Here is a 55,063-nt window from a genome sequence, read left to right as displayed (position 1 = left end):
GCCCTCGGGAGTGAGTGGTATAAAATAAAAAAGGCAGAAGAAAGTTCTTCAGCCTTTAAAGAGTGCACTCGCAGGGATTCAAACCCCGAACCTTCTGATCCGTAGTCAGATGCTCTATTCAATTGAGCTACGAGTGCGGTTAATTACCGGGTGTGGGTGTGAATTTGGGAGTGCAAATGTAAAGAATAAATTCACTTGACAAAATAACACGTTTGGCTCTGCCAACAAAAAAGCTATTTTTGAACCTTTATTTTACTGATAGACAGCAAACAATGAGAAAACTCGCGGCTATTACAATTTTTACAGTTCTATTGATTCCTGCTTTTGGCCAGGACACTACTCCTAATACTACTACCAAAAAGACGGGACGCCCTGATATACCGGGGACTTTTACTCTTGAACTAGGCGTAAACAGCGCTTCGGGTAGTCCGAGTACTTTCGATATCGGCTTTTGGGGCTCACGCTCATTGAACGTTTACTACCAGTACGAGATGCGCATTTTAAAATCAAAGTTCAGTTTCGTACCGGGGATTGGATTCAGTTTTGAGCGTTTTAAATTTAAAAACAAGTATACACTGGATTATAACGGAAGCTCATTAATCATGGTGTCTCCACAGACAGCGGGACGTACCAACACCAAAAAGTCTCAGTTGATCACCAACTATATTGAAGTACCACTTGAGATTTGTTTCCGTACCAACCCAGAAGATCCTGCAAGGAGCTTCAAAGCTTCTATTGGTGGACGTGTTGGTTACATGTTCGACTCCTTCTCGAAAATTAAATACAAGGAAGATGGTGAGATGAAAAAACTGAAAGACAAACAGGATTTCAATCTCCAAAAATTCCGCTATGGCGTCTCTGCTAAAATCGGTGTGGGTAACTTTAGTCTCTTTGGTTATTACAACTTGACTGATCTCTTCCAAAAAGATAAAGGCATCCTAGAAAATAGCCAGGTAAAAAATTTCAATACAGTAACAGTGGGTATATCTCTGTCGAGTTTCTAATTCCGCAGCGTACCACTTTTAATAAAAGAGCCCGTGATGATCACGGGCTCTTTTTATTTTCCCTTAAAGTCTGGCTTTCGCTTTTCGAGAAAAGCATTTACACCTTCTTTATAGTCTTGTGTATTGCCTGCTATTTCCTGGCAGTACGCTTCATATTCAAGCGCTTCGTCTAGTGTAGCCGTTGTAGCTTTGTCCAGCATTTTTTTGATCAGGCCAATGGACTTCGTGGGAGCCACGGCAAAATAATCGCTATATTCTTTAACTGCTATATCCAGTTGATCGGAGGCAACTACCTTGTTGATCAAACCGAGATCAAGTGCTTCTTTGGCTTTTACGCGTGTCCCCATGCTGCACAACTCAAAGGCTTTCGCTTTGCCTACCAGTCTTGGCAAGAAATAAGACGAGCCTGAATCGGGCACCAGTCCTATATTTACAAACACTTCGATCAGCGTTGCTTCTTCAGAAGCTACAATGACATCGCATGCCAATGCCAGAGAACATCCTGCGCCAGCAGCCACACCGTTGAGTCGGCAAATTATAGGTATAGGTAAATTGCGCATAGCGCGGATGATGGGGTTATATCGCTTGTGCAGTGAATCGATAAAGGATCTCTTCTCTGTTCCGGCAGCAGCCTTCAAATCCTGTCCTGAACAAAAAGCTTTGCCCTCTCCGGTCAACACCACTACCCGTGCTGTGTCATCTTTCGCGACAGCTTTAAAAGCATCCTGAAGTTCAAAAGTAATATCATCATTCAGTGCATTATAAACTTCCGGCCGGTTTAGGGAAATAGTAAAGACTCCACCTTCCGGTGAATATTTCAAAAATTTATATTCCATAGATATCGAAAAGTTTGGAACCGAAGCTACCGTTCTTTCACAAGACATGAAAGATAAACTTAAAACAAAATGACCATTCCGATGAGGCTTGTGGCGAGCCCGAGGACAGCACCGATCATCACTTCACGGGTTGTATGTACGTGCAGTTGCAAACGCGATGACATGATAAAGCCTGCCAAAACTATGGCGACAAGTGACGGATAAAAGAGTGAGCCATCTTCCGAGAGTTTATTCAGCGGCACCACTATACCTATAAATCCCCAAGCCGCAAGGCTGTGAATACTTACTCTGTAGAACAACGTTGTTATAGCCGAGACTACAACCAGGGCATCTGCTATCAGCAGAAATTTAAAAAGATTATCGTTCATGCTTACGCCTGTTCTGGAGTAGAACAAGTAAGTGATCACGAGGTATAGCGTTGCTATAAATGTAAATGGAAGAATTCTTTCCTTGCGATTTTGTAATGTGATACTGCTGATCGTTCCGAATAATTTCAGCAGCCCTATATTCACAGCCGGCAGTAAAAATGTGAAAGCAAATATAATGATCACAAAAGTCCACTGTGTTTCTATTTTCAACGGATCTAACCCCAACGGAAAATATAGGGCGAATAATGTAAAGAGGTATGTTACCATCAACAACGGATGGAATACGAAGGAAATAACTTTCGCTATTGAATTCACGCTAATGAAAAAGGATTTGGGATGAAAGATTTAGCAGACACCATGGATTACAATTCTTTACGAAGCCGTGCGACTGGTATATTTAGTTGCTCTCTATACTTGGCAACGGTTCGTCTCGCAATGTTATACCCTTTGTCATTCAGAATTTTTTCCAACTTGTCATCCGAATATGGTTTGTTTTTATCTTCACTTTCAATGATATCTTTGATAATCTGTTTTACTTCACGGCTACTCACCTCTTCACCGGAATCTGTAGATATACCTTCCGAGAAGAAGTACTTCAGTGGATAAATACCAAAATCAGTCTGCACAGCTTTGCTGCTCGCCACACGTGACACCGTAGATATATCCATGTTGATCATGCCCGCTATATCTTTCAGGATCATCGGCTTCAGCTTGGTCTCATCACCTTCCAGGAAAAAGTCGTATTGGAAATCGATGATGGCCTTCATGGTTCTGAGCAATGTTTGCTGGCGCTGCTTGATTGCATCGATAAACCATTTTGCAGCATCCAGTTTTTGTTTCACAAAAGAAACCGCTTCCTTGAGCTTCTTATCTTTCTTATCACTCTTATCGTATGCCTTGAACATCTCGGTATAGGAGCGACTGATGCGAAGTTCAGGAGCATTCCGCGAGTTTAGGGCCAGTTCGAGTTTGCCGTTGTTATTGGTAAGTATAAAATCAGGAATTATATACTGATTCTTCACCATAGAGGGAGCACTGCTTCCGCCTGGTTTCGGATTCAACTTCACAATCAGATCAACAGCATCCCGAATGAATTCTTCATCTTCCGTTTCAAGCTTCTTCTGAATTTTCTGATAGTGCTTCTTCGTGAATTCATCGTAGCAATCGGTGATGATCTTTTTAGCAACCGCTACATCTATATCATGGCCATTGTCCATGCGCTCCAATTGAAGCAACAAACATTCCTGCAGGTTGCGGGCAGCAATGCCCGGAGGATCGAATGTCTGTATTTTCTTGAGTACCGATTCTACTTCCTCCACGGTGGCCTCTATACCTTGCGAGAATGCGAGATCATTTACGATTGCATCAAGGTCTCTGCGTATATAGCCATCACCTTCTATACTCCCCACCAATTGCTTGCCAATGGTATATTGTTTTTCATCAAAGCCCAGAAATTCGAGCTGGTCCATAAGCTGCTCATGCAGAGATGTAGACATCGGCAGCGGCATATCGCGCTCCTCTTCATCATCACCATCGCCTTGCATTTTATAGCCGCTATAGTCATCATCGCGTAAATAATCTTTTATATCTACGTCTGACTCACTTCCTGATGATGCATCTTGATATTCTTCTTCCTGTTGTTGTTGTTGTTCAAATTCCTCATCGACCTTTTCCTGATCCTCTGCTTCACCCCCCTCGCCTTCTTCCAGTGCAGGATTAATTTCCAGTTCTTCCTCAATCCTGGTTTCAAGCTCGGCAGTTGGCACCTGCAACAGCTTGATGAACTGTATCTGCTGAGGCGATAGCTTTTGTTGTAACGATTGACTTAATCCGAGTTTCTGCATTAAAAAATCCTTGTTTAGATCAATAGATCAAAGACTATGCAAATTTAAAAAAATAGTCCACTCTACGGCTAAAAGTCGTTGATCCATAGCGTACAGACGATCATTCCTGAAGGAAAAACAACGACTCGCAGGTCACTATAGCACCAAGACTCCTTTCAAAACTCCTAAGTTTTTTCGTTTTTTGCGTCCCCTGTGCACATTACCCTGTTGCACGTTAATCGTCATCAAACCAGATAACGCATTAACATTAACGGATAGTGTAACGGATAACCAATAGACCATGAAACGCATCAAGATTAAAGAACTTCTCGCCACGAAACCTGAGAGTCAAACAGTTACAGTTAAAGGATGGGTACGAACTTTCCGTAATAACCAGTTCATTTCCTTGAACGATGGTTCGACCATAAACAACCTTCAGGCAGTGGTGGAATTGAATTCGATTAGCGAAGAGACTCTGAAGCGTATCACTACCGGAGCATGTCTTTCTGTTACAGGTGAATTGATTCCTTCTCTTGGTAAAGGTCAAGCCATAGAAATAAAAGTCAAAGAGCTTGAAATTTTAGGAGACAACGACCCTGAGAAATATCCCTTACAATTAAGGAACAAACCTAGTCTTGAATATCTCCGCGAGATCGCTCACTTGCGTTCGCGCACAAATACATTTAGCGCTGTTATGCGTGTGCGCCATGCGATGGCATTCGCGGTTCATAAATTCTTTAACGACCGTGGATTCTTCTACATCCATACGCCAATCATTACCGGTTCGGATGCGGAAGGTGCGGGCGCTATGTTTCGCGTTACTACCCTCGATGCAAATAATCCTCCACGCGATGAGCACGGTAAGATAGACTACAAAGAAGACTTTTTCGGTCGTGAGACAAACCTGACAGTTTCAGGACAGCTGGAGGGAGAAACCTATGCATTGGCATTAGGTGATATATATACTTTCGGCCCTACATTTCGTGCCGAAAATTCCAATACTACACGTCACCTGGCGGAATTCTGGATGATAGAACCGGAGATGGCTTTCTATGATATTCAAGACAACATGCAGCTTGCGCAGGAATTTCTTCAATACCTGGTAGGCTATGCGTTGGAGCATTGTGCTGAAGATCTCGAATTCCTGAACAAGCGTGCACTCGAAGAAGAACAAGCTAAACCTCAGGATCAACGCAGCGAATTAAGTTTGATTGATCGCCTGAAGTTTGTTGCAGACAATGATTTTCAACGCCTGTCCTATACGGAGGCTATAGATATACTCAAGAATTCCAACCCCAACAAGAAGAAGAAGTTTCAATACCTGGTGGAAGAATGGGGTGTAGATTTACAATCGGAACACGAGCGTTACCTGGTGGAAAAGCATTTCAAAAAACCAGTTATACTCTATAACTATCCGAAAGATATCAAGGCATTCTATATGCGTCAGAATGAAGATGACAAAACTGTAGCGGCTATGGATGTACTCTTCCCGGGTATCGGTGAGATCATCGGAGGCTCTCAACGTGAAGAGCGTTATGAGCGTTTGGTGAAGCGCGTGAACGAACTTGGTCTCCCTGAAAAGGAATTGTGGTGGTACCTTGACCTGCGCAAGTTTGGCTCGGCTCCTCACAGTGGTTTCGGATTAGGCTTCGAGCGACTGATCCTTTTTGTAACCGGCATGACGAACATCCGCGATGTGATTGCCTATCCAAGATTCCCTGGAAACGCAGAGTTTTAACCAGGATCAAAGATTGATCATGTCACGAAGTATATAATTCCTTTACCTGTATAGCTTAGGCCTTCAGGATTATTTTAATTTTAAGCTGCTATGCAAAAGGTAAAGTGCCAGATTACAAATAAAGAGTTGCCGACTTCAGAAGTGGTGAAGGGACACCAGATCAGACCGGCTATCCTGAAGATGATCCAGGCGGATCATCATAACTTTACAACCGACTCCTATATTTCACTGGATGAACTGATGAAGTATAGAAAGCGGTTCATGGAGCACATGTTAAAGGCTGAAGGCAAGGAACTATCCAAGCTGGAAAGAGATGTTCTCAAGAGCGTAAATGAAAATGAAGTTCTCGCCAGCAACATCGAACCTATACTCGACAAAGATCTTACGCTTGGTGATCGTCTGTCTGACCGCATTGCGGAATTTGGTGGAAGCTGGACGTTCATCATCACGTTCTTTTCTTTTATACTCGTGTGGATGATTGTGAATATATTTATTATCACCACACGTCCTTTTGATCCGTATCCATTTATACTCCTGAACTTGATTCTCTCATGCCTTGCAGCCATTCAGGCACCCATCATTATGATGAGCCAGAATCGGCAGGAAGCCAAAGACCGGATGCGTTCTGAACATGACTACAAAATAAATCTGAAAGCAGAGTTGGAGATCAGGTTGCTGCATGAAAAAGTAGATCACCTGCTGCTTCAACAAAATCAAAGGCTTATGGAAATTCAGCAACTTCAGATTGATCTGATGGATGATATACTTGACAAGCTGAATCACAAAAAGAAAGATTAAGATAACACGCATGAAGAAGACGTTTGCCAGCGACAATTATTCCGGTGTTCATCCCGAAGTAATGGAAGCATTACTAAAAGCTAACACAGGTCACGCAGCATCCTATGGTGCGGATGAATATACCGAAAGAGCAATCGCTCAATTTAAAGTATACTTTGGCAACGACATTGAAGTTTTCTTTGCGTACAACGGTACAGGTGCAAATGTTTTAGGACTTAGCGCATTAAGCCGTTCGTTCAACTCTATCATTTGCTCTGATCTCGCACACATCAATGTAGATGAATCTACTGCACCCGAAAAATTCCTGGGAAGTAAACTGATTACTATACCGACAAAAGACGGAAAGATATACCCTGAGGAAATTCAGAATAAAATTCAACGGGTAGATGATCAGCATCATCCACAGGCAAATGTAATATCGATTTCACAGTCTACCGAATATGGAACTGTATATACTATAGATGAAGTAAAAGCTATCGCGGATGTTGCTAAAAAGAATAACCTGTTCTTTCACATGGACGGTTCGCGGATTTCGAATGCAGCAGTCAGCTTAGGGAAGGACTTTGCATCGTTTACGCGCGATGCCGGAGTTGATGTGCTTTCGTTTGGAGGAACCAAGAACGGAATGATGTTCGGTGAAGCGATTATATTTTTCAAACCCGAGCCCGCCCGCTATTTTAAATATATCCGCAAGCAAGGCATGCAGCTTCACTCCAAGATGCGTTTTATCAGTGCGCAATTTGAAGTTTTGTTAAGCAACGATCTATGGAAGCGAAATGCCAGCCACTCCAATCGCATGGCTAAATTATTAGAGAAGGAATTAAGAAGTGCATCTGTAAAGATAACGCGCCCGGTAGACGCTAACGGAATTTTTGCAATCCTTCCGTCCGCTATTATACCCAAGCTACAAAAAGAGCACTACTTCTATGTGTGGGATGAGAAAACCTTCGAGGTTCGTTTGATGTGTTCTTTCGACACAACGGAAGAAGAGATCAAAAGCTTTGGTGCTACGCTACGAAAGCTCTTGAAATAATCTAATGTCTAATACGTGAAAGGGAAAGTATAATTTCTCGATAGTATACTTATTTCTTTACAAACTTAAATGTACTCGTAAACTTCGAGTCCTTATCCTTCATGGCCAGCAGGTAGTATCCTGAAGCAAGGTCTTTTACGCGAACTCTCAATTCGTGTTCATCCACAATTTCTGTTTCCGTGTTCATCTCGTTTCCGATAATGTTATGGAGCGACAATTTAATGTCCTGAGCCTTGAACTGATCAATACGAATGTGTACGAATTCTACTGCAGGGTTCGGGAATATATGAACTGACTTCACGAGGTCTACATGCTCTGTTTGTACCGGGGGATTCTGTTCGCGCTCCTGCGCGATCACTTCCAAAGCTGCTGCCCCGGCTATGATCATCATGGTAATTATTCTAGTTAAGCGCATTGTGTAATTCTATTTCGTAGTTGTACGACAAATACCAAACCAAAGTTCGTCTTAAACCTTGTTCTTTTGTATTAGATGCGACAAATGCCAAAAAGTTTAAGACAAATGACAAATATTTTTATTCATCAGCACAATTTTTAGATGTTGGTAGTTCAAAATTTCTCAAAAAGCTATGGCGATCTGCTAGTTCTGGCACTTCCACACGCTCAGTTCCTGCCTGGTGTTTATTGGATCAAGGGAGAAAATGGTTCTGGAAAGACTACTTTTTTTAAAGCTTTGGCAGGATTGCACCCATGTGAGGGAAGTATTCGTTTTGGGGATGGCGTGGATTTACATCAACATCCTGTGCCCTATCGTAGAAAGGTAAATTATAGTGAAGCCGAGCCACAGTTCCCCGGGTTCCTTACTCCCAAAGATCTGTTCCTTTTTATTGGCAAGGCTAAACATGCCTCCACAGCACAACAACAAAGCCTGATCAACACCTTTGGCATCGCTCCGTATTATGAGAAGCCTTGCGAGACGCACTCCAGTGGTATGTTGAAAAAAGTATCGCTCGCACTGGCATTTCTAGGATCTCCTCAACTCATCATCCTGGATGAACCATTGATTACACTAGATGAAAGTGCCCGAAACATTTTACTTACGCTCATGAACGAGCGCATTACCAAAGACGAAGTAACATTTCTCGTTTCATCACACCAGGCATTGGAGAGCGATCTATTACTTGTACGAGAGACCTATGCGATTCAGAACAAGACCTTGATCAGATTATGAAGCCTGAAGGACTTGTCTTTCGAAAAGTTTTCGTGCTCGCATACTATAAACAGAATGCGAGTTTTTTCTTATTGGTGATCGGATTGGCCGGTGGATTCATGCGAAGTTATGATCATATAGCATTGGCTGAATTCTTCGTCAGCAGCTACTTCCTTTTATTAATACCGTTCGCTGTATGGGCCACCTATACTTTTAAGGTGATGAACTTCAACGCTGAAACAATAGCCAGAAACGAGAATGAGTTTTTATATTCCTATATACTCTTACCGAAGACTGATCAGTGGATTACATTGATTGTTACAGTGCTCAATCAATTGGCTCCAGCAACTGTATACGGTATATTTCTGATGGCAGTGGCATTCAAGCACGGCATCATGAGTACGGTCGTTTTGGTGTTGATAGCACTGATCTCGCTTACTATACTCGCCTCCGTAACATTATACAGAGCCTTGCATCATCCGGACCAGGAGCGAAAGGTCAGTGCCATAAAGAGATTTTTTGACAGGCTGTTCAGCAAACCTTACCCCTTGTTTTTTATAGAGTGGATTGTAAGACGGCAACCACTGATGCTGATAGGTACCAAAGTCTTCAGTGCTGCAGTATTGTTGGGTGTTATGTATCTATACACTACGGATAAATATGACTATCGATTGCTTGCTATGGGAATCATACTAGCATCTGCAGCGAATTCAACGTTACTTTTGGAACTTCATTTTTTTGAGAATTTTCATTTTAGTTTGATGCGCCAGTTACCATTAAGCTTTTCTAAAAGATTTTCCTATACTATCACAACGGTGTTTCTCCTCACGCTTACCGAAATAGGTTTATTAATCACATACTTTCCTGATTCGCTGCCGCTTGTAATTTTACTTCAAAGCATTTTATTCCTTATAGCGATCAACATTTTTATCTACGGATTTCTATACTGGAAAAATCGCAACCAGGAACAGTTAATGCCTTTCATTTTTGGGTTGATCATGAGTCTCATTGTATTGGTACTTTTCAAAATACCACTTACGATCTTTATAGTATTTCACATGGTCGCGGGAATATATCTCTGGAGGAAATATTACTTTAGATTTGAATATACCCACGACAAAATATCAAGTTAGATATAGCACAACATTCTCCGTTGGTATACTAGTGAAGTAGGTTAACTATATATTTTCCCGTTTAGAATAACCCGATCTACAAGGCTGCTTCCAAAGGCGTACGGTAAATATGCAATGGAAGACATTGGCTTAGTGATATATACATTCGCGATTTTACCCTTTGTAATACTTCCATGTGAATGCTGAATTGCCAGCGCTGCTGATGTATTCAAAGTAGCCGCATTAATAGCTTCTTCAGGAGTCATTTTCATTTTGATGCAGGCGAACGCCACCATTAAAGGCATATTACCGCTGGGTGCAGAGCCCGGATTATAGTCCGATGCTATCGCGAGAGGCAATCCCGCTTCTATGAGTTGTCGTGCCGGAGGAAATGAGAGTCCTAAAAAGAAAGCGGCTCCCGGTAATGCTGTTGGGATCACGCGGCTATTCTTCAATGCTTCAATCTCCTCTGCTCCTATATTTTCAAGGTGATCAACGCTGAGTGCATTCGTCTTTACGCCTACCTGTACACCTCCGGAACGATGAAGTTGATTGGCATGTATTCGAGGCTGCATTCCAAAACGCTTGCCTTCTTCAACGATTCGCTCTGTCTCATCCGCGGTAAAAAATCCTTCTTCACAAAATACATCTATAAAATCGGCGAGCTTGTCTTCTGCTACAGCAGGGATCATCTCCTCTATAACTTGACGAACATAGTCTTCATGAGAAATTCCGGCAGGTATAGCATGTGCTCCCAAAAAAGTTGTCTTGACAGTTAATGGAGTTTCTTTACCAATGCGCTTTGCTACACGAAGCATTTTTAATTCATCGCGTGTGGTAAGTCCATAGCCGCTTTTAATTTCAACGGCACCAGTACCGGTTTGTATAATTTCGTGAGCACGTGCTAAAGTTCTTTCCACCAATTCATCTTCGGAAGTTTGCTGGAGTTTGCGCGCTGAATTAAGAATGCCTCCGCCCTTCCCAGCGATCTCTGCATATGTGGCACCTTTGATTTTCATCACGAACTCCTCTTCGCGACTGGCAGCAAAAACAAGATGTGTATGGGAATCGACAAAGGAAGGAAATACAAATCGACCGGTTGCATCAAGTACCTCAGAAGTTGGCAGTGAAGGCAACTCGTCCATGGTTCCGAACGAATGAATCAAGCCATCTTTCAAATACAGAAATGCATTTTCTATCGCAGGTAGTTCAGCCATTGCGTTACCAGCAACACGATCGATGCCGGGCTCTCGCACTTGCACCAATCGTTTTATATTCCGGATTAATATCTCAGACATGAGACGAAGTAAAGCACCCGCTGACAATAATCAAAGGAAGTGCAACAAACAGAAGAAGGTATACTTAGACGCACGCGTTTTATACGGAGCCGATCAAGTATACTTGCTCAACTATTTTCCGAAGGATTCTACTTTGTAGTCAAGGTTCGTACCGAATACCGGGAAGGCGATTTTCAGCATAGCATAGAATGTTCTTTTCTCTAGACTTGGGCGATATCCAACTTCTGCACCATACGACCAACCGAACTGGCGGTTAAAACGTCCATCTATACCCAAACGGAAACCTAGCTTTTTAGTCTTCAATGCATCTACAGCATACGTTGCTGTTGAACCTGCTATCGCTGCTCCGAATTCATCTTTTTCCGTATATACTACATCATCCAGAGAAAGGGACGGTGCGAAGAGTATATCTGCGTAAGCGGTGAACATCAAATCATCTATACCTTCCTCAAACTTATCGAAGTTTACAGCCACGTTCTTGATCCAGGTCATAGACCCTCCGAGGTATAAACCTTTTGATGACAAGTTGGTGAATGCATGTACATTCTGAAGTTTACCGGATGTATTATACTCCTGTATCGGCAATGGCTTGCCTTCAGCAGTGATCAATGCATTGTTATTAAGCTTCTGTGCATCAAGCGCACGCGCCAGGTCTGTGGAGCTATCCCAAAGAATACCACCCAGACGCACACCATAGATCTTTCTTACTTTACAAGGAACGTCAGCACTCAGCGGAACACGGGCAGCCCATTTATCGCCTCGGTAACTTTTCTTGTACAGAAACATTTTGGTCTTTGAGCTCTCCTCAAAATCCTTTACGTGATAGGTTGCTCCTACTTCGTAGTAGTTATATACTTCAGCGCGGTTGTCTACGCTGCTTTGCTTCACGGCAAGATCGCGTGCAAAATCAAAAAATTGCTGGCTGTATGTTTTCCGGAAGTGAACCCGGAAATCTATTTTATCCTTAAGATAATAGGCAGCTTCTGCACCAAAGCCGGCATTTACGTTGGTGGCAAACAACTCACCGTACAAGGGTATAATACCCACAAACAATTTGTTTACAGAATACGGCTCGTCATATATCTCTTCGTAGGTAACGGCCGTTTTATCTTTACGTTCGCCCTGCGCAAAAAGCGTGACGCTAAACGTCATGCACGCAGCCATAGAAATGAAAAAGCGATAATTCATAATACGGGTAGTTGAGTAATAATCAGTAAAAATAGTAAAAGTCAGGCTAAAAATTGTTTTACCTGAATACTCCCTACACGACAGATGTAATACTTTCCTTAAAAAAAGATCAATTTGTCCTGCTTTCGAGCATCTTTTTGAGCTGCTCCAACTCATTCAGCTTGCTCTCTATATCCGCTTCCTTGCGTTTACGCTCAGTAATATCTTCAAACATTCCGAGTACCGCTACTACTTCACCATGCTGATTCATTACCGGCACTTTGCTCGTTAGCACCCAGGATATTTCTCCATTACTATTGACGTTCTTCTCTTCGAGATCAAGTCTTGACTTACGGCTATTCATCACAGTCAGGTCATCGGCACGATAAGCTTCTGCGTGATCTTTCCAAGGCATGTCAAAATCAGTGTGGCCAACGAGATCTTTATGTGAACGTACACCTGCAACGCTGGCAAAAATCCTGTTACATCCCTGGAAACGAAGGTCTTTATCTTTCCAGAATACAGCACGAGGAATATTATCAATGATCGTCTGCAGCGTTTCCTGTGCTCCGTTCAGACTATCAATCATCGTGTTGATCTTCATCGTATTGTAGGCAACCGTTACAAGGTCTGCGCATGACTTCAGGAATTCTATATCTTCTTCTGTCCATTGCTTCTGTTGATGTTGCTGTTCACAACAGATCACACCAGCAATGCGTCCATCATTGAAGAACGGCACATCGAGTAATGAGTTTATATCCAGTGAATTGAAATATCCATCTGCAAATTCGCGAGTCGCTGGGTTGGTAAGAGCATCATTTGCAACGATAACATCTTCACGTGTGAGCGCTTCAAAATATCCCGGGTAGTCTTTTGCCAGCAATTCATTGCCTGATTCAAAAGTCCTGTCGCGAAGTATATGCAGCTTTTCATTCTTAAGTCTATTCTTCAGGTCACTGAGTGACCACACGCTACAGCGCGATACATGCAACTGATTACATATCGTTGATGTTATTTTTTCAAGCGCAGCATTCCAGTTACCCGATTGTACATCGCGGTTCTTGGTAAGCTCCATTAATACTTTTCTGTTTTTTTGGCTCACCTCGTTTCGCAGCTTCTCATCATCCAGCATACTTTGAATATGCTTCTCCTTTCTGCGCATCTCCTCCTGTGTAGCTTCAAGCTCTTCCATGTTTTGACGCATCTCTTCTTCCTGCGCGCGCATCTCCTCTGCTTGTTGTTGTGTTCTTTCCAGAAGTATACGTGTACTCTCATTCGCCCGTACAGTAGATATAGTCGATGCTATACTTTCCGCCAGTTTCTCAACAAGGTCAATCTCATATTCCTGGTATTGGCCAAAAGTTGCCAACTCGATTACGCCATATATCCGCTCGTTTACTTTCAACGGAACCAGTAATAAAGCATTTGGATTGGAACTGCCGAGACCTGATGTGATCGATATATACTCTTGTGGTACTTCGAGCAGATAAATGCGTGCGCCTTCCATAAAGCACTGCCCAACAAGGCCTTCGCCGATGGCTACATTTTTCTTGAGGAACTTCTTGCGTTCGAAAGCATAGCACGCTACAAGGTCCAATGTATTTTCAGTGCCGTTATCTTCATTTAAAATAAAGAGGCCGCCTTGATTGCTCTTGGTATACTTTACAACAAATTTTATGATGTTATCAAAGAGCTCTTCCGTTGAGGTAGTTGATGTGCGGAGGATCTCTCCTATTTGGGCCAGGCCGGTAGTAGACCAGTTACGCTTGCGATCATCCTCTGCATTGTTACGAAGCTTGTTACGCATCGTGATTAATGTATTGGACAGACTTTCATCTGCGAGCTTTTCTATTTCAACGGCATAATCACCGGCAGAGATCGATTCAACAAAGCCTGTGAGGGCGTTCACATCTTTGCTCTGTTCTTCGAGTCTCGCATTGTTCTCTGTCACCATTTTATCGCTGCCACTCTGCAGGCGATAAAGCAGCACGCATAAAAAGACGAATGCTACGATTAATGAAATGATAGAGATCCATGATAAGGTATCGATATAGGTAACATCAGACTTCACACTTGCATTGATATGAACAATCAGTTCATCCATTTTCTTTTGGAAGTTCTGATAGTTTGCATCAAACTCCTGATCAAGTTCACCTCCCGCTTCTTCACCGGTTGAAACCGTAGCCGTAACAATAACAGCTCCGGTGCTGTCCAGTACCGGTTCCGTTGCAGTGGTTACATGTTGTTGTTTAAATTTCCAACGTTCCTTAGCTGTGGCCAAAAGTTTATCGAGGCTAATGATCGATTCTTTAATAATGACCTGCGTTTCTTCATCGTTGGACTTTCCAAACTTGCCAAGTTCGTTTTCTTTACCATCGTATGCCGTTTGTAATATCTCTTTCGAGGATGCGAAAACAGTAAGGATATCACGCTCGAAATTCAACGAGGCATCACCTGCCATCAGCTCTTCAAACCACAAATGCGCTTGTGTAACACGATTCTTTATATTATCTCCTAACGAAATGTATGGAAGATTCTTCTGAAACGTGGCGACAGTACTTCGTTCCACATAAGCGATAAGAATTGCAATAATGAGTCCTATGACACCAAAGGCAATCGTGTATTTCAGAGCACGGTTTTTCATGTAGCTTAAAAAAGTTGAGAAGTAGCTTGGGTGAAAAGTTAGTAATATGACTGACAAAAAGAAAAGGGGTTGTATGGTTTCAAACGAATTAGCAAGTTTTACCAGGGTTTATTGCCGAAAACCAATAAACGTGTTGTCCATTTAGAATAATTAAATATCTTTTTTAGATTATTCTAAAATTATACTCAACCTCAATACCATGCGTCTTTTTATACTTTTACTATTGGTTTCGGTGGTGACATTTTCTGTTCAAGCACAAGATCCTGTTAAACGTTATTCATTGTTTAACCCTACACCGCGCAGTGAGATGCGCGGATTCAGTATTGACAGACCTGATGTTACTGAATCACCTATCACGGTTGATCCCGGACACTTTCAATTTGAGGGAGATATCGTAAAGTGGAGTAAAAGTAAACAAGGCGAAAGTGAGCGAACCATTAACATAATCAATGGTTTGTATAAGATGGGGCTTGCCCCTTCGTGGGATATACATATTGGACTGGAAGCTTACAATATTTACCAGGATATAGATGCCGATACTTACAACAGAGGTTATGGTTCCACCACCATTCGCCTGAAACATAATTTTTGGGGCAACGATGGGGATACACGCACAGCATTTGGTGTCATACCTTATGCTACTTTTCTCTCAGGCAATCCGTTTGATTCGGATGTTGTATATGGTGTGGGATTTCCTTTCGCATACGACCTTGCTGAAAAAATAGGACTCGGAGCGCAGGCCCAATTCGATTTTGTTCCTAATGAAAAAGGCAATCGTGAGCTCAGTTATTTCCAGACCATTGTATTGGGTGGGCCGCTTGCCGGCAATCTCGATTTTTACATAGAAGGATTAGGAACATTTGCGTCCGGCAGCAATTGGTTTACCGCTAATGGCGGATTGATCTACAACGTATCGCCTAATGTAAAAGTAGATGTTGCTACAAATATAGGCTTAACCAATAACGCTCCTACAAAGGTCTATCTTGGTTTTTCGTTTCGAATATAGACGAAACAAAAAAGGACAGCTATATATAGCCGCCCCTTGTATAGTATCGCTTGATTTATTCTATTCACTACGCAGGGAATCAACCGGATTGCCAAGAGCAGCCTTGATCGTTTGAAAGCTCATCGTCACTAAGGCCAGGGCAACCACCACAACTCCGGCCACTGTAAATGCCTGCCACGGTATGGCTGTACGGTATGCAAAATCTCCAAGCCATTTCTCCATCATATACCATGACGCGGGCGCTGCTATAGCAAAAGCTACGATCACCAGTATTAAAAAATCTTTTGAAAGAAGAATGATGATCTGACTGATAGACGCTCCCATTACTTTACGGATCCCGATTTCTTTTACCCGTTGTGCTGCGGTAAACGTTGCAAGTCCAAATAGCCCGAGACATGAAATGCAGATCGCTATCGCGGAGAACCCTGTAAACAGTTTTCCCATGCGTTGTTCATTATCATACATATTATCATAGGCATCATCCAGAAATTTATACTCAAATGGATAAGCAGGGTTATATTGCTTCCATATAGATTGCGCTGCTGCTACAGCTTCCTGATTTTGCATTCCGTTAGTCTTTACATATACCAGCCACAGCCAGTCTGGTCTATATAAAAATACAGTGGGCTCTATCTTCTTGCGAATGGAACGATGGTGAAAATCTTTTACTACGCCTGCTATAGTTCCCTTTGTTCCCCACAATGTAAAAGACTTCCCTATAGGATCTTCAATTCCAGCCTCGCGCACCGCTGTTTCATTCAGTATATATTTTGCAGAGTCTGAAATTGCTCCTGTAAAACCTTCGCCTTGTACGATCTCCATGCCCATCCCTTGCATAAAGTGTTCGTCAATGCTCATGCCGTGAACCATAAATTCCTGTCCTTCCTGTTTACCATCCCAATTTGTATCGCCCGTTGTATTTTCAATGGTGAGTACATTTTGATTGGCGATCGATATTTGCTCTATAGCAGGGTTCTTCAACAATTCATTCCTGATCGTTTTAAAATCCTTATACATCTTGCCACGTAAACCGAATGTAAAGGTGTTCTCTTTATTGAAGCCTAGTTTTTTACTCTGAATAAAATCAAGTTGTTTCCCGACAACCAGTGTACAAATAATGATTACTATCGACAATGAAAATTGCGTTACTACCAGTATTTTTCTGAATGTTGAGTTGCCACCACTGATGGTGAGTTTACCACGTATAACTTCCATCGGTTTAAAGGCCGACAATACCAACGCAGGGTATAGACCAGATATAAGCCAGGTAAGCAGCAACGAGCCAACCACCAGAGACGCCACCGTTGTATCCGTTAACGTGAAAGAAAGCATCTTGCCAGACAGTGCATTGTAAAATGGTATAGCAAGTTGAATCAGCACAAGCGAGAGCAATAACGCGAGAACAGAAATTATAGCGGACTCACTCAAAAATTGAACGATCAATCGTGCACGATCTGCGCCTACCGTTTTGCGAACGCCTACTTCCTTGGCGCGTTTGGTAGCACGTGCCGTGGCCAGATTTATATAGTTGATGCATGCGATCAACAGAATTGCCAACGCAATAATAAAGAATATGCGCACCGTCTGGATGCCTTCTTCACTGAGGTCCGCACCATATAAATGAAGTTTAGCAAGTGGCTGCGTGATATAGGTAAGAGATTCAGATTCTTTTTGATTCTTATGATGAATGTCTGTAAGTTGCTGCGCGACTGAATCTGCGGAAGCGCCATCATTCAACAACAAAAAAGTCTGGTAATTATAATTACCCCAGTCCGATTCAAGTGTCTTCCAATATTCATTTGCATTGTATTCCTTAATCAGTATTTCAAACGGAAAGAGGATAGCATACTGAAGCGATGAGTTCTTGGGGAAATCCTCCATGATACCAACCACTGTATAGTCATCTTTATCATTCAGCTTAAAAACTTTTCCTACAGCATCTTCTGTATTAAATACTTTTTTGGCAACGGAGGAAGAGAGGATTACGGATCGCGTATCAGGAAAAGGATTTTCAGAATTACCCTTCAGAAGCCTGACATCAAATACATTAAAAAAGTTATTATCTACATAAGCCTTCGGACGATCTTCCACTATCTTTTTATTGCCGTAGGTAAAGAGTGCTGTGCCATAGTAATCGGAAATACGCACCGCTTCTTCAATGGCAGGTATACTTTGCTTACCAAACACTGCAATCGGGGCGGGCGTTACGGGCCATGTTAATATAGTTCCGTTGTTTTCAAACTTCGCGTTCACTTTGTAGATACGGTCGCCCTTGCTATGAAAAGTATCATAGCTCAGCTCTTGCTGTACCCAGAGCATAAGCATAATGCTGGCTGCTATACCAAGCGCAAGGCCACCAATATTAATGACTGAATAAACGCTGTCGCGTAATAAATTTCGAAAGGAAAGTCGAATGTAGTTTAGAATCATACCTTAATTCTTGTTGCTATAGAGTTCTCTTTTTAAATATACTATTCACTGCGTAGTGAATCTATAGGGTTAGCGGATGCAGCCTTTACGGTTTGGAAACTAATCGTTAACAAAGTAATCGTTAGCAGGGCGACAAATGCTATAAAAAATAAAATCGGATTTATAGCGACACGCGTCGCATAACTTTCCAGCCAACGGCTCGCAGCCAACCAGGCCAACGGTGCTGCTATAATGTTAGCAACGATTACCAACATCATAAATTCCTTTGAAAGCAATGTCGTGATCTGGAATATATCTGCGCCTAAAACTTTGCGTACACCGATCTCTTTCGTCTTGGTAAGCACCATAAAGGAAACAAGTCCTAATAAACCGATCATCGCTATAATTATAGTTACAATGGAAAAAAGACCGAATACATTGGCAAGCTTCTGCTCGGTTTGATACTGCCGTTCAAAATCCTGATCCAGGAAAAAATAAGTATACTCATATCCGGGGAAATGCTTTTTCCAGAGTGCTCCGAGGCTTTCAATCAACTGTTGTGTATCGGCTGCTTTATACCGTATAGCATACATATAGCTTACACCGGGATTGAAATCCATTACCATGGGGCCGATGTGTTGCTGCAAACCAAGTTGATGATAATCTTTAACTACACCGATCACTTCTCCTTCAGGATGGCCGGAGGGTGACGTGATTTTTTTACCAATGGCTTCTTCCGGTGATGCCCAACCGAAAAGAGAAACGGCTGTCTCATTCAATATAAGTCCGTCTTTTAAAGATGCAGCATGCTCTTTATTGAATTGCTCGCCTGCAATTACTTCCAACCCCAGCGCTTGCGTATAGTGGTCATCAACCGCCATATACTCTACACTAATAGCATCATCACCAGATTTACCTTCCGGAAAAGCAATCTGGCCCTGCCATCCGGGATTACCCGGCAGTGAATTCGTAAATGTCACTTCCTTCACGTATGCGAGAGATTTCATTTCATTCCTGAATGTTTCAAAGGCTTCCGGATTCGGTGACTTTACACGTGCTGCATTGATCACGAAGATCTCATCTTTCGCGAAGCCCAGCGTTTGCTGCTGCATATACTTTAGCTGGTTAACCACGATCAGTGTACCTAACACGAGACTCAGCGAAATCACAAACTGAAATACTACCAGAGACCTTCTTAGTTGTACACCACGTATACTGGTATGCATTTTTCCTTTCAACACTTCGGCCGGTCGTAAAGCTGACATTACCAACGCTGGATAATAACCCGAGAGAAACGTTACTGAAATCAACAGGCACGCTATGCCCAAAAGTACCGTTGGACTATATAATGCGCTAAGTGTATAATGTTTATCGAGTAACAAGTTGAAGAAAGGCAACACGATGCCTGTGATGGTAATGGCGAAAAACAAAGATATAACGGTAAGGACAAATGATTCGCTGATAAACTGACGGATCAGTATACCGCGGGTAGAGCCTACTACTTTACGGAGCCCAACTTCTTTCGCTCTATATACTGATCGGGCAGTAGTAAGATTTACAAAATTGATGCATGCCAACAGGATCACAAAAGCAGCTATAGCCGATACAAGGTAAACCCGATCTATACTTCCGATGGGGCCCATGCTATTGCCATTGTTCGCCCGAAGGTAAACATCGTGCAGCGGCCGGAATATAACTTTTGCTTCCGAACCCCATTCTTTTAACATATCCGCGGCATGATCCTGATAGATGGTCTCCGCTTTTGCCTGGAATGCTGATATATTGGTTCCTTCTTTCAGTAATATATAGTTCGATGCGTTGAGATTACCCCACCCTTCATCAAACGTAAAATCGGTATCGAACAAAGGGTACGTAGCAAAAGATAACGCTATATCCATTTGGATATGAGAGTTCTCAGGTATATCTGCCAGAATACCCGTTACCATAAATTGAAGCGTATCCGAGAGTATAATAGATTTGTTCAATGCATCTTCTCCGGGAAAGAGCTTATTCGCCATGGACTCTGTAATCACCGCAGTGTAGGGTTCCGTTAAGGCCTTCTCAGGATTTCCCTTTTTTAATGGGAAGGAGAATATTGTCAGGAACTCGGGCGTAACAAAATGAATCTTTTGACGAATTCTCTTATCACCTTGATTTACCAATAAGAAAGAAGCATTCTTCGCATATAGAACTGACTCAACTTCGGGAAAATCTTTCTTGAGCACTGCGCCCACAGGCCACGCGTTGGTAGCCAATGCGCCACCTTCTCCGGAAGCCGGTGTATAAAAATTACTTTCAACGCGATAAATTCTATCGCCGTTAACATGAAAATTATCATACGATGCTTCATCGATAACATATAGCATAATCAGGATCCCAACGGAAAGTCCCAAGGCTAATCCCAGCAAATTGATAGCCGCATATCCCTTGAATTTCTGCAGGGAGCGGAAAGCAATTTTAATGTAATTGAATAACATATATCGTAGAGGTTATTGTAATTCCTTTATTAATCCGGATTTGAAATATACTATATATGAATCTGCCTACTCACTCCGTAAAGAATTTACAGGGTTGTTCATTGCTGCACGCGCAGACTGATAGCCCACGGTAAGCAATGTGATCAACAGTATACCAATGGATGGAAGTATAAAGATCCATACGCTCAGTTCTGCATGAAATGTATACCCGCCGAGGTATTCATTTGCCAGATACCATGCTGCCGGTAAAGCAACCAGCAAGGCTAGAAGAATAAGCTTTGTGAAATCGCTGCAGAGTAAATAGATAAGATTGATTACTGAAGCACCCAGTACTTTTCTTACACCGATCTCTTTCATTCTTCGCTCTGCAGTAAACGAAGCGAGACCAAATAATCCGAGACATGAAATCATGATAGCCACCAGCGTAAAGCTTAGCGACAACTTTCCAATCATGTCCTCATTTCTATACTCCTGATCATACTCTTCATTCAGAAACGAATAAGCGAATGGATAATCAGGATCATACTTGTGTTGTATTTTTTCAATGGAGGCAAGAGCAGCTTTTGCATCGCCTTCTATTTTTATAAAAAACCGCCACGTATTTTCAGGTTGGTATACAAATACCAACGGCATTATATTTTCTTTCAGATTACCATTATTAAAATCATGTATCAGTCCAATGATTTTTCCTTTACCATTCCACATATCCAGGTCGGTGCCTATAACATTATCACGATCCAGGCCCATCACTGCCATTGCCTTTTCATTGATAATATAGTTGGCAGTATCCTGTTTGTTCATATCTACAAAATTTCGTCCGGCCACTACTTCCATGCCCATGGTAGGAATAAAGTCCTGATCGCACGTAATAACTTTAAACGATACAATCTCATCAGAAGGCTTGCCCGGCCATACCGGGTCAGTAGTAGTATTGTTAATGGCAAATGGATTCTGTCCTGATACCGATACACTTTTAATTCCCTGCAATTGCAGCAGATCGTTTTTAAAAGCAGCATAATTTTTAGAAGTGCCGTCATGCTTGATTAACATCACCACATTTTCCTTATCAAAACCAAGATGCTTGTTACGAATAAATGTGATTTGATTATATACCACTATACTTCCTACAACTAAAACAATGGAAGCTATAAATTGAGCCACCACCAGCGTTCTGCGTAAGCCGCCACCAGTAAGCGATGATTGCGCGTTTCCCTTCAATACAGTTGCCGGTTTAAAGGATGACAGGAACAACGCAGGATAACTACCCGCTAACACGCCACTGAAAAGTGTAATGATCAGGAACCCGGATACAAATAACGGGTCGGTGAAATCCGGGCGGATGCTTTTGTTCGTTAGCGCATTAAAAAATGGGAGCATTACTTCTACGATTGTAAGCGCGAGTAGCAAAGCTATAAATGACAACAATAAAGACTCGCCTATAAACTGGACAATGAGTGAAGAACGCTGAGCTCCTATAGCTTTGCGCACGCCAACTTCACGGCTACGTGTTGCCGACCGTGCTGTTGCCAAATTCATGAAATTTATACAGGCAATAATCAGGATAATTATCGCTACACCACTAAACGCCAGTACATACTCGATGCGGCCGCCTACACTCACGCCATTCTCAAAGTCATGATATAGTCTAAGCTTTCGATATGGAAACAAAAAAGGATTATTGATACAGTCCTTGCAGTTGTCCGTTACAAGATTCTTGATCTTTGTATTGGCCGCTTCCAGGTCTGCTCCCGATTTTAGCGATGCAAAAGTCTGCATACCATTGTTGCCCCAGTTCTCTGCCGACTTATTTTCATTTACCCAAATCTGGTAAGGCAATATATAATCAAAGCGTAAAGAAGAGGGCTGAGGTATATCTGCAAACACTGCAGTTACCGTAAGGTCATATTGCTGGTTTACACGAAAGACTTTGCCTATAGGATCTTCATCACCAAAAAATTTATGTGCAAGCTTTTCCGAAACAGCAACGGATTTAATATCAGGAAGTGGATTCTCTCTATTGCCCTTTACAATGGGGAAACTAAAGATTGAAAAAATGGTGGAGTCTGCATAGAAGCCCGATTCGTCCAAAGATTTATCACCATACTTAAAAAGCATACCGGTGTCCCAACTCATGCGCATGGTCTGATCAATCTCGGGAACTTGTGCCTGCATTACATCTGCAAGCTTAAGCGGTGTCGCCCATCCGGTTTCTATCGTTCCGTTAGAGTACTTGAAGTTACTCATCACCCTATAGATCCGATCCCTCTTTGCATGAAACTGGTCATAGCTCATCTCATCGGCAGCCCACAAAAAAATAAATATACTGGTTGCCATCCCGATCGTAAGTCCGAAAACATTGATGAAAGTATAGCTTTTATACCGAAGCAGGTTTCGAAAAGAAGTTTTCAGATAGTTCTTAAGCATACAAATTGGGTTCAAAAAATGGGTTGATAAACGCTCCGGCAGCAAGCTTTTCAACATCAGTGCCATTAAAGAAATCGCGCTTTTCGGGTGATTTAACAGGATTTTCGCATTCGGAATCCGGTCAGATCCGCACGCAAGTGTCCGTATCCGGTCGGATCATTAATGTGATAAGTCAGCCGGAGCACCAACAACGTTTAACGGTTCAGGTTAACTTCCGGAGATAATCCTGAATATATACATCGACACTCTTGCGTTTGTATTGCATGATGAATCGCGGATGAGACAACGGTATAACTTCACCGAAGAAATTATACCTCTTATTAATTGCTGATAGATAATCGAAATTCTTTCCTTCACCCAGACAATAGCATCGCGCGCAGTTAACGCCAAAGTCAAGTTGCTCGCGGATGCATTGCAACATGAAGGGCTCGACTGCTTGTTGGAGTTCTTTAATATCGTAGTAGTTCAGGTTCTTTCCATCTTTTACAAACCCTAATGGACTTAACGCCGTAATATAGAATTGGTGATAGAACTTTTGCGGGCCACCATAGGCTTCTATCATGGCATATATATAGTTGGCAGAGAGTTCTACTTTCTTTGTAAGATCATTGGGTATACCAATCTTTTCAAGTTTCACCGGATCGGTAAAAGGCACACCTGTGATTCCCCCACCAAACCGTCCGGGGTTGATACCAAAGATCAGTGTGCGCGGATCGTTATCGCCATAGAACTTTTCGTAGAATTGCTTGCTAAGTTTAAATGCAGTTTTATCCTGATACGGATTCATTACTTCCACTCCTTCCGGCAATTTTGCCTGGATCGAAAGAGATTGATAAAACTTCAGGATCTTGCTGGCATTGGACATATACTATATATACTAAGTCGTTATGTGTTATGTACCCTCAGATTTCGCAGACGCGGATCAATGCACTAAAAAGACACGAAAATCTGCAGGATAAAAAAATCAATCACCACTCATAAGTTCAAATACACTTTTGTAAAATTCTTTTTGTTGAACATAGTCGATTAATTCCAGATAAAAAGGATGTGCGCCAAGTGTAGCAGAGTCTCCGATCATGATCAGTTTTTTCTTTGCGCGCGTCATGGCAACATTGGTTCTGCGGATGTCATTTAGAAACCCGACTTCACCTTTATCATTGCTGCGAACAAAACTGATGGCGATAACATCACGCTCTTGTCCCTGAAAAGCATCCACTGTGTTGATCGATATTAAACCATGAAGTGGCTCTATAACAGGCGAAGCTTCTGCGAGCTTCAATATATAGTCTACCTGGGCACGATACGGTGTGATAATCGCCATGGTAATCCGCTGCTGCAGCCATTCTTCAACACCAATCTCTTCTACGAGCTTTTCCACCTGGCGGATCAACATCTGCGCTTCTTCGTGATTGAAACGACTGAGTGTTTCTTTATCCTGTCCTTCTATATACCCTGCACCAGCAGTATCTATATACTCTACCGGTGGTTGATTCGGCCGCAGTAATTCTTTCTTCACAGAATCATGCGCTACAAGCTCATCATTATAGAAATACTTCGAAGAAAATTTCATGATGTCTTCATGCATACGGTATTGCACCTGCAACATTGAAGATTGATTGGGATGCTTTTCAATTCCCTTTTCAAAAAGCGTTTTCGATAACCCGAGTCGTGCCGCTTCGTTTGATTTTATTGTAGGCGGAAGTTGCAGATGATCGCCCGCGAATATGATACGCTCCGATCGAAGTATAGGAATCCAGCAAGCAGGTTCAAGTGCCTGTCCCGCTTCATCTATAAATACAGTCTTGAATCTTTTACCACGCAACGTTGGATGTGAAGAACCCACCAGCGTAGAACAGATTACATCACTGTTTTGCAACAAGTCATTAATGATATAGAACTCCAACATATCCGCATCGCCTTTCAGAATTTTTACCTCCTGTTTCAGCAGCTTGCGTTGTTCGCGTTCATGAAATCCAAAGTTCCGTTTAAACTTGTGCGCCTGGCCACGCAGTTGTTCCATACGTTTTCTGATCTCGCGCAGTTCCGGATAATTACTGTGACTGGCAATGCGTGCATCCATTGTTTTGCTCAGCGATTGTTCCGTTACGCGGGCAGGGTGACCGATACGCAATACATTCATTCCCTGCTCCGATAATTTATCGGCTAACAAATCAACGGCTGCGTTACTGGGCGCACAAACCAAAACTTGTTTCTCTGCCTTCACGGTTGCTATGATGGCCTGCACAATCGTAGTGGTCTTGCCTGTTCCGGGAGGACCATGTATAAATGCCACATCTGCCGTCTCCAATACTTTTGTTAACGCATCTTGCTGACTAACATTTAACAAGGACGCGACAGCCGGGACCTCTGCTATATTTTCATCTTTCGATTTTTCTTTCTCAACGTTATGTTTTTCGCTTTCGGCTTTGAGTCTGAGACTTGCCTCCTCACCTAGCAAAATCTCCCGCAGTACAGCGACACGATTGTCCTCTGCTTTCATGACTTCCTTCAGCGCGAATTCCATTTCACGATACGACATTTCATCGAACATGACATCGACTCCCAGTAAACCATCCTCAAGCCAATCGGGAAGATCATCACTGTTTAGTGTGATGGACATGATGTTGTCGCGTACATAGTTTACCACGCCATTCACATGTTCTTTCTCTGGTTTACCGGATGCATTTGAAAACACGCTCACCGATTTTCCACTTTGAAATGCATGCGGCTGCTCCAGATTATTTGTACGTTCTACTTCTATAATCAACCGCTCACCCGTACCGATATAGTCTCTGTTGAAACGAAGTGGATACCAGGTAGTACCTTCTTTGGTACGCTCATGTATAGAGCGCAGCAAAACTTTCTGTCGATAGTAATCCAGATCGGCTTGTCGTTCGAGTTTAATAAGCTCGAAAGTTTTTTGAAGTTGTTCGTGCGAAGTCATTGAAGACGCAATATAACAACAATAGGGATTGCTGATCAGGCAAGACAAAATCAGGACATAGAAAAAGTCAGGATATACTTCGATGTAATTACAAACATCTGTCTACAAGACTTTTTTCTTTCCTACTCCGGCTTTCTCCAATATTATTTCCAGTGGACAAAATTTAGTAACGGATGATTGCAGCAGGTTCAACCCGACAAATACTGCGAGTGCCAGCCAGTAATTATTTACAAAATAGGCCAGCGTAATACTTACCAACACCAGTGTGCCGGCAACAGCTCTTACAATTCTTTCTTTCATATATTTGGATTTCAGTGTCTATTTTTTTTAGTAATGATGCTCCTATCTATATTTATTGCGCTTCATTTTTACCGGAGTTATTGCGCATCATTCTATAATATAGAAGGGGAACCACCAGCAATGTTAAAAAGGTTGATGTGATCGTTCCACCCATCAGCGAAATAGCGAGTCCTTGAAAAATAGGATCGAACAGTATAATAACAGCTCCCAGCACAACAGCACCAGCGGTGAGTAAAATAGGTGTTGTGCGTACAGCACCAGCTTCTATAATAGCTTGTTTAAGAGGTATACCTTCTTCCAATCGTATGTTGATAAAATCAATTAGCAATACCGAGTTACGCACCATGACACCCGCCAATGCTATAAATCCGATCATAGAAGTTGCTGTGAAATATGCATGCAGCAACCAGTGACCGATCACAATACCAATAAGCGATAATGGTATAGCAGCCAACATCACCAACGGTACTTTAAAATCCTGAAACCAACCTACAATAAGCATGTAGATCATAATGATAACTACTGCGAAGGCTATACCGAGGTCGCGGAAAACTTCGTAGGTAATCTGCCATTCGCCATCCCACTTCAACATAAAATTATCTTCTGACTCCGGTTGCTGATTGTATGATTCTTGCAACGTATAGCCTGTGGGTAATGTAACCGTATGAAGCTTGTCTGATATTTCCATCATCGCATAGAACGGACTTTCCAACTCACCTGCCAGGTCGGCCTGCACATATACTACACGTCTCTGATTTTTACGATATATGCTTTTCGCGCGTGTGGCCTTGCTGATCTTTACCAAATCACCTATAGCAACAGACTCTCCTTGTCCATTCGTTATTCTCAGATTCTTAACATCCTGAACGCTGGATTTATCGCGATCATTAAATTGCAATACAATATTCACCGGATTGAACGATACAGGATCATGTACCATGCCTGCCGGCATATCCGATAAGGCAGCATTAACAGTTGCCACCACCTGCGCTGGAGAAACGCCACGGAGCATCGCTTTTTCCTTATCAACCTCCACACTGTATTCCGGTTGATCGGCTTCCGTCATCCAGTCGACATCAACTACACCATTTGTTTTCGAGATAAGCTCTTTTACTTGCTCCGCTATATGAATCTGCTGATCGTAATCCGGCCCATAAATTTCCGCTACGATCGTTGAAAGTACAGGAGGACCTGGTGGCACTTCCACCAATTTTACATTGGCGCTATACCGTGCAGCTATCTTTTGAATAGCAGGCCGCATTTGTTTTACGATAGCATGACTCTGTATACTTCGGTCTCTTTTATCAATCAGGTTTACCTGTATATCTGCTACAGAATTTCCGGCACGCAGATCGTAGTGACGCACAAGTCCGTTAAAGCTGATTGGCCCCGCAGTACCTATATACGCCTGGTAATTTTTCACGAATGGTTGTTGCGATATATAGTTCGCTATATCACGGGCTACCGCTGCTGTACGTTCAAGCGTTGTACCCTCGGGCATATCGATCACCACCTGAAATTCATTCTTGTTATCGAAGGGCAGCATCTTTACTGCCACCCACCGGGTATAGAAAAAGGATACGGATGCGAGCAATACAATTATTGTTCCCATCATAAAAGTCCAACGCTTCCACCGTGTTTCAAGCATCGGGTTGATAAAAGCTTTGTAAAGCCGGTATATCTTCGATTCCTCCATAGCCGGAATCTTTTCTTCATGATCATCTTTACCACGCAAAAAAAGATAGCCGAGATAAGGTGTGAGCGTTAGTGCTACTACCAGCGATAACAACATGGCAATAGAGGCACCGATTGGCATCGGGCTCATATAGGGCCCCATCATACCGGAGACGAAAGCCATCGGCAATACTGCAGCAATTACCGTGAACGTAGCCAGTATAGTAGGATTACCAACTTCGTTGATTGCAAAGATCGCAGCCTGCAAGAATGGCAATCGCTTCATTTTAAAATGGCGGTGCATGTTCTCGGCAATGATAATGGAATCATCCACTACTATACCGGTAATAAATACCAGTGCGAACAGCGTAATGCGATTCAATGTATAGTCCAGAAAGTAATAGCTGAACAACGTAAGCGCAAAAGTTACCGGCACCGACAGGAATACTACCAGGCCACCGCGCCATCCCATGGCAAGCATAACAAACACCGTAACCGCTACAATGGCTACAAACAAATGGAGTAACAATTCTGAAACTTTTTCAGAAGCAGTTTCGCCATAGTTACGCGTTTCAGTTATATGGACATCTTGAGGAATCAATTCCTTTTTCAAATGCTCTACACGTGATGTAATTCTCTCTGCGAGGTTCATCGCGTCAGCACCTTTCTTTTTAGCAATGGCTAATGTTACAGCCGGGTAATCAGATCTATAGCGCGCAGCAAGTGCTGCGTCATGTTGTCCGTAACCATATACTACATAATTTGTCGGACGCGCTGCGCCATCTTCTATAGAAGCTACTTGCTTCAGGTATACCGGCTTGCCTTGGTTGGATCCTACAATGAGATTCGCCACCTCATCCGCTGAATGTAAAAAACTACCGGTCTCTACAGCAAATGTAGTGTCCTGCCGGAGTATAGTTCCGTCCGAAGCCTGCGCATTATTTGCACGCAACTGATTGCCGATCGACAACAGATCAACATGGCTCCCGGCCATCTTATCTTTATCAAGCATCACATTTATCTGGCGGCTTCGCCCCCCAAGTATATTGATAGTGGCTACATCCGGGATTTTCTGAAGTTCATTCGTAAGGGCCTCACCAAGCTGCCTCAATTCATAGTCGCTATATTTTTCACTCCACAGCGTAAGGCCTACTACCGGTACGTCATCGATAGCCCGCGTTTTTACCAAGGGTATGGCAACACCCGGAGGCATTTTGTCCATATTCTTCATCAGTTCGTTGTATAGCTTTACCAGCGAGCGCTCTATATCTTCACCTACATAGAATTGTACGATGAGCATTGCCTGACCTTTCATGGAAGTGGAGTATACATATTCCACCCCTTTCACACCGGATATTATTTTCTCCAATGGTCGCGATACTCTGGCTTCTACTTCCTCAGGCGATGCTCCCGGATAGCGAAGAAAAATATCAGCCATCGGTATAGCAATCTGTGGTTCTTCTTCACGCGGAATGAGCAATGTGCTATAGCCGCCTACCAGAAGAAACCCGATCATCAACAGGATCGTCAACTTCGACTGAATAAACGCCTTTGCTATATTTCCGGATAATCCTTCTTTCATGGGATGTAGTGTATTCATACTATATATTCAGAACTGGAAATATTATTTAACCGAAACCGGAACTCCGTTGTATAGTCTCCCTTCGGCAGCCAATATATATGGCTCATTTGCGCGCAGCCCTGAAAGTATCTCTACCTGCTCACCGTATGCACGACCTGGTCGCACCCACCGAAGTAATGCAGTAGCGTTTTCACTGATCGTATACAAACCCGTAAGCTGATCCTCATATACCAAAGCCGTGGCCGGAATAAGTATAGTACTATCTATACTTTCTGTTTTATCGGAGGCCGTAATGGACACCTGCGCATACATGCCTACATATAATCCCTGCTTTGCATTTTCAGGAATGCCAATCTTTACCAGGTAGCGGCCACCATTCATCTGCGATGACGGACTTACCTCAGTTACTTTCCCTTCAATATTTCTTCCGGAAGATTTTATTTCTATGGTTGCAGGAACACCCAGGCGAACGTGATCTATATCTTCTTCTGCAACAGATGTACTGATTTGATATTTTCCATCCTGCTCGAGTACCAGTATAGCTGCTCCGGGACTAGCCATACTTCCGACATCCTGGTTCCGTTGCACGATCACCCCGGTAAACGGGGCAACAATCTGCGTGTAGGCTAGCGTTGCTTCCGCTTCGCGCTGCATCTGCAGTGCCGTTTCTGCTTTAGCTTTTGCCGACTGATAATGCAGTGCTATATTTTCGAGTTCTTTCTCAGATGCACTTTGTTGTTTGTAGAGCTCGGTATAGCGATCATAATCCTTCTGTGCGTCTTTCAACGCTGCACCTGCTTCCTCAACCATAGCCTGTGCCTGCGCACGTTTCGCCTGTATATCGGCATTGTGAATTGCTACCAGTAGCTGACCTTGCCTAACATTATCGCCAGCCTTAACATATATATGCGTGATGAATCCCATGACACGGGTGCTGATCACGGCAGTTTCTGCTGCTTCAATCTGCCCGCTACTGCGAATAACGTCATCTGATTTTTTACCAGCTATAGCCACCGTTACTTTTACCGCTGCGTCCGGAGATATAGCGTGTTGTGTAGCATCTCCCGAACAAGCAACAAAAAAAATGCTAACCGGAAGAAACAGCGCTGCTGCGCTATACGAATATATTTTCATAGAAATGCTTTTTTACTTTTCAGAAGATGTTAGAAATTGCAGGTAGGCCACCGTGGTGTTATACTGAAACACAGCCAGCACCTGATTAAGCTTTTGCTGCGACAAGAGTGTTAGTGCCTGCAGTAGTTCGCCTGTGGTGACCAGTCCTTGCTGATAGCGGTTCTGCAAAATGCGGAGTGATTCCGCGGTTTGCTGCACAGCCGTTTCCTGTTGCTGTAAGGTATACCGTGTATCATCGAGTTGGCGTAGTGCTTTACGCAGCGCGAGTTGTGCCTGCTCCTGCTGATAAGAAAGTTGCTCGGTTGCTTTGTTACGCTCGGCGTGTTGTTCCGCAATCTTATACCGTGTAGACATACCGTTGAAGAGCGTCCACGACAGTTGCGCTCCCACCAGGTACGAATCAGAGCCAAAGCCAAACGGCTGCCGGTCGTTGATGAGGTATTCACCAAAGGCATTCAACCGAGGTATATAACTGGTCTTTCCGGAGCGGATCATTTTTTCGTGCGCGGCTATCGCTGCCCGCATCGCCTGAAAGTCTGAACGATTCTCCGGAATAAGCAGGGTAGAATCAAATACTGTATGTACCTGTATTAAAGCGTCAGCTTTATATATAGCACTTCCGGGTGCGCCCATCAGCAAACTTAACTGATCGGATATATTGCGAATCGTACTGCGTGCTTCCGCCAGTTTTGTAGCAACCATGGCCTGCTCTACCTGCACCTGCAGTACATCCGGTTTTTGCAGATATCCTTTCTCAAACCGATTGTTCGTGTCAGTATATATAGTGGCTGCTGCATGCGTTGCTTCTTCCCACACGTGCATCGCCTGCCAGGCCAGATATAGTTGTGCATACGTGTTTGTAATCTCTAACGTCAGGTATTCTTTTGCACGCTTTGTTTTGAATCCATATACCTCCACTTGTTTCTGTGCGGCTTGTCGCGCATATACCTGGTCGGCATTGATGAGCGGCTGCTGCCACTCTGCTTTCGTCATGAAATTTTGCTTTGACGAGGGGTAATTCAATACTTCCGGATTGAAATCATTGGATGTGATCGACTGCTGTTGTAGTTTGAATCCGAAAGCATTCAATGGATTATTGGTGCTTACACCCGTATAACTTAATCGTACCTGAGGCAGAAAAACAGCATCGGTCTGCCGGTATTTTGCACGGGCAATTTCTTCATCTATACCCGATAGTATAATTTCTTTATTATTCCGGAATGAAGCATCCAACGCTTCCTGCAGTGTAAGCGGAACCTCCTGTGCCTTTATGGATGCCGAAACCAGTATAACAGCCCCGAACAGTGCCCAACGTACTTTGTTCATGTACCTTTATTTTTATACAAAGGTATTTTGGCGCTAAGCTGTATACTGTGACTAGAGTCACACGGGTATATTTACTTTTAAAAAAGGCAAATAAAAAAGGTGATGACACTGAGCCATCACCTGTTATAGCACGGTTTGTTGCTTTTCAATTATCTCCTCACAGACTCAATCGTGTGAGCTCATTACGCGATATCGCAATCTTTTTGGAAGACTCCAGTTTCTTCAGCAGTCTGCTGATCACTTCCCTGGAAGAATTAAGGTCATCTGCAATCTCCTGGTGTGTCACAGTAATTTTATCTCCCTGTACAGAATCAAACTGGCGCTTCAGATAGAATTCCAGTTTCTGATCCATAGAATGGAACGCTACCTGGTCGAGCACTTCGAGTAATTCCTCAAAGCGTGAGCGATAGGTTTCCAACACAAAGTAATACCACTGACGATGATGCTGCATCAGTTCATCCATATGCTGGATCGGTACAGCCAGCGCTTTTACATGCGTTATAGCTTTTGCCTTCAGGGCACTGGATTCATTTTTGGTAGCGCAGATCATCGACAGCGCACAGGCTTGTCCTTTTTCCAGGTGATATAGAAAAAACTCTTCGCCATCATTGCCTTCCCGATAAAGCTTCACGCGTCCGTCAAGAATGAGCATTGAGTTTTTGAAGTATTGTCCTGAACGCATCAGCATAGATCCTTCTTCGAAATCAACGACCTGTCCAACCTTTTCAAGCAGAGCGATAAGCTCCGGATCGAACTGAGGAAATAAAGCTTGAAGTTCCATGGCAGATGTACTATATAAATAATTCGAACATCACTCTCAATTCTGATTCTCCAGAAGTTTTACCAATCTCTGCAGTTGCCGCTGATTTTCAGCAGAGTTGATCGTATACTCAATGCTATATTTCTCGCGGGTGGTGAGCCGCCAGCTGAGGGAAGCACGTGAGTTATTCTGGCGGATGCTATCCATCTTCTGAAGAATAGGAACATAGTTCTCCGTTTGATATTGAAGATCTATACGATCTATATCTCCCTTGAACCACGACTTGGCATGTCCGATCAGCATATCACTGTTTATATCCTGAAAGTTTTCGAAGTTGTTATATACACTGCTGATGGGTTGTGTAAAATCATCAATGATAGTTTGCCCTGTTTTTTGTTTGATCGGGTCAAGCTTTGGAGAATCGCGGATCGATACAAAAACAATCCCGGATGTATTCTCTCCAATCCACTCTTTAAACGCAAAGAGGAAGCGCACAGCATCCGACACTCCGAAGTTATCAGATATACCGGCATCCATTATTTTAATTCCTGGCTCAGTAGGCAACGTAGTGTTGGGTGTAATATAGGGAAACGTTGCGCTCATGCGGAGTGCCGAAAGAAAGCGCAGGTTTGCACCGTTGTGATCTTTAAATAAAGTCTGGAAGTCAACACCGCTGATTTTGGGAAACGCCTGCCGCGGAAAATCAGTGATGTCGTAATTCATAAACGAAACCGGACTCGCAGCGATATATAGTTTACGCCCGTCATTTACTACCGTAGGCGTCAGGATCATCATGGGAATCACTGCGTTTTTCTCCTCTATATCATATGCTTCGATCGGCTTGTTAAGAAGATTCTCTGTGATCTGGTTCAGCTGTTCTTCAAATGTATAGCCACGATCGCGGTAATATAAATTTCCACCGTATTCAAATTTTGTGAAGCCAACAAAGAGGTCGTTCGCCATCAAACTAAAAATGAGTGGATTCAAATTATCCGTTGCAATTTTTTGGCGGTGGATCATGGCGTTGGGGTGAATGTTCTTTCCCTTCTTCGCCTGTAACTTTAACTCGCGATAATAACTGGCACCAATCAATCCACCGGAAGCACCGGTAATAAGGATTGTGTTTTCCATCAGCTTCCCTTTCGTGAGACTATCCGATGCTTGCAGGGCTGTGAGCGTCCACAGTGCCGCACGTTTTCCACCTCCACTCGTGCAGAGAAAAACCATCTTCGGTTTTTGATCCGCAGGAAATTTCTTCCGCCAGTTTTCAAGCATCACCATAGTGGCTTGCTTGTCGCGCTGAATGTGTGCGCTATCGTTGAGTTGCTGCAACGCCTGAATGGTATACTCCGCAGGCATACGCTGATAATCCAATCCAAACGCTTCGTACTTCTTGGTAAAAAACTCCTCTCCCACCAGATAGTTGAGTGTTAAAAAAGCCAGTAGGGCTACCGTGGCAGACCATCCTCCAAACCAATACGAAAATGCTCCCGACATCATCACGAAAACCGTAAGGAATATAATAAAGCTGGATGCAGCCGGTAACTGAAACATCGGGTAATCTTTAAAGATGCCGAGTACGATAATGATAATGAAGATCATCAGCTCGATAACCACCAGATTAAAATGATTCTGATCGAACACCTGGAGTACCGTTGCTTTATCGTAAAATGTATTATACTCTACTTCCTTTACTTTAAGATCGTAATCTATGTAATTATCAACCCGTACTTGTTTCTTGCGGGCGATATCAAGTTTCTTCATGGCACTCGCGCGTGTAACCTGTACATTCTGCTTGATCTTCTCATCGATACGACACACCACATATTTGAAGATATCTTTATTGGTAAGCCAGAAGTATCCGAAGAAGATGAGCGTCATCACCGTATATCCGGTTAGCAAACCTCCCAGGTTCCACGCCAGACCGGCGGGTGTGCTATATTCATTGTGTGTTTGAAACTCAATGATCTCGTAGATATAGGTGATGAGAAAAATAGCTGGTATTACACTGTTGTTAATTGCAAATTTTGAAAATGGTTTTGACAACGTCCCGACAAATGAGAAGCGGTGACCATCCGTGATATAGCACGTGATGTGGAAAGCCGTTGTAAACCCAGCCGTTACCAGTCCGAGTATAAAAAAGCTTCGGAAATTTACATGATTCAAATATTCGGGATCGAGGAAGAGATAGGGGATTCCGAGGTACTTACCAAAGCTGCCGGTGATCATTGCGAAAAGAATGATCCAGCAAAGCATTAACACCTGGTTACGCTTTATGTTATTGAACAATAATTGAACTGGAAAAGAGTAAATGAACTTCGGTCCCAGTAAATAGAGCTTGCGCAGCATAGACGGATTTAATTCAAGGTAGTGTTTTTTAATCAGTCTTCAGATTTAAACACGGCCGAAAATTAAAAGTTATGTTTCAATTTGCTGGTTACTTTTTGAATTGATGACCTGATTTTTTTCTGACGATTATAATGCTTTCACAGAGAAAGGTTTACTACGGGGTCGCGCAGAATTTTATAATACCCGAACCTCTTAAAAGTTAACAAAGTCTTAACAGGATTTCGTGAAGCAATTTTTTCAGACCTATAGCACTCTTTATAACAAGCTTGTGTTTTTGAGACAAGAATGCGAAGTAAAAATATTCACGTTGCGTAATTGCTTCCATTAAGTTTACTTCGGCCTCGTGACAGAAAAAACCTTCCATATTTACCGCTCTTCCGCTGGCTCTGGCAAAACACGTACGCTTGCAAAAGAGTACCTGAAGCTTGCGTTACGGTATCCGGAATATTTCCGGTATATCCTAGCGATGACCTTCACCAACAAGAGTACGCAGGAGATGAAGGACCGCATCATCCGCTACCTCGATGATTTTGTGAAAGGCAAAAGTGAAGATCTCTCTGCAGAGATCCTCTACGACTTCGAACTTGAAGGACGCACCTTTACACCGGCTCAGTTCAAAGACCGAAGTCGCGAAGTGCTCTCGCTTATCCTGCATCATTACTCACAATTTTCAATCAGCACAATCGATGCTTTCTTTCAACGCGTGATCCGTTCCTTTACGCGTGAAACGAATTTGCTTGGCAATTTCCGGTTGGAGGTTGATAACGATATGGTGCTGGAAGAAGTGATCGACCAGGTAATGGACAACCTCACCGATGATGACGAGTTACGTGGATGGGTTCTTGAATTTTCACTCGAACGATTGGTGGAAGGTAAAGATTGGGACATCCGCTCTGCTCTGCTCGATTTTTCGAAAGAAATCTTTAAAGAAGAATTCAAGGCTATAGAAGACCAGGTACTGCGTGTAACCGAGAACAAAGAGTTTTTCAAAAGTACACGGATAAAATTACAGAGTGTTGTAAAACAGTTTGAGAGTAAAGTATACCAGGAAGCACGAGCGCTGCTGAAAGAATTTCACGACCATAATCTTTCTGTTACCGATTTCAAGTATGGTAAATCGGGAAGTATATATTCTTATATCGCAGGACTTGAAAATGAAATCAAACTTCCGGGTACGCGCGTCATGGCGATGTTGGTGGACGCTCGGGAATGGCCATCCAAAACAGGTAACGCTGCACTCATTGTCTCGATGGGTAATCAACGCTGGCTGCCACAGCTGGCCGCACTTGTAGGCTATATTGAGAAGGAAAGTATATCTTATTTTTCTGCAGAACAGGCTTTACGAAATCTCTATGTATTCGGGTTGCTCTCGGATATATCAAAGACCTTACGGGAATATCTCCGCGAAAACAACCTGATGTTGCTATCCGATGCACCCCAGTTTTTACAAGGCATCATGCAAGGACAGGATACATCTTTTATCTATGAAAAGGTGGGATCGTTTTACCGGCATTTTCTCATCGATGAATTTCAGGATACTTCCGGATTTCAATGGAAGAATATACTTCCGCTGGTGCGCAACGGTATAGCGCAAAACTACAGAAGCATGATTGTAGGCGACATCAAACAATCTATATATCGCTGGCGTGGAGGCGATCTGAATATCCTCCAGGAAAAAGTAAAAGATGATGTTGGCGAACTGATGATCGATACGTTTCCGCTCGACACAAACTACCGGAGCGCAGGCAACGTAGTAAATTTCAACAATACAGTATTTGCAGCTGCGTCTGAAATCATCGGAAAAGAAACCGGCACTACATTTCCACAAGAGTCGTATGGAGATGCTGCTCAAAAATTATTTCGTAATCCCGACAAGGGCTATATATCCGTTCAGTTTATCGAAGCTGCCGAAGCTACTAAAAATGAACCCACCGAAGAGGAAGGCGAAAAAGCTGGTAAAGTCAGATTCGAAGACCTTTCCCTGGAGCGTCTCCCGGGTATAGTAGAAGACTTGCAACAAAAAGGTATCGCGCTACGGGATATAGCATTCCTGGTGCGCGACAATAGTGAAGGGCAAATGATCGCGCAGTATTTCATGCAGTATAGATCATCGCCCCAGGCAAAACCAGAGTATAAATATGATGTAGTCTCCAATGAATCGTTGCGCCTCGACCAGGCTGCCTCTGTCGTTGTACTCATCAATGCGATGCGTTTGCTGGAAGACGGCAAGAACTTAATTGCGCGTGCACAGCTTGCGTATGAATATCAGAAGCTTTGGCCACAACAGGCGTTTCCGAATCAGCATAAATTATTTTCCAACAGCAAAACGAAAGAGTTCGCGAAGCTGGTGCCACTCCCCTTCACGGAACAACGCGATGTACTGGCAGCCCTGCCGTTGGTAGAACTGGTCGAGAACCTGATCCACATGTTCAACCTCGGAAAGCTCTCCACAGAAATTGCATACCTGCAAGCTTTCCAGGATGTCGTTATTGAATTCGGAATGCGCGAAAAAAGTGATCTCGCTTCTTTCCTGCAATGGTGGGACGACAACAAACATAAAAAATCTATACAGGTAGCAGGTGGTGTTGACGCTGCACAGATCATCACCATCCATAAATCAAAAGGACTACAGTTCAATTATGTTATTATACCTTTTTTGAATTGGGAGCTGAACCATCCTCCGATGAAATCACCTATACTCTGGTGTCGTTCAGATGAAACGCTATTTAAAGATATCGGCTTTCTGCCGCTGAAATATAGCAGCAAGCTGGAGAACACGTGCTTCCACGAGTATTATACCGAAGAACGCAAACGTATATACCTTGACAATCTGAATTTACTATACGTGGCTTTTACGCGTGCTGAACATGGGTTAATTGCCTTTGCTCCTTATGGTAAATCCGGAAGCATCAATCACATTGGCAAACTGACACAACGCGTGATTGAAGGCAGCATGCAGCTACAACAGCATTGGTCTGCTGCGAACAAAATGCTTACCATTGGCACCATTGAAGTACAGCGTACCGAGATTCGCCCAAGCAATTCATTGATATTACGGAACTACTATATAACTCCGTGGCGTGAGCGATTACAGGTGCGCACACGGGGAAGAGAATTTTTCCAGCAAACCGAAAAGCGGAAAAAGATTAACTATGGAATTTTTCTGCATACACTGATGGCGCGAATAAAAACGGAGCAAGATATAGTGCTCACCCTGGAACAAGCCATCAAAGAAGGACTGATCCATCAGGATGAGCGAAGCCCTATTGAAGAATCCATCCACTGGATTGTGAAACATCCTTCCCTTCGCGAAGCATTTGCTGAAGATATACTTTCGAAGCGTGAAGCGTCACTCATTATGCCCGATGGAAGCGAACGAAGAATTGACCGCATTGTTATAAAAGATAAACGCGCCCTGCTGATCGATTACAAAACGGGAGCACCCAAAACGGAAGATGAGCACCAGGTGAAAGAATATCTCACGATCTTGAAATCCATGGGGCTTGAAGAAGCAAAAGGTTACCTGGTATATGTAAACGAGCGGGTGTGTAAAGCAGTATGAGAACATTTATCCAGGAAATAGCAGATACCATCCGGAAAGACTATAGCGATTGGGACAACCTTACGGTGATCTTTCCCAATCGAAGAGCATCCCTATATTTCAGAAAAGCGCTTGCCGAGCAACTCGATGCTCCGCGTTGGTCACCTGCAATTCTGAGTGTTGAAGAGTTCATCGGGTCATTCTCTGATCTTAAAGAAGCCGATAAACTTTCACTCATCGTTACCCTCTACCGTGTATTTAAGCGCGTTACCAACTCCGATGAGAACCTCGATCATTTTTACTTCTGGGGAGAAATGTTGCTGCGCGATTTTGATGAACTGGATAAATACCTTGTTCATGCTGCGGGAATGTTCAAAGACCTTAGTAATCAAAAAGAACTTGATCAATATTTCGATTACCTGACCGAAGAGCAAAAACAATTTTTGATCGACTTCTGGCAAACGGTGGATTTCAGTTCTTCCGCGAGCAAACGAAAATTCCTTGAACTGTGGCAAAGTCTGTACCCGGTATATATAGCCTTTCGGCAACAGTTGATGGAAGAAAAGATCGGTTACTCTGGTATGATCCACCGACATGTCGCCGAGCAAATTGAAACATTAATTCCTGCCGGCAAAAAGAAAGAGGTAGGAATGAGATATGTATTCGCGGGGTTCAATGCGCTTACGGCTGCAGAAGAAAAAATCATCACCTGGTTTGTTCAACATCGTGATGCGAAAATCTTTTGGGATGAGGATGCATTTTATGTAAACGAGCCGCACCGCGAAGCCGGTACATTCTTCCGGCAGTATAGGAAACATGCTATACTTGGACAAACCTTTCCACCGGAGCCTGCGGTATATTTAGGGCAGGATAAAAAAATTACGGTACTCGGTGTTCCTCAGAAAGCAGGACAACCTAAATTACTTGCACAGCAACTGGACGCAACGCTACGGGCACAGGCCGGAAATAATAGTGTTGAGCGTACGGTGATCGTTCTGCCAGACGAGAACATGTTGTTGCCTGTGCTCTATGCATTACCACCATCCTTGCAGGCGATCAACGTTACCATGGGTTTCCCATTGGTGAGTACGCCTTACTATTCCCTTATTGATTTCTTATTTGAACTTCACTTACATAAACGTAAAGACGAATTTTATTATCGCTATGTATTGGCGTTACTCAACCATCCATACCTCAAGGCGCGTGTCGGGGAAGAGGCTGCACAGTGGCGAGAGTTCATTCAGAAAAACAACCAGGTACATATAGCACCATCGTTCTTCGAGAAGAAGCATGACCTGTTGGAAGAAATATTTCGCATCGTACCCACTGAAAACTTTCTCGCCTATATCATTGGCATTGTAGAATCGCTTGCAACTTCCTCTGAAGCAGGCGGACTGATGGAGAAAGAATTCGCATTTCACTTCCATCGTATACTTTCACGTGTGCAGGAATTGACTACAAGCGAACCGATGGAGCTGCGCATGCAACAACGAATGTTTCGGCAAATCGTCCGTGCAGAGAAAGTGCCGTTCAGTGGTGAGCCTTTGAAAGGCCTGCAGATTATGGGGGTACTCGAAACGCGTAACCTCGATTTCGATCATGTTATCGTCCTATCATTAAATGAAGGGCTGTGGCCCGCTGCTCCGCGCCAGAGCTCGTATATACCGCACAACATTCGCAGAGCATATAGTCTACCAACATCCGAGCACCAGGATGCGATGTATGCATATCTTTTCTATCGCATTTTACAACGCGCGGAAACCGTTGATCTATACTATAATACGGAACCCGATGTACTCGGTACCGGTGAGATGAGCCGCTATCTATACCAGCTGATCTATGAAGCGAACTGGCCACACGAACGCAAAGTACTCTACAACCCTGTGCAAGTACATGAAGCCAAGCCGATTGCTATAGAGAAAAAAGCAGATGTACTCGAAAAACTGGAGCGTTACTTTGGCAAGGCATTAACGCCATCAACGCTGAATACATATCTGGAATGTCGCTTGAAATTTTACTTCAAGCATCTTCTTGAAATCCGCGAACCGGATGAAGTGGAGGAAGAAGCAGACGCGCGCATCTTCGGAAATATATTCCATAAGGTAATGGAATTATTTTATCAGGATCTCAGACCACCGGCTGGCGAGTGGTTTGTTAAAGAAGAACACTTCATAAATGTAGGCACGAAGCTGGATCGCTTTATTGAAATGGCTTTCAGGCAACATTTCCATTTACCCGATACCAAGAAGTTTGAATACGATGGAAGGCAACTGGTAGTAAAGGAAATGGTGAAGCGGTTTGCGTTGAAAGTGTTGGCGCACGATAAAGCTTATACACCTTTTGCTATTGAGTTACTGGAAGCGAAAAATTTTACAACAACAACTTCCGTTACTCAACTAGGTAAACAACTTTCAATCGTGATGGGTGGTCTGATCGATCGTGTCGACAGAAAAACAAACACGGTTCGCATCATTGACTATAAGACGGGGAAGGATGAGAATAAATTTGAAGATATACCTTCGTTGTTCAAGCGTGATCAGAAACGAAACAAGGCAGCTTTCCAGGCGATGCTATATGCGTGGGTATATGCGCAGCGAAACGCAGGGCAATCCAGTGAAGTAAAAATCCAACCCGGATTGATCAATCGAAAAGAAATCTTTAAGGATGATTTTGAATATGGGCTATACCTTGGCAAGCATCGGCTCGATGATGTAACTTCGATGCTACCCGAGTTCGACAGGCATTTACAGACATTGCTCAACGAACTCTTTGATCCTACCCAGCCATTCGATCAGACCGATGATCTGAAAGTTTGCAGCTTCTGCGATTACCGCGAGATCTGCGCCCGGTAAGTAAAGTATATGAAGTATAAACGTGTTGATGCCGGTATAGATACCACATCAACACGTTCATAATATTTCTATCTTCCTCCTGGTCTGCGAGGACCATACCATTTTTTCTTGCGGGCAGCGGCATTGTTGGCCGCCTGGCCAGGCCGTTGTGAGGCGTTACGATTGGCAGCAGCAGGTTTCGGCATACCCACGTGTACCATGGCATAGGGTTGATCTTCCACTACCGGAATCTTTTTACCAATCAGTTTCTGGATATCATCCAGGTATTCCTTTTCCTCTTCATCACAGAAAGAAACCGATATACCACTGGCACCAGCACGACCTGTACGACCTATACGGTGTACATACGTCTCCGGTACATTGGGCAGTTCATAGTTTATAACGTGCGTCAGTTCTTCTACATCTATACCACGTGCTGCTATATCGGTCGCTACAAGTACACGCGTCTTGCGAGCTTTGAAATTCGTCAGCGCGCGTTGCCTTGCACCTTGCGATTTATTACCATGTATAGCTTCTGCGCGAACGCCAGCTTCATTCAGCTGCTTCGCTACACGGTCAGCACCGTGCTTCGTTCTGGTAAATACAAGTGCTGTGGCAATGGAATGATCCTGCAGCAGAAAATTTAAAAGCTTCCGCTTGTTGTTCTTCTCTACAAAATATACCGACTGCTTGATTGTATTTGCCGTGGAAGAAACCGGAGTCACTTCAACTTTTACAGGATTACTAAGAATCGTATTGGCAAGCAATGCGATCTCGGGTGGCATCGTGGCGGAAAAGAAAATGGTTTGTCTTTTCGCAGGCACACGTGCTATAACTTTCTTCACATCATGAATGAAACCCATGTCAAGCATGCGGTCTGCTTCATCGAGAACAAGCATTTTAAGGTTCTGCAATTTTACAAAGCGCTGGTCCATCAGGTCCAGTAGCCGTCCCGGTGTAGCGATCAGTATATCTACTCCGGCACGCAGGGCATCCGTTTGAGCACGCTGTGGCACACCCCCGAAAATAACGGCATGCGAGAGGCGAAGATGTTTTCCGTATGCTGCAAAGCTGTCACCGATCTGGATAGCCAGTTCACGGGTTGGTGTGAGGATGAGTGTTTTAATTCCGACAGGACCTTTCACATAAAGTTCGTCCTGGTGAAGAAGTTGAAGTATAGGCAACGCGAAGGCTGCTGTTTTACCAGTACCAGTCTGTGCGCAACCCAAAAGGTCTTTTCGCTGTAGCAAAACAGGTATTGCTTGTTCCTGTATGGGTGTGGGCTTGGAATATCCTTCCGTTTTAAGAGCACGCAAAAGTGGCTCTATTAAATTTAAATTTTCAAATGTCATGTTGAATGCTTGAGTAAGAGAGGCTGAAAAATGATCGCCTCAAAAATTTTTCTGACGCCTAAAGTTCTTTTTCTGGGGAATTAGCGGAATCGAAATGCAAAAATAAGCAATTTGATTGACACTTTAACGTTAAAATTTCCGATCAGCACCAGAAAGGTGTACTGCCTTAACGTTTATCTCTTACATTTGTATCGATTTTTATTTAATTCAATGAAAGAAGGAACAGTAAAATTTTTTAATGAAGCCAAAGGATTTGGTTTTATCAAAGAAACAGCAACAGGACAAGATTACTTTGTACACATTTCCGGATTGCTTGTTGATTCAATCCGTCAAAACGATGTAGTGACTTTTGAGCTTCAACAAGGAAAAAAAGGGGTAAACGCAGTAAATGTTCGGTTAGCGAACTAAGCCCAAGCGCATTTTATTAAGAAAAAGCCAGATCACGTCTGGCTTTTCTTATTTCATGAACACCTGCTCCCGCTTTACAGGTGACAAGTCTTATGACCATCTCCGTGTAGTTATAGACTGACAGCCACGCCATTCCGAATGAATAGTGTGGACTTTTACGGGTAGTTTCTTCTCCGTCTTCTCCGAAGAATTGTGTACCATCCATCCCTTGATCCATAAATTAAATTCAGGGAAGTATATCTATACCCCTATTGATCGTGTGGTGCGCAGAAAAAAGATATTCAGCTTCAGTCGTGCAGCGCGTGAATACGTGCAAAATGCCTATAAAAATAACTTGCTGGCATTATATTTTACCGATCATTCTGGATGGAACAATTAATAATTCCTCCCAACTCACCCATATTAATCGTGGAGGATGACCCGGATGATCAGGACATACTTAAATCTGTGTGCGCTGAAATAGGAATTGTTGAACATCTTATATTCTTCAATGACGGTAGCAGAGCGCTTGATTTTTTACGGACCACTTCTAAAAAACCCTCTATCATTATTTGTGACATTAATATGCCCTTGATGGATGGACTCGTGCTATTGGAAAAAATTATGGAAGAAGATTTTCTGCGGAGGAAAAGTATACCCTTCGTTTTTTTCTCTACAGCAGCGAGTCCTGCACAGGTTCGAAAAGCATATGATTTAACTGTACAAGGTTTCTTCCTGAAAGAAAATAGCTTTGAGGAATTGAAGGAGACCATGCATTTAATATTGCGTTACTGGCTTAAATGCAGGCAACCTAATTCTATAAACCGGGTTGGCTCTACTGCGTAATTCGGAAGAATCACTATATTTCGAGATCGGGAAAGGCTCTTTTAATAAGTAATACCACCTACAAGCAATATACCATGAGTTCAATGTCTCAAAGAAAACTGGAGCTAGGCAATCGTGGCCGGCTAACAAGTTTATATTGGGAAAAGATGATCGCTGAAGTTCAAGACTATGCTATCATTCTATTGGATGAGCACGGCATCATTATGGATTGGAATAAAGGTGCTGAAAAATTAAAAGGCTATGCGATGGAAGAGGCTATAGGAAAAAGCTTCCGCATATTTTATACCCCCCAGGATCAACTCGATCGACTTCCTGAAAAACTGATCAATATTGCCAGAGACACAGGCAAAGCCGATCATGAAGGCTGGCGTGTTCGCAAGGATGGAACTTTGTTTTGGGGAAGTATAGTTATCACAGCACTGCATGGAGATAACGGCGAGGTCATCGGTTTTGCAAAAGTTACACGCGACCTCACAGAACGAAAATCAGCCGAAGACAGGCTGACTAAAAAAAACGCAGAACTGGAACTGATGAACCAGGAGCTTTCATCTTTTGCGTATGTTTCAAGTCACGACCTACAGGCTCCTCTCCGCAAAATCCAATCGTTTATACATCGCCTTAATGAAATGGAAAGTGACAATCTTTCCGATAAAGGTAAAGAGTACATGCAGCGTATTGTGAATACCACTTCACATATGCAAAGACTTATTGAAGATTTGCTGACATATTCAAGAGCTTCCACACAGGAAAGAGCTTTCGAACTTGTTGATCTGAATGAAATCGCAGAGATCGTTACGCGAGACCTGGAAGATACTATACGGGAGAAGAATGCAGTGATCGAATTTTCAGCACTTCCCATGCTTCACGTCATCCAGTTTCAATTCCAGCAACTGTTTGTAAATCTCCTCAGCAATTCATTAAAGTTTTCAAAGAAAGATGTACAGCCTCATATAGGTATAACGGCTGAGGTAATATCAGCAGATCAGATCAAAGGCTATACAGGAGACCTCACAAAAAGATTTCACCACATTGCTATCAAAGACAATGGGATTGGTTTCGCTGAAGAATATAGCACTAAGATATTCGAAGTCTTTCAACGACTTCATGGAACCGCTGAATATAGCGGTACAGGTATAGGACTTTCTATTTGCAAAAAGATTGTTGAAAACCACAATGGCATTATACAGGCAGAGGGAAAAGTAAAAGAAGGCGCAACCTTTCATATATATATTCCGGTAACCGAATCAGAAGCCTAAAATATATTCAAACTTTCAAGCTATAGCTATTCAGACGGCTGGCTTCCTTTGTCTTCGCTTTTCTTATCAACGTTTGCCATCACGACTTCATCTTTACTCAGTTCGCGCCATACCAACCAAATACGTCCGCGCTTGTCCAGTAATCAATACCCGGTCACCGGCATTCACACCATAAAGTTTACCAACACGACCGGAAAGCTGCAACGCGGTCATCTCGGTTTTGTTAAGACGTTTACTCCAGAATGGAATCAGGGAACAATGTGCAGAGCCTGTAACCGGATCTTCAAAATGTGTTGCCTGGGTTGTAAAGAATCTGGAAACAAAGTCGACTGAATTTCCAGGTGCTGTAATTATAATTCCACCAGGATCCAGGTTGATCTGATCCAGAACCTGACGGTTGAGTTTTATATTTAGAATATCTTCTTCACGCTCATATACCAATACATAGTCGCGCGCTTTTAACACATCCTTTGGCTGAAGATCTATACCTTGTCGGATGATCTCAGGCAACTCGCACGCCACTGGCATGCGTGAAGGGAAGTCCAACGTATACCCTACTGCTTGCCTTGTCACGGTAAGTAAACCGCTCCTGCTTTCAAAGGTAACAACGTCAGCCGGTATACGAAGATGCTCCATGAGCACATGTGCTGTTGCCAGTGTAGCATGTCCACAAAGATCCATCTCGATGTCCGGAGTAAACCAACGGATATGGTGGTGGTCGCCGGCAGGAATAAAAAATGCAGTCTCAGCAACTGCATTTTCTTTTGTGATCTTCAATAACATATCATCCTCAAGCCAATGTTCCAGGGGCACTACACACGCTGGATTTCCACCGAATATAGTATCCGTAAAGGCATCGACCTGGTATATGTTTATCTGCATGGCCTGTATTTATATTTCACCGCGTGAAGCTGTGTAAAGCTCGTACCAATCCTGATGATCAAGTTGAATGTTAAAAGCATTCGCGATGTTCCGGATACGCTGTTCATCGCGCGTACCGATCAAAGGAAGCGCCCCGAGTTTAATCAACCAGGCTACCGCCACAGATTCAATATCAACGTTATACTTAGCGCCTACTTCCTGTAGCTTTTTACGCACACGTACAGCTTGGTCATCTGTACCGGTCGCTATTCTGCCACTGGCTACTGGTGCTGACGCCAATGGACGCATATAACGTTGCTTGATATAGTCGATCTGTCCGTTATCCAACGCAGCTGTATTGAGCAGGTTCAGCTCAAGGTGATGCGTTACAATCGCAGTGTGCATATACGAAGCCAGCAACTGATGTTGAAAAACCGAAAAGTTAGCAACACCAATATGCTTGACCTTACCGGATTTCATCAGTTGCTCCAGAGCAATAGCAGTCTCCTCGAGGTTTGATATATGATCGAGGTGATCCAGTAAGAATATATCGATGTAATCTGTTTTCAGTTTACGCAGCGAGTTCTCAGCACTTTTTAAAATGTGCTGTGCCGATGTATCATAATGCTTCACGCGCACCGCAGGATTGGTTCCCTGGGGCAGTTGCAAGCCGCATTTCGTAAACAACACTATATCTTCTCTTTTAAAAGATTTTTTGCTGATCAGGTTGCCAAACAATTCTTCACACTGAGAGGATCCATAAGTATCCGCGTGATCGAATGTATTGATGCCTAGCTCCAGGCATAACGCCACGATCTTCTCCATCGAAACCGAAGCATTCTCCAGTTCTGTATCCCACCTGTAAAAACCATATACAGCAGGAGAAACCTTAGGACCAGCATCACTCAAATAGATTTTTTGCATACACAAATTATTAGGTTTACAAGTATCGTGTTTAATATGAAAACAAAAAACAACAATGTGATCTTTACTTTCTGATAAGGGCTCATAGAAACGGGAAACTCCTATCGATTGTTTGGGGCGGTTTATATGCTAACCGTCTTCTGTGGTATATATTCACAGATTAGGGAAGATCGGGCAACGCCGTTAATTAACTTCCGGGAATCTTTGCCAGACCGGCAACATCTCTGCAGGTATATACTTTACATCGCCTATTGAACGCAAGAAATCACGCGCCTCCATGAGCGCAAAGCCTAACAAATTAGAACCTCTCCATGCATGCGGGTCCTCGATATGCTTTGCATCTTGAGCCAATCCGATTCCCCAAATGAAATCTGATGGACTTGCTTCGACTAATACTTTATCGCCTGTGCCCAGCAGGTAATCCTTCAGGAGTTTGTTTTGGTGGAATTTATAGATACAACCTATTTTCACGATCTCGTACTTCCATACATTCCACTTTGTTTCATCAAAGTTTCTGATCTGCCGGCCGAGCGCTTTTACTTCTCCCGGCTTTTCGGTTTGAATGATTTTTTGAAAAATCTCCTCCTCACCAAAGAGCCTTGCCTTCTGAGCCATCATCCAATGCTCGGCGGTTTTATATACGACATCTTCTACCGTAAAAACTGAAGGGTACCATTGGCTAAATATAAATTTACCCACGGGTTCGTTCTGTTTATTGGTATGTCCCCAGAAGAAAATAAATTCAATGGCTTCACTTTTATCAAACTTATCTATAAGCCATTGTGTGTTGTATTTCATTTCGTGTTCAGATATATAATAGATGAGGATTAAAGCTATAAATAGAAATCAGGAAGTTATTCTAAATGTATTAATATTTCGTTGATCATTCTTTTTTTAAACCGGTAGGGCTCTATGGAAGATCTACTTTCAATCAAAGTATTGGATGCGCTGTAGTACTGGATATAGTTATCCACTTGAATTGAATCTGAAGTAATAGCAGTGATCTTTGATTTTGTAACTTTGATTCTCATCCCATCTATAAGTTCCACAGACTCGAGATACTGCATGTTGAACCAGTTGTTAAAACCATTATCCTCCCGATGTTCGATTAATTTTACAGGTTTATTTTGAATATTTATCGTAACGGTATCAATATAGATGCCCCGGAAAGAACGTCTGTAAAAATCAAGAAGAGCCTCCTTCCCAATATCTGAAGATTTCAATTTATTGATTTTACAATATACTATATCCGATCCGTCTTGTGCCAAAACATTGACGCAGTACAGCAATGTAATACTAAGCGTAACAACAATTCTGTTCACCTTAACTATACTTTATTCATTATCAGTTTATCAAAAACTTTTGCCACGCATCGCTTTCAGCAACACGCTTTATTTCGTTATTCCTGACTATCAGAAACTGCTTCATATATTCTTTCAGGTATATAAAATCTACGGCTCTGCCAATCCATCCGAAGGGAGATCTAAATTCAAACACATCAGTCATTTTGGTTCCGCTCCCCTGCGCTTCAAATGTATGTCGATGATTCATGGAGGCGAATGCGCCTTTCAACATTACATCTGTAAATGAAAACGGACTTTGGAAATCCGTGATCTTTACCGTTAAGTATTGGTATATACCGAAGTGTCTTGCGCGCCAGGTTACGGTTTCATTCAATCCGATAAGTCCTGTAGTTTTTCCACGCACAGCCTTCTCGTTTGTTTGAGATGCCGACTGCATGTGTAAATCTATACTTCGCGACAGATCAAAAACTCTCTCCACAGGAGCTTCAATAAATACTTCGAGGTATATTCTGGCCATGTCGCTGTAACAATCTTCACCAAATATAGTGCTCTGATTGAAATGGAGTTTATCGCACAGAAAATTTGATACGTCGTGAAAATCTGCTTCCATGAATGCCAAATGACAAGGCCAAATCAAGCAACCAACCACTGCTTCACTTCCACCCGTGATTGAGCGATACCGGACAAATTTGTGCAGAAACGTCCATCCCCCAACCTGGGAAATCGGACATTCTATTCTCCATTCACAAGGTTTTTTTGTGGCATTTGGATTGACAGAATGCTATTTACAAATCTCAACCTATGCTTAAAAGCTATTTCATTTCCGGGTTACGAAACCTGTTGAAGCAAAAAGGATATTCCTTTATCAAGATCATTGGTCTCGCGTTCGGCCTCGCAGCAAGCATGGTGATCTATCTATATATCGTTGAAGATTTATCGTACGACACTTTTCACACGCACTATGCACGCATCGTTCGGGTACTTACTATAGATAGCGCTGAAGGTGTAAGCAGTAAACTTGTAGGGGTAACACAACCGCGACTCGCCCCCGCTGCCGAAGAAGAATTGCCGGAGGTTGTCAAGAGTGTGCGTTTTACAGGAGGTGGCCGCTATGACTTGAGCTATCATGATAAGCCGTTGAAATGTGAAGCTGCCTTTCGTGTAGATCCCTCTGTATTTGAAGTGTTTGATTTTCCGATCGTAGATGGCGCCACAACGGGTGCGCTGGATAAACCCGGATCTATAGTCATCACACAAACGCTCGCTAAAAAGATTTTTGGAGACGAGAGTCCAATTGGCAAAACGGTTAAGCTCAATCAAAATACGGATCTGAATGTTACGGCTGTACTGGCAGATCTTCCTAAAAATTCGCACTTGCAATTTGATCTGCTACACTCACTTGTACCCGGGCAAAATGAAGATGGATTAAGACAGGCACTTGATACGTGGCAAGGCATTTTCTGCTTCTCGTATTTACTGTTGGATAAACCTGCAAATGTAGCGGAGCTGAATACCAAACTAAAAGCCATCAGTACAAAGAACAACGCCTATCAATTCTTTACACCTGTGGTTCAGCCCTTACAGGATGTACACCTCCAATCAAAAGAAATACTCTTCGAAACCAACGCGAACAAGTCTGATGTTTTAAATGTATATGTACTCTCCACGATCGCTGTATTGATACTAATTCTTGCGGCCGTGAATTTCATGAACCTGGTTACTGCCAAATCAGCGGGGCGTGCAAAAGAAGTCGGGATGCGTAAAGTCATTGGTGCTGTACGCCAGCAACTCATTGCTCAGCACCTCATCGAGTCTATTCTTGTCACCTGCATGGCCGCGGTAATTGCTGTTGCTGCCGTACTGGTAGTGGTACCGTTGTTGAACAATGCCTATCAGCGTTTTGCTGATGTGACCGTTCTTCTTCAGCCACAAAGTATACTAATCCTGACTGCACTTGTTCTATCGGTAGGAATCCTGGCCGGATTATACCCTGCGTTCATCCTCTCATCCTTTAAACCAATCCTGGTTTTGAAAGGAGCCTTTAAAAATTCGGAGGGAGGTATCCGCCTGCGAAAAGTACTGGTCGTTTTACAGTTCACAATTTCCATTGCACTCATGGTGGGCACTGGTATAGTATACCAGCAGATGCGTTTTATATATACCTCCGACCTGGGCTATAGCCGCGAGCAAGTGATTACACTGCAACAAAACGGGCAGATCGTTGCCAATGCATCTACGCTTAAAAATGAATTACTTAGCAAACCTGCTGTAATCTCTGCCGGCACATCTTCTGCGCGTATGGGGCAACAGTTGGGAAGGACGAATATATTTCCGGAAGGCTCTGTCAGTGCCGAGACAAATATCATCTCCAGCATTATGGTAGCCGATGAAAACTTCATCCCTACCATGGGCATCACGATCGCTGATGGCAGAAATTTCTCATTGGACTATGATGATTCTCTATCGATGATCATTAACGAAGAGATGGCACGTTTTCTTAAATGGAATGATCCTGTCGGCAGAAAAATCAGTCTGCAATCCGGTGCCACGGTAAATGATCTTACAACCTATACGGTAGTGGGCATCGTAAAAGATTTTCATTTCGCCACCATTCGTCACAAGCTTGAGCCGATGTTTATGCTTTACAACAAAGACAACGCGTCTATGGCTGTAAAAGTAAAAGCAGAAAACATGAAAGCAACCATCGCCTTCATTGAAGAGACGTGGAAAAAAGTAAATCCGGGAACAACGTTTGAGTATGCTTTCCTTGATGAACAGTTCGCAAATCTATATCGCAACGAGCAAGCCTTTGCAAATATGTTTACACACTTTACAGCGTTGGCCATAATCATTGCAGGCTTGGGATTGTTTGCACTTTCTGCCTTCACTGCCGAACAGCGCAGAAAAGAAATCGGCATCCGTAAAGTATTGGGTGCAAGCAATGCCTCAATCTTCTATAAGCTATCAGCAGAATTTGTTGTGCTCATCGCTATATCATTTATTATTGCCAGCATGATTTCATATTTCGTGATGAGCCAATGGCTGAAAGATTTCCAATATAGCATCTCTATTGGTGCCGGTATTTTTATTCTTGCGGGTGCTTCATCTATACTTATAGCATTAATTACCATCAGTTTCCAAGCTGTGAAAGCAGCACTCAGTAATCCGGTAGATGCACTTCGAAGCGAGTAGTTTGTAAATGTCTCGGCCTCTCGTTGGTTATACATCTGACGATAGGCCGCGACCGTTATGCACTCTGATCAATCAGCCGTATATTCACAGCGTAAATGGTATGATCAGAAGTTATTTGTCCATAGCGTTGCGATACATGGTCCGGCACAAGGGCTTTTCGTTTATTAATATCGCAGGTCTCACTATCGGTATAGCCTGCAGCCTTCTGATTGTACTCTATATCTACGATGAACTAAGCTACGACACATTTCATCCAGACGCGAAACGTATATACCGCGTTGGCTTCCGTGGTATACTGCAAGGAAAGAAAACGCTTTCGGTATATACCGGTGCTCCACTTGCAAAGACCCTTCAACATGAAAGTGATGCTATTGAATCGACTACACGCCTCGTAAGCTGGGCTACGTTTCCGGTGCGCTACGAAGACCGGGCTTTCACGGAACCGAACCTGTTGCTGGCCGACTCCAATTTCTTTCACTTCTTCCAATTCAAACTTATCGAAGGCAATGCCGACAGCGTGCTACACGGAATGCGAAAGGTGGTGATCACAGAATCTGCTGCCAGGCGCTATTTCGATTATAAAGGTGCTGGTGATAAAACTCCCATTGGTAAAACCATCGTGATCGCACAAGGGTATACCGTACGCGTGAGTGTTATAGCTGCTGACCCGCCACGGAATAGTCACTTTCACTTTACGTTCATTCTTTCGCTTGCTTCCTGGGATGAGATCCATAGCGCAAGCTGGGTAACCGGCCGCGCCATTACTTACCTGAAATTAAAACCGGAAGCGTCCATCGCCCCCGTACAGGATAAGCTCCACACATTTGTAAAGCAATATATAGATCCGGAGCTCGAAGAATTACGAAGAGTAAACATTGATAAATTCAAAGACCAGGGAAATGAACTCAGCTTTTTTACACAACCATTATTAAGCATTCACCTGCATTCTTACTTCACGGATGAAATTGAGCACAACGGAAATATACAGTATATATACCTATTTGGATCAATCGCTATATTTATAACGCTGCTTGCCTGCATCAACTTCATGAACCTCTCTACGGCACGTTCAGCAAGTCGTGCGAAAGAAGTGGGCGTACGCAAAACGGTGGGCGCTGCAACCTCGCGCCTGGTAGGACAATTCATGCTGGAGTCATTCTTTTACATCCTCATCGCTATGCTGCTGGCGTTGTTTATCGTCAGCATTCTGCTATTACCATTTAATATACTTGCAGACAAGCAGCTCAGCATGCGTGTGATTCTCTCGCCTACATTTCTGTTGGGACTGCCACTCTTTGCAATCATTGTAGGCTTACTGGCCGGAAGCTATCCTGCCTTTTATCTGACGATGTTCTCTCCTATCGAAGTGATGAAGGGAAGAATTCGTTCTCGCATGCGCAGCTATGGTATCCGGAATGTATTGGTAGTTTTTCAGTTCTTTATTTCTGCGGGACTCATCATCGCTACGCTGGTGGTATATCAGCAATTAAAATATATACATCAGGCCAGTCTGGGGTTTGATAAAAACAATATAGTAAATCTGCTTCATACCCGGAACCTCGGTGACAACGGAGCGACTTTCAAAAAGGAATTACTAAAGCATAAATCTATCCTCGCGGCGAGCTACTGCAACCGCCTCCCTCCGAATATTGACTGGCAATTTGTATTCAGCACAGCAGAACCGGCACGCGACTATATGTTGAATGTATACGAGATGGATTACGATCATCTCCGTACGATGAAGTATAAAATGATCACCGGGCGATTTTTCTCTCCTGAATTTCGATCCGACTCTACGGCTGTAATCCTCAATGAAACTGCCGCAGAAAAATTAGGAATGAAAACGTTGGCCGGAAAAACACTGTGGAGTATATATGGTGGTCATGAAAAAGCGATCGAGCATGAAGTCATCGGTATCATGCAGGATTTTAATTTTCAATCGCTGAAAGATCCCATTCAACCCATGGCGATTGTATTGGGGAAGCAACCGAACTGGGAAATGGGAATTCGCATTCGCGGAGATAAAATGGACCAGACACTTGACACCATTCGCAGTCTTTGGAAAAAGTATTCGCCCGAAGCTCCCTTCGAATATACTTTCCTCGACCGGAATTTTGAAAAGAAACATCAGACCGAAAAACGCATTGGACAGACCTTTATGTTGTTTACGTTGCTCGCCATCTTCATCGCGTGCCTCGGGCTGATTGGCCTCGCGAACTTTATGGCGGAACAACGGACTAAAGAGATCGGCATCAGAAAAGTAATGGGAGCAACAGAGCACAGCATCATCCGTTTACTGAACAAAGATTTTTTAAAACTTGTGCTGATCGCGAATCTTCTTGCATGGCCCGTGAGCGGATGGTTGATGCACCTCTGGCTAAAGCAGTTTGCCTATCACATCGAACCACCGTGGTGGGTTTTCATTGTAGCAGCCATTACAACGTTTGTCATCGCTTTCTTCTCGGTAAGTTTCCGAGCATGGCGGGCTTCGCAGGGTAATCCTGTTAATTCCTTACGGGATGAATAATCGTTGAGTGTTACAAGTTAATCGTTGATCGGAACAATCTGCAACACAAAAATTCCGTTAACATAACTTTGATAACAGCATAGGGGTAAATCCCGTACAGGTTGTCTGAATGGAAACAACACACTGATTTATGAAAAATATAAAAGTCTCCTCGCTCTTCATTCTTCTGCTCGCGATGGCAACCGCTTCATTCGCGCAGGAAGAAATCACGAAAGATCTCCGCTCCTTTAACAAGGTCATTGCTTCTCCGAAAATCAATCTTATCCTCGAAGAAGGCGATCATGAAGGTATCCGCCTGGTATATTCAAATGTATCGCAGGATAAAATAAATATCGAAGTAAAGGGTAAAACACTTCATCTATACCTGGAAGATGCCAAGGTGGTGGACAAGCTGGAGCGCGCTAACCTTCATGGTAAGGAAAGTATATACCGCCATGCAAATGTTACTGCCTACGTTACCTACAAACAGTTAAAACACCTGGAGATCCGCGGAACACAGGAGCTTACCTGTAACAGTGAGTTGAAGGCCAAGAAATTTAAACTTAAAGCTTATGGACAAAATGAAATAACGCTGGCGGGCATGAAAGCTGAATACCTGAAGACGAGTCTCTATGGTGAGAATGAATTAAAGATAAAGGGCGGCACAGCAGAGTATCAGAAATATAGAC

Annotated in this window: 41 protein-coding genes and 1 tRNA gene (1 of these 42 only partly in view); 16 read left to right on the top strand and 26 right to left on the bottom strand. The window is 43.1% G+C overall.

The window, feature by feature from the left end:
* Window positions 1-63: 63 nt before the first annotated feature.
* Window positions 64-137: transfer RNA gene (locus B5Y40_RS29260), tRNA-Arg, on the bottom strand.
* A gap of 135 nt (window positions 138-272) precedes the next feature.
* Between B5Y40_RS29260 and B5Y40_RS29255 the strand changes: the two genes are divergently transcribed.
* Window positions 273-1,004 (top strand): porin family protein, encoded by a 732-nt coding sequence (locus B5Y40_RS29255; protein ID WP_079690440.1) that lies wholly within the window; start codon window positions 273-275, stop codon window positions 1,002-1,004.
* Window positions 1,005-1,057: 53 nt separating this feature from the next.
* On the opposite strand, the gene B5Y40_RS29250 is transcribed toward B5Y40_RS29255, so the two are convergent.
* Genes B5Y40_RS29250 through rpoN form a run of 3 tightly spaced genes read right to left on the bottom strand, consistent with a single transcriptional unit; the run spans window position 1,058 to window position 4,052 of the window.
* Window positions 1,058-1,840, bottom strand: coding sequence for an enoyl-CoA hydratase-related protein (locus tag B5Y40_RS29250; RefSeq protein WP_079690470.1), 783 nt, complete (start codon window positions 1,838-1,840; stop codon window positions 1,058-1,060).
* 59 nt (window positions 1,841-1,899) lie between these two features.
* Window positions 1,900-2,523, bottom strand: coding sequence for a hypothetical protein (locus tag B5Y40_RS29245; protein ID WP_143785990.1), 624 nt, complete (start codon window positions 2,521-2,523; stop codon window positions 1,900-1,902).
* A 47-nt stretch (window positions 2,524-2,570) separates the two neighbouring features.
* Window positions 2,571-4,052 carry an RNA polymerase factor sigma-54 gene (gene rpoN / locus B5Y40_RS29240; protein ID WP_079690437.1) on the bottom strand — a complete coding sequence of 494 codons (1,482 nt, stop codon included), beginning with the start codon at window positions 4,050-4,052 and terminating at the stop codon, window positions 2,571-2,573.
* A gap of 280 nt (window positions 4,053-4,332) precedes the next feature.
* Here rpoN and asnS point away from each other — a divergent pair, with 280 nt between their 5' ends.
* The 3 genes from asnS (at window position 4,333) to B5Y40_RS29225 (ending at window position 7,600) form a co-directional block, all read left to right on the top strand.
* On the top strand, window positions 4,333-5,769 hold the full coding sequence (gene asnS, locus B5Y40_RS29235; protein WP_079690436.1) for an asparagine--tRNA ligase: 1,437 nt from the start codon (window positions 4,333-4,335) through the stop codon (window positions 5,767-5,769).
* A gap of 90 nt (window positions 5,770-5,859) precedes the next feature.
* Window positions 5,860-6,567, top strand: coding sequence for a DUF1003 domain-containing protein (locus tag B5Y40_RS29230; RefSeq protein WP_079690435.1), 708 nt, complete (start codon window positions 5,860-5,862; stop codon window positions 6,565-6,567).
* A gap of 10 nt (window positions 6,568-6,577) precedes the next feature.
* Entirely contained in the window at window positions 6,578-7,600 is a 1,023-nt protein-coding gene (locus tag B5Y40_RS29225) for a threonine aldolase family protein (protein ID WP_079690433.1), read from the top strand.
* 49 nt (window positions 7,601-7,649) lie between these two features.
* Here the strand turns inward: B5Y40_RS29225 and B5Y40_RS29220 are convergent, their stop codons facing one another.
* Window positions 7,650-7,991 (bottom strand): T9SS type A sorting domain-containing protein, encoded by a 342-nt coding sequence (locus B5Y40_RS29220; protein ID WP_221409008.1) that lies wholly within the window; start codon window positions 7,989-7,991, stop codon window positions 7,650-7,652.
* A gap of 165 nt (window positions 7,992-8,156) precedes the next feature.
* Here B5Y40_RS29220 and B5Y40_RS29215 point away from each other — a divergent pair, with 165 nt between their 5' ends.
* Both B5Y40_RS29215 and B5Y40_RS29210 read left to right on the top strand, forming a co-directional pair.
* Window positions 8,157-8,789 (top strand): ABC transporter ATP-binding protein, encoded by a 633-nt coding sequence (locus B5Y40_RS29215; RefSeq protein ID WP_079690431.1) that lies wholly within the window; start codon window positions 8,157-8,159, stop codon window positions 8,787-8,789.
* Window positions 8,786-9,901, top strand: a complete 1,116-nt coding sequence (locus tag B5Y40_RS29210) for a hypothetical protein (protein WP_079690430.1) — start codon at window positions 8,786-8,788, stop codon at window positions 9,899-9,901. The genes B5Y40_RS29215 and B5Y40_RS29210 overlap by 4 nt, the downstream gene beginning before the upstream one ends.
* A gap of 41 nt (window positions 9,902-9,942) precedes the next feature.
* On the opposite strand, the gene hutI is transcribed toward B5Y40_RS29210, so the two are convergent.
* From hutI to B5Y40_RS29195, 3 genes are all read right to left on the bottom strand, one after another.
* Complete coding sequence (hutI, locus tag B5Y40_RS29205; protein WP_079690429.1) at window positions 9,943-11,178, bottom strand: imidazolonepropionase; 1,236 nt, start codon at window positions 11,176-11,178, stop codon at window positions 9,943-9,945.
* 111 nt (window positions 11,179-11,289) lie between these two features.
* Entirely contained in the window at window positions 11,290-12,366 is a 1,077-nt protein-coding gene (locus B5Y40_RS29200; protein ID WP_143785989.1) for a hypothetical protein, read from the bottom strand.
* A gap of 109 nt (window positions 12,367-12,475) precedes the next feature.
* Window positions 12,476-14,989: a GAF domain-containing protein gene (locus B5Y40_RS29195; RefSeq protein ID WP_079690427.1), complete on the bottom strand. Its 2,514-nt coding sequence runs from the start codon at window positions 14,987-14,989 to the stop codon at window positions 12,476-12,478.
* A 199-nt stretch (window positions 14,990-15,188) separates the two neighbouring features.
* On the opposite strand from B5Y40_RS29195, the gene B5Y40_RS29190 reads away from it, so the two are divergent.
* On the top strand, window positions 15,189-15,995 hold the full coding sequence (locus B5Y40_RS29190; protein WP_079690426.1) for a transporter: 807 nt from the start codon (window positions 15,189-15,191) through the stop codon (window positions 15,993-15,995).
* Between the two features lie 60 nt (window positions 15,996-16,055).
* Here the strand turns inward: B5Y40_RS29190 and B5Y40_RS29185 are convergent, their stop codons facing one another.
* The 11 genes from B5Y40_RS29185 to B5Y40_RS29135 all read right to left on the bottom strand — a co-directional run bounded on the left by B5Y40_RS29185 (window position 16,056) and on the right by B5Y40_RS29135 (window position 35,374).
* Window positions 16,056-18,425, bottom strand: coding sequence for an ABC transporter permease (locus tag B5Y40_RS29185; protein WP_079690425.1), 2,370 nt, complete (start codon window positions 18,423-18,425; stop codon window positions 16,056-16,058).
* A 41-nt stretch (window positions 18,426-18,466) separates the two neighbouring features.
* Window positions 18,467-20,881 (bottom strand): ABC transporter permease, encoded by a 2,415-nt coding sequence (locus tag B5Y40_RS29180; RefSeq protein WP_079690424.1) that lies wholly within the window; start codon window positions 20,879-20,881, stop codon window positions 18,467-18,469.
* Between the two features lie 66 nt (window positions 20,882-20,947).
* Window positions 20,948-23,305 carry an ABC transporter permease gene (locus B5Y40_RS29175; RefSeq protein ID WP_079690423.1) on the bottom strand — a complete coding sequence of 786 codons (2,358 nt, stop codon included), beginning with the start codon at window positions 23,303-23,305 and terminating at the stop codon, window positions 20,948-20,950.
* A 202-nt stretch (window positions 23,306-23,507) separates the two neighbouring features.
* Window positions 23,508-24,170 carry a uracil-DNA glycosylase family protein gene (locus tag B5Y40_RS29170; RefSeq protein WP_079690422.1) on the bottom strand — a complete coding sequence of 221 codons (663 nt, stop codon included), beginning with the start codon at window positions 24,168-24,170 and terminating at the stop codon, window positions 23,508-23,510.
* A 99-nt stretch (window positions 24,171-24,269) separates the two neighbouring features.
* Window positions 24,270-26,249, bottom strand: a complete 1,980-nt coding sequence (locus B5Y40_RS29165) for an AAA domain-containing protein (RefSeq protein WP_079690421.1) — start codon at window positions 26,247-26,249, stop codon at window positions 24,270-24,272.
* A gap of 102 nt (window positions 26,250-26,351) precedes the next feature.
* Window positions 26,352-26,549: a YgaP family membrane protein gene (locus B5Y40_RS29160; protein ID WP_079690420.1), complete on the bottom strand. Its 198-nt coding sequence runs from the start codon at window positions 26,547-26,549 to the stop codon at window positions 26,352-26,354.
* Window positions 26,550-26,601: 52 nt separating this feature from the next.
* On the bottom strand, window positions 26,602-29,805 hold the full coding sequence (locus B5Y40_RS29155) for an efflux RND transporter permease subunit (RefSeq protein WP_079690469.1): 3,204 nt from the start codon (window positions 29,803-29,805) through the stop codon (window positions 26,602-26,604).
* A 42-nt stretch (window positions 29,806-29,847) separates the two neighbouring features.
* The gene (locus tag B5Y40_RS29150) at window positions 29,848-30,939 is read right to left on the bottom strand and encodes an efflux RND transporter periplasmic adaptor subunit (RefSeq protein ID WP_079690419.1); all 1,092 of its coding nucleotides are present in this window, start codon (window positions 30,937-30,939) and stop codon (window positions 29,848-29,850) included.
* 12 nt (window positions 30,940-30,951) lie between these two features.
* Complete coding sequence (locus B5Y40_RS29145; protein ID WP_079690418.1) at window positions 30,952-32,265, bottom strand: TolC family protein; 1,314 nt, start codon at window positions 32,263-32,265, stop codon at window positions 30,952-30,954.
* Window positions 32,266-32,422: 157 nt separating this feature from the next.
* Window positions 32,423-33,046, bottom strand: coding sequence for a Crp/Fnr family transcriptional regulator (locus B5Y40_RS29140; protein WP_079690417.1), 624 nt, complete (start codon window positions 33,044-33,046; stop codon window positions 32,423-32,425).
* Window positions 33,047-33,082: 36 nt separating this feature from the next.
* Window positions 33,083-35,374, bottom strand: a complete 2,292-nt coding sequence (locus tag B5Y40_RS29135; RefSeq protein ID WP_245840879.1) for a patatin-like phospholipase family protein — start codon at window positions 35,372-35,374, stop codon at window positions 33,083-33,085.
* Between the two features lie 343 nt (window positions 35,375-35,717).
* On the opposite strand from B5Y40_RS29135, the gene B5Y40_RS29130 reads away from it, so the two are divergent.
* Together B5Y40_RS29130 and B5Y40_RS29125 are read left to right on the top strand one after the other, a co-directional pair.
* On the top strand, window positions 35,718-38,936 hold the full coding sequence (locus tag B5Y40_RS29130) for a UvrD-helicase domain-containing protein (RefSeq protein ID WP_079690416.1): 3,219 nt from the start codon (window positions 35,718-35,720) through the stop codon (window positions 38,934-38,936).
* Complete coding sequence (locus B5Y40_RS29125) at window positions 38,933-41,767, top strand: PD-(D/E)XK nuclease family protein (protein WP_079690415.1); 2,835 nt, start codon at window positions 38,933-38,935, stop codon at window positions 41,765-41,767. The genes B5Y40_RS29130 and B5Y40_RS29125 overlap by 4 nt, the downstream gene beginning before the upstream one ends.
* Window positions 41,768-41,835: 68 nt before the next feature.
* Here the strand turns inward: B5Y40_RS29125 and B5Y40_RS29120 are convergent, their stop codons facing one another.
* Window positions 41,836-43,098 (bottom strand): DEAD/DEAH box helicase, encoded by a 1,263-nt coding sequence (locus tag B5Y40_RS29120; protein WP_079690414.1) that lies wholly within the window; start codon window positions 43,096-43,098, stop codon window positions 41,836-41,838.
* A 210-nt stretch (window positions 43,099-43,308) separates the two neighbouring features.
* On the opposite strand from B5Y40_RS29120, the gene B5Y40_RS29115 reads away from it, so the two are divergent.
* Window positions 43,309-43,506 carry a cold-shock protein gene (locus B5Y40_RS29115; RefSeq protein WP_079690413.1) on the top strand — a complete coding sequence of 66 codons (198 nt, stop codon included), beginning with the start codon at window positions 43,309-43,311 and terminating at the stop codon, window positions 43,504-43,506.
* Window positions 43,507-43,522: 16 nt separating this feature from the next.
* On the opposite strand, the gene B5Y40_RS29110 is transcribed toward B5Y40_RS29115, so the two are convergent.
* Window positions 43,523-43,723 carry a hypothetical protein gene (locus tag B5Y40_RS29110; protein ID WP_079690412.1) on the bottom strand — a complete coding sequence of 67 codons (201 nt, stop codon included), beginning with the start codon at window positions 43,721-43,723 and terminating at the stop codon, window positions 43,523-43,525.
* On the opposite strand from B5Y40_RS29110, the gene B5Y40_RS29750 reads away from it, so the two are divergent.
* From B5Y40_RS29750 to B5Y40_RS29100, 3 genes are all read left to right on the top strand, one after another.
* On the top strand, window positions 43,715-43,885 hold the full coding sequence (locus tag B5Y40_RS29750; protein WP_159453842.1) for a hypothetical protein: 171 nt from the start codon (window positions 43,715-43,717) through the stop codon (window positions 43,883-43,885). The two genes, B5Y40_RS29110 and B5Y40_RS29750, sit on opposite strands and share 9 nt — an antisense overlap.
* The gene (locus B5Y40_RS29105; RefSeq protein WP_079690411.1) at window positions 43,873-44,331 is read left to right on the top strand and encodes a response regulator; all 459 of its coding nucleotides are present in this window, start codon (window positions 43,873-43,875) and stop codon (window positions 44,329-44,331) included. Before B5Y40_RS29750 ends, B5Y40_RS29105 begins: the two co-directional genes overlap by 13 nt.
* 83 nt (window positions 44,332-44,414) lie before the next feature.
* Window positions 44,415-45,587 (top strand): sensor histidine kinase, encoded by a 1,173-nt coding sequence (locus B5Y40_RS29100; RefSeq protein ID WP_159453841.1) that lies wholly within the window; start codon window positions 44,415-44,417, stop codon window positions 45,585-45,587.
* A 93-nt stretch (window positions 45,588-45,680) separates the two neighbouring features.
* Here B5Y40_RS29100 and B5Y40_RS29095 read toward each other — a convergent pair whose 3' ends face one another.
* The 5 genes from B5Y40_RS29095 to B5Y40_RS29075 all read right to left on the bottom strand — a co-directional run bounded on the left by B5Y40_RS29095 (window position 45,681) and on the right by B5Y40_RS29075 (window position 49,193).
* Window positions 45,681-46,469, bottom strand: coding sequence for a PhzF family phenazine biosynthesis protein (locus B5Y40_RS29095; protein WP_079690409.1), 789 nt, complete (start codon window positions 46,467-46,469; stop codon window positions 45,681-45,683).
* A 9-nt stretch (window positions 46,470-46,478) separates the two neighbouring features.
* On the bottom strand, window positions 46,479-47,372 hold the full coding sequence (locus B5Y40_RS29090; protein WP_079690408.1) for an aldo/keto reductase: 894 nt from the start codon (window positions 47,370-47,372) through the stop codon (window positions 46,479-46,481).
* A gap of 183 nt (window positions 47,373-47,555) precedes the next feature.
* Entirely contained in the window at window positions 47,556-48,170 is a 615-nt protein-coding gene (locus B5Y40_RS29085; RefSeq protein ID WP_079690407.1) for an NADAR family protein, read from the bottom strand.
* A 56-nt stretch (window positions 48,171-48,226) separates the two neighbouring features.
* A complete protein-coding gene (locus tag B5Y40_RS29080; RefSeq protein ID WP_079690406.1) occupies window positions 48,227-48,694 on the bottom strand; it encodes a hypothetical protein in 468 nt (155 codons plus the stop codon).
* 22 nt (window positions 48,695-48,716) lie between these two features.
* Window positions 48,717-49,193, bottom strand: coding sequence for an SRPBCC family protein (locus B5Y40_RS29075; RefSeq protein WP_079690467.1), 477 nt, complete (start codon window positions 49,191-49,193; stop codon window positions 48,717-48,719).
* 284 nt (window positions 49,194-49,477) lie between these two features.
* Between B5Y40_RS29075 and B5Y40_RS29070 the strand changes: the two genes are divergently transcribed.
* The 3 genes from B5Y40_RS29070 to B5Y40_RS29060 all read left to right on the top strand — a co-directional run.
* The gene (locus B5Y40_RS29070) at window positions 49,478-51,868 is read left to right on the top strand and encodes an ABC transporter permease (RefSeq protein ID WP_079690405.1); all 2,391 of its coding nucleotides are present in this window, start codon (window positions 49,478-49,480) and stop codon (window positions 51,866-51,868) included.
* A 100-nt stretch (window positions 51,869-51,968) separates the two neighbouring features.
* Window positions 51,969-54,395: an ABC transporter permease gene (locus tag B5Y40_RS29065; protein ID WP_159453840.1), complete on the top strand. Its 2,427-nt coding sequence runs from the start codon at window positions 51,969-51,971 to the stop codon at window positions 54,393-54,395.
* Window positions 54,396-54,525: 130 nt separating this feature from the next.
* Window positions 54,526-55,063, top strand: the 5' portion of a protein-coding gene (locus tag B5Y40_RS29060) for a GIN domain-containing protein (protein WP_079690403.1). 206 nt of this gene lie beyond the right edge of the window; the window shows 538 of its 744 coding nt (coding positions 1-538); it begins with the start codon at window positions 54,526-54,528; the stop codon falls past the right edge of the window.

The sequence above is a fragment of the Ohtaekwangia koreensis genome, from assembly GCF_900167975.1.
Taxonomy (GTDB): domain Bacteria; phylum Bacteroidota; class Bacteroidia; order Cytophagales; family Cyclobacteriaceae; genus Ohtaekwangia; species Ohtaekwangia koreensis.
This window is presented reverse-complemented; position numbering and strand designations above follow the sequence as displayed.

Bases quoted from the DNA above. Each gene is read 5' to 3' on its own strand.
- B5Y40_RS29255 (WP_079690440.1), top strand. From the start codon at position 273: ATGAGAAAACTCGCGGCTATTACAATTTTTACAGTTCTATTGATTCCT.
- B5Y40_RS29250 (WP_079690470.1), bottom strand. From the start codon at position 1,840: ATGGAATATAAATTTTTGAAATATTCACCGGAAGGTGGAGTCTTTACT.
- rpoN (WP_079690437.1), bottom strand. From the start codon at position 4,052: ATGCAGAAACTCGGATTAAGTCAATCGTTACAACAAAAGCTATCGCCT.
- asnS (WP_079690436.1), top strand. From the start codon at position 4,333: ATGAAACGCATCAAGATTAAAGAACTTCTCGCCACGAAACCTGAGAGT.
- B5Y40_RS29230 (WP_079690435.1), top strand. From the start codon at position 5,860: ATGCAAAAGGTAAAGTGCCAGATTACAAATAAAGAGTTGCCGACTTCA.
- B5Y40_RS29225 (WP_079690433.1), top strand. From the start codon at position 6,578: ATGAAGAAGACGTTTGCCAGCGACAATTATTCCGGTGTTCATCCCGAA.
- B5Y40_RS29220 (WP_221409008.1), bottom strand. From the start codon at position 7,991: ATGATGATCATAGCCGGGGCAGCAGCTTTGGAAGTGATCGCGCAGGAG.
- B5Y40_RS29215 (WP_079690431.1), top strand. From the start codon at position 8,157: ATGTTGGTAGTTCAAAATTTCTCAAAAAGCTATGGCGATCTGCTAGTT.
- B5Y40_RS29210 (WP_079690430.1), top strand. From the start codon at position 8,786: ATGAAGCCTGAAGGACTTGTCTTTCGAAAAGTTTTCGTGCTCGCATAC.
- hutI (WP_079690429.1), bottom strand. From the start codon at position 11,178: ATGTCTGAGATATTAATCCGGAATATAAAACGATTGGTGCAAGTGCGA.
- B5Y40_RS29200 (WP_143785989.1), bottom strand. From the start codon at position 12,366: ATGAATTATCGCTTTTTCATTTCTATGGCTGCGTGCATGACGTTTAGC.
- B5Y40_RS29195 (WP_079690427.1), bottom strand. From the start codon at position 14,989: ATGAAAAACCGTGCTCTGAAATACACGATTGCCTTTGGTGTCATAGGA.
- B5Y40_RS29190 (WP_079690426.1), top strand. From the start codon at position 15,189: ATGCGTCTTTTTATACTTTTACTATTGGTTTCGGTGGTGACATTTTCT.
- B5Y40_RS29185 (WP_079690425.1), bottom strand. From the start codon at position 18,425: ATGATTCTAAACTACATTCGACTTTCCTTTCGAAATTTATTACGCGAC.
- B5Y40_RS29180 (WP_079690424.1), bottom strand. From the start codon at position 20,881: ATGTTATTCAATTACATTAAAATTGCTTTCCGCTCCCTGCAGAAATTC.
- B5Y40_RS29175 (WP_079690423.1), bottom strand. From the start codon at position 23,305: ATGCTTAAGAACTATCTGAAAACTTCTTTTCGAAACCTGCTTCGGTAT.
- B5Y40_RS29170 (WP_079690422.1), bottom strand. From the start codon at position 24,170: ATGTCCAATGCCAGCAAGATCCTGAAGTTTTATCAATCTCTTTCGATC.
- B5Y40_RS29165 (WP_079690421.1), bottom strand. From the start codon at position 26,249: ATGACTTCGCACGAACAACTTCAAAAAACTTTCGAGCTTATTAAACTC.
- B5Y40_RS29160 (WP_079690420.1), bottom strand. From the start codon at position 26,549: ATGAAAGAAAGAATTGTAAGAGCTGTTGCCGGCACACTGGTGTTGGTA.
- B5Y40_RS29155 (WP_079690469.1), bottom strand. From the start codon at position 29,805: ATGAAAGAAGGATTATCCGGAAATATAGCAAAGGCGTTTATTCAGTCG.
- B5Y40_RS29150 (WP_079690419.1), bottom strand. From the start codon at position 30,939: ATGAAAATATATTCGTATAGCGCAGCAGCGCTGTTTCTTCCGGTTAGC.
- B5Y40_RS29145 (WP_079690418.1), bottom strand. From the start codon at position 32,265: ATGAACAAAGTACGTTGGGCACTGTTCGGGGCTGTTATACTGGTTTCG.
- B5Y40_RS29140 (WP_079690417.1), bottom strand. From the start codon at position 33,046: ATGGAACTTCAAGCTTTATTTCCTCAGTTCGATCCGGAGCTTATCGCT.
- B5Y40_RS29135 (WP_245840879.1), bottom strand. From the start codon at position 35,374: ATGCTGCGCAAGCTCTATTTACTGGGACCGAAGTTCATTTACTCTTTT.
- B5Y40_RS29125 (WP_079690415.1), top strand. From the start codon at position 38,933: ATGAGAACATTTATCCAGGAAATAGCAGATACCATCCGGAAAGACTAT.
- B5Y40_RS29120 (WP_079690414.1), bottom strand. From the start codon at position 43,098: ATGACATTTGAAAATTTAAATTTAATAGAGCCACTTTTGCGTGCTCTT.
- B5Y40_RS29115 (WP_079690413.1), top strand. From the start codon at position 43,309: ATGAAAGAAGGAACAGTAAAATTTTTTAATGAAGCCAAAGGATTTGGT.
- B5Y40_RS29110 (WP_079690412.1), bottom strand. From the start codon at position 43,723: ATGGATCAAGGGATGGATGGTACACAATTCTTCGGAGAAGACGGAGAA.
- B5Y40_RS29105 (WP_079690411.1), top strand. From the start codon at position 43,873: ATGGAACAATTAATAATTCCTCCCAACTCACCCATATTAATCGTGGAG.
- B5Y40_RS29100 (WP_159453841.1), top strand. From the start codon at position 44,415: ATGTCTCAAAGAAAACTGGAGCTAGGCAATCGTGGCCGGCTAACAAGT.
- B5Y40_RS29095 (WP_079690409.1), bottom strand. From the start codon at position 46,469: ATGCAGATAAACATATACCAGGTCGATGCCTTTACGGATACTATATTC.
- B5Y40_RS29090 (WP_079690408.1), bottom strand. From the start codon at position 47,372: ATGCAAAAAATCTATTTGAGTGATGCTGGTCCTAAGGTTTCTCCTGCT.
- B5Y40_RS29085 (WP_079690407.1), bottom strand. From the start codon at position 48,170: ATGAAATACAACACACAATGGCTTATAGATAAGTTTGATAAAAGTGAA.
- B5Y40_RS29075 (WP_079690467.1), bottom strand. From the start codon at position 49,193: ATGGCCAGAATATACCTCGAAGTATTTATTGAAGCTCCTGTGGAGAGA.
- B5Y40_RS29070 (WP_079690405.1), top strand. From the start codon at position 49,478: ATGCTTAAAAGCTATTTCATTTCCGGGTTACGAAACCTGTTGAAGCAA.
- B5Y40_RS29065 (WP_159453840.1), top strand. From the start codon at position 51,969: ATGATCAGAAGTTATTTGTCCATAGCGTTGCGATACATGGTCCGGCAC.